The organism is Pseudomonas sp. LBUM1676, assembly GCF_059695605.1.
Genome location: NZ_CP166777.1, coordinates 6,765,857 through 6,823,527, shown reverse-complemented (window position 1 = coordinate 6,823,527; position 57,671 = coordinate 6,765,857). Strand labels below are relative to the sequence as shown.

Annotated in this window: 50 protein-coding genes (2 of these 50 running past the window's edge); 29 read left to right on the top strand and 21 right to left on the bottom strand. The window is 59.7% G+C overall.

The genetic code is table 11. The features are described 5' to 3' along the window. The 5 genes from hflK (ACA041_RS31620) to cfaB form a co-directional block, all read left to right on the top strand. Positions 1 to 1,248: the 3' portion of a protease modulator HflK gene (hflK, locus tag ACA041_RS31620; protein WP_497439311.1), read on the top strand. Its footprint begins 711 nt before the window's first position; the window shows 1,248 of its 1,959 coding nt (coding positions 712-1,959); the start codon falls outside the window, past its left edge; it ends in the stop codon at positions 1,246 to 1,248. After that, positions 1,245 to 2,279, top strand: a complete 1,035-nt coding sequence (hflC, locus tag ACA041_RS31615; protein ID WP_497439310.1) for a protease modulator HflC — start codon at positions 1,245 to 1,247, stop codon at positions 2,277 to 2,279. Before hflK (ACA041_RS31620) ends, hflC begins: the two co-directional genes overlap by 4 nt. Next, a complete protein-coding gene (hflK, locus tag ACA041_RS31610) occupies positions 2,276 to 3,334 on the top strand; it encodes a protease modulator HflK (RefSeq protein ID WP_497439309.1) in 1,059 nt (352 codons plus the stop codon). The genes hflC and hflK (ACA041_RS31610) overlap by 4 nt, the downstream gene beginning before the upstream one ends. Then, on the top strand, positions 3,331 to 5,241 hold the full coding sequence (locus ACA041_RS31605; RefSeq protein ID WP_497439308.1) for a cation-translocating P-type ATPase: 1,911 nt from the start codon (positions 3,331 to 3,333) through the stop codon (positions 5,239 to 5,241). The genes hflK (ACA041_RS31610) and ACA041_RS31605 overlap by 4 nt, the downstream gene beginning before the upstream one ends. A gap of 222 nt (positions 5,242 to 5,463) precedes the next feature. Continuing rightward, positions 5,464 to 6,648, top strand: coding sequence for a C17 cyclopropane fatty acid synthase CfaB (cfaB, locus tag ACA041_RS31600; protein ID WP_497439307.1), 1,185 nt, complete (start codon positions 5,464 to 5,466; stop codon positions 6,646 to 6,648). Here the strand turns inward: cfaB and cls are convergent. Then, complete coding sequence (gene cls / locus ACA041_RS31595) at positions 6,645 to 8,084, bottom strand: cardiolipin synthase (protein ID WP_497439306.1); 1,440 nt, start codon at positions 8,082 to 8,084, stop codon at positions 6,645 to 6,647. The genes cfaB and cls overlap by 4 nt on opposite strands. A gap of 131 nt (positions 8,085 to 8,215) precedes the next feature. On the opposite strand from cls, the gene ACA041_RS31590 reads away from it, so the two are divergent. Then, positions 8,216 to 8,737 carry a DUF3617 domain-containing protein gene (locus tag ACA041_RS31590; protein WP_497439305.1) on the top strand — a complete coding sequence of 174 codons (522 nt, stop codon included), beginning with the start codon at positions 8,216 to 8,218 and terminating at the stop codon, positions 8,735 to 8,737. A gap of 60 nt (positions 8,738 to 8,797) precedes the next feature. On the opposite strand, the gene ACA041_RS31585 is transcribed toward ACA041_RS31590, so the two are convergent. Then, the gene (locus ACA041_RS31585; RefSeq protein ID WP_497439304.1) at positions 8,798 to 9,703 is read right to left on the bottom strand and encodes a His/Gly/Thr/Pro-type tRNA ligase C-terminal domain-containing protein; all 906 of its coding nucleotides are present in this window, start codon (positions 9,701 to 9,703) and stop codon (positions 8,798 to 8,800) included. A gap of 101 nt (positions 9,704 to 9,804) precedes the next feature. Then, positions 9,805 to 10,701 carry a GTP cyclohydrolase FolE2 gene (gene folE2 / locus ACA041_RS31580; protein ID WP_497439303.1) on the bottom strand — a complete coding sequence of 299 codons (897 nt, stop codon included), beginning with the start codon at positions 10,699 to 10,701 and terminating at the stop codon, positions 9,805 to 9,807. A gap of 112 nt (positions 10,702 to 10,813) precedes the next feature. Between folE2 and zigA the strand changes: the two genes are divergently transcribed. Beyond that, positions 10,814 to 12,016: a zinc metallochaperone GTPase ZigA gene (gene zigA / locus ACA041_RS31575; RefSeq protein WP_497439302.1), complete on the top strand. Its 1,203-nt coding sequence runs from the start codon at positions 10,814 to 10,816 to the stop codon at positions 12,014 to 12,016. On the opposite strand, the gene ACA041_RS31570 is transcribed toward zigA, so the two are convergent. After that, positions 12,006 to 12,362, bottom strand: coding sequence for an NADH:ubiquinone oxidoreductase (locus tag ACA041_RS31570; RefSeq protein WP_497439301.1), 357 nt, complete (start codon positions 12,360 to 12,362; stop codon positions 12,006 to 12,008). The two genes, zigA and ACA041_RS31570, sit on opposite strands and share 11 nt — an antisense overlap. A gap of 27 nt (positions 12,363 to 12,389) precedes the next feature. Between ACA041_RS31570 and ACA041_RS31565 the strand changes: the two genes are divergently transcribed. Further along, positions 12,390 to 13,361, top strand: a complete 972-nt coding sequence (locus tag ACA041_RS31565) for a CobW family GTP-binding protein (protein WP_497439300.1) — start codon at positions 12,390 to 12,392, stop codon at positions 13,359 to 13,361. A gap of 73 nt (positions 13,362 to 13,434) precedes the next feature. Here ACA041_RS31565 and ACA041_RS31560 read toward each other — a convergent pair whose 3' ends face one another. Next, a complete protein-coding gene (locus ACA041_RS31560) occupies positions 13,435 to 13,848 on the bottom strand; it encodes a DUF3301 domain-containing protein (protein ID WP_497439299.1) in 414 nt (137 codons plus the stop codon). 117 nt (positions 13,849 to 13,965) lie between these two features. On the opposite strand from ACA041_RS31560, the gene pdxY reads away from it, so the two are divergent. Beyond that, a complete protein-coding gene (gene pdxY / locus ACA041_RS31555; RefSeq protein WP_497439298.1) occupies positions 13,966 to 14,838 on the top strand; it encodes a pyridoxal kinase PdxY in 873 nt (290 codons plus the stop codon). Between the two features lie 134 nt (positions 14,839 to 14,972). Here pdxY and ACA041_RS31550 read toward each other — a convergent pair whose 3' ends face one another. Next, entirely contained in the window at positions 14,973 to 15,455 is a 483-nt protein-coding gene (locus tag ACA041_RS31550) for an acyl-CoA thioesterase (protein WP_016772447.1), read from the bottom strand. 287 nt (positions 15,456 to 15,742) lie between these two features. Here ACA041_RS31550 and ACA041_RS31545 point away from each other — a divergent pair, with 287 nt between their 5' ends. Beyond that, on the top strand, positions 15,743 to 17,506 hold the full coding sequence (locus tag ACA041_RS31545; protein WP_497439297.1) for a cation:proton antiporter: 1,764 nt from the start codon (positions 15,743 to 15,745) through the stop codon (positions 17,504 to 17,506). Between the two features lie 23 nt (positions 17,507 to 17,529). Here the strand turns inward: ACA041_RS31545 and ACA041_RS31540 are convergent, their stop codons facing one another. The 3 genes from ACA041_RS31540 to uvrD form a co-directional block, all read right to left on the bottom strand. Then, the gene (locus ACA041_RS31540) at positions 17,530 to 17,937 is read right to left on the bottom strand and encodes an SMI1/KNR4 family protein (RefSeq protein WP_008156656.1); all 408 of its coding nucleotides are present in this window, start codon (positions 17,935 to 17,937) and stop codon (positions 17,530 to 17,532) included. A 135-nt stretch (positions 17,938 to 18,072) separates the two neighbouring features. Continuing rightward, complete coding sequence (locus tag ACA041_RS31535; RefSeq protein ID WP_497439296.1) at positions 18,073 to 18,945, bottom strand: Tim44 domain-containing protein; 873 nt, start codon at positions 18,943 to 18,945, stop codon at positions 18,073 to 18,075. A 298-nt stretch (positions 18,946 to 19,243) separates the two neighbouring features. After that, entirely contained in the window at positions 19,244 to 21,427 is a 2,184-nt protein-coding gene (gene uvrD, locus ACA041_RS31530; RefSeq protein WP_497439295.1) for a DNA helicase II, read from the bottom strand. 258 nt (positions 21,428 to 21,685) lie between these two features. Here uvrD and ACA041_RS31525 point away from each other — a divergent pair, with 258 nt between their 5' ends. From ACA041_RS31525 to ACA041_RS31515, 3 genes are all read left to right on the top strand, one after another. Next, entirely contained in the window at positions 21,686 to 24,559 is a 2,874-nt protein-coding gene (locus ACA041_RS31525; RefSeq protein WP_497439294.1) for an EAL domain-containing protein, read from the top strand. Between the two features lie 135 nt (positions 24,560 to 24,694). Continuing rightward, complete coding sequence (hexR, locus tag ACA041_RS31520; RefSeq protein WP_497439293.1) at positions 24,695 to 25,561, top strand: transcriptional regulator HexR; 867 nt, start codon at positions 24,695 to 24,697, stop codon at positions 25,559 to 25,561. 224 nt (positions 25,562 to 25,785) lie between these two features. Continuing rightward, positions 25,786 to 25,995: a PA3496 family putative envelope integrity protein gene (locus ACA041_RS31515; RefSeq protein ID WP_497439292.1), complete on the top strand. Its 210-nt coding sequence runs from the start codon at positions 25,786 to 25,788 to the stop codon at positions 25,993 to 25,995. Here the strand turns inward: ACA041_RS31515 and ACA041_RS31510 are convergent. Beyond that, the gene (locus tag ACA041_RS31510) at positions 25,937 to 26,899 is read right to left on the bottom strand and encodes a LysR family transcriptional regulator (protein ID WP_497439291.1); all 963 of its coding nucleotides are present in this window, start codon (positions 26,897 to 26,899) and stop codon (positions 25,937 to 25,939) included. The genes ACA041_RS31515 and ACA041_RS31510 overlap by 59 nt on opposite strands. A 190-nt stretch (positions 26,900 to 27,089) precedes the next feature. On the opposite strand from ACA041_RS31510, the gene ACA041_RS31505 reads away from it, so the two are divergent. Beyond that, the gene (locus tag ACA041_RS31505) at positions 27,090 to 28,505 is read left to right on the top strand and encodes an acetyl-CoA carboxylase biotin carboxylase subunit (protein WP_497439290.1); all 1,416 of its coding nucleotides are present in this window, start codon (positions 27,090 to 27,092) and stop codon (positions 28,503 to 28,505) included. Between the two features lie 11 nt (positions 28,506 to 28,516). Beyond that, the gene (oadA, locus tag ACA041_RS31500) at positions 28,517 to 30,325 is read left to right on the top strand and encodes a sodium-extruding oxaloacetate decarboxylase subunit alpha (protein WP_497439289.1); all 1,809 of its coding nucleotides are present in this window, start codon (positions 28,517 to 28,519) and stop codon (positions 30,323 to 30,325) included. 184 nt (positions 30,326 to 30,509) lie between these two features. Here the strand turns inward: oadA and ACA041_RS31495 are convergent, their stop codons facing one another. Genes ACA041_RS31495 through ACA041_RS31485 form a run of 3 tightly spaced genes read right to left on the bottom strand, consistent with a single transcriptional unit; the run spans position 30,510 to position 32,278 of the window. After that, positions 30,510 to 31,181 carry a GNAT family N-acetyltransferase gene (locus ACA041_RS31495; RefSeq protein ID WP_497439288.1) on the bottom strand — a complete coding sequence of 224 codons (672 nt, stop codon included), beginning with the start codon at positions 31,179 to 31,181 and terminating at the stop codon, positions 30,510 to 30,512. Between the two features lie 17 nt (positions 31,182 to 31,198). Further along, on the bottom strand, positions 31,199 to 31,645 hold the full coding sequence (locus tag ACA041_RS31490) for a GNAT family N-acetyltransferase (protein ID WP_497439287.1): 447 nt from the start codon (positions 31,643 to 31,645) through the stop codon (positions 31,199 to 31,201). A 9-nt stretch (positions 31,646 to 31,654) separates the two neighbouring features. Further along, positions 31,655 to 32,278, bottom strand: a complete 624-nt coding sequence (locus ACA041_RS31485) for an FMN-binding negative transcriptional regulator (RefSeq protein WP_497439286.1) — start codon at positions 32,276 to 32,278, stop codon at positions 31,655 to 31,657. Positions 32,279 to 32,368: 90 nt separating this feature from the next. Here ACA041_RS31485 and pdxR point away from each other — a divergent pair, with 90 nt between their 5' ends. Further along, positions 32,369 to 33,919: a MocR-like pyridoxine biosynthesis transcription factor PdxR gene (gene pdxR, locus ACA041_RS31480; protein ID WP_497439285.1), complete on the top strand. Its 1,551-nt coding sequence runs from the start codon at positions 32,369 to 32,371 to the stop codon at positions 33,917 to 33,919. 1 nt (position 33,920) lies between these two features. Here the strand turns inward: pdxR and ACA041_RS31475 are convergent, their stop codons facing one another. The 6 genes from ACA041_RS31475 to aspA all read right to left on the bottom strand — a co-directional run bounded on the left by ACA041_RS31475 (position 33,921) and on the right by aspA (position 41,895). After that, complete coding sequence (locus tag ACA041_RS31475) at positions 33,921 to 34,949, bottom strand: histone deacetylase family protein (RefSeq protein ID WP_497439284.1); 1,029 nt, start codon at positions 34,947 to 34,949, stop codon at positions 33,921 to 33,923. Positions 34,950 to 35,210: 261 nt separating this feature from the next. Next, entirely contained in the window at positions 35,211 to 36,206 is a 996-nt protein-coding gene (locus ACA041_RS31470; RefSeq protein WP_497439283.1) for an AraC family transcriptional regulator, read from the bottom strand. Between the two features lie 70 nt (positions 36,207 to 36,276). After that, a complete protein-coding gene (locus tag ACA041_RS31465; RefSeq protein ID WP_497439282.1) occupies positions 36,277 to 37,077 on the bottom strand; it encodes a hypothetical protein in 801 nt (266 codons plus the stop codon). 309 nt (positions 37,078 to 37,386) lie between these two features. Next, on the bottom strand, positions 37,387 to 38,391 hold the full coding sequence (locus ACA041_RS31460) for an asparaginase (RefSeq protein WP_497439281.1): 1,005 nt from the start codon (positions 38,389 to 38,391) through the stop codon (positions 37,387 to 37,389). 137 nt (positions 38,392 to 38,528) lie between these two features. Beyond that, on the bottom strand, positions 38,529 to 39,980 hold the full coding sequence (locus tag ACA041_RS31455) for an alanine/glycine:cation symporter family protein (RefSeq protein WP_497439280.1): 1,452 nt from the start codon (positions 39,978 to 39,980) through the stop codon (positions 38,529 to 38,531). 490 nt (positions 39,981 to 40,470) lie between these two features. Then, positions 40,471 to 41,895: an aspartate ammonia-lyase gene (gene aspA, locus ACA041_RS31450; RefSeq protein ID WP_010465341.1), complete on the bottom strand. Its 1,425-nt coding sequence runs from the start codon at positions 41,893 to 41,895 to the stop codon at positions 40,471 to 40,473. A 180-nt stretch (positions 41,896 to 42,075) separates the two neighbouring features. Here aspA and ACA041_RS31445 point away from each other — a divergent pair, with 180 nt between their 5' ends. The 5 genes from ACA041_RS31445 (at position 42,076) to ACA041_RS31425 (ending at position 45,889) form a co-directional block, all read left to right on the top strand. Next, entirely contained in the window at positions 42,076 to 42,993 is a 918-nt protein-coding gene (locus ACA041_RS31445; RefSeq protein WP_497439279.1) for a LysR substrate-binding domain-containing protein, read from the top strand. Between the two features lie 332 nt (positions 42,994 to 43,325). Then, positions 43,326 to 43,817, top strand: a complete 492-nt coding sequence (gene purE / locus ACA041_RS31440) for a 5-(carboxyamino)imidazole ribonucleotide mutase (RefSeq protein WP_017341565.1) — start codon at positions 43,326 to 43,328, stop codon at positions 43,815 to 43,817. A gap of 11 nt (positions 43,818 to 43,828) precedes the next feature. Further along, entirely contained in the window at positions 43,829 to 44,911 is a 1,083-nt protein-coding gene (locus tag ACA041_RS31435; RefSeq protein ID WP_497439278.1) for a 5-(carboxyamino)imidazole ribonucleotide synthase, read from the top strand. A 107-nt stretch (positions 44,912 to 45,018) separates the two neighbouring features. After that, positions 45,019 to 45,264 carry a GlsB/YeaQ/YmgE family stress response membrane protein gene (locus ACA041_RS31430; RefSeq protein WP_462010746.1) on the top strand — a complete coding sequence of 82 codons (246 nt, stop codon included), beginning with the start codon at positions 45,019 to 45,021 and terminating at the stop codon, positions 45,262 to 45,264. 88 nt (positions 45,265 to 45,352) lie between these two features. Further along, positions 45,353 to 45,889 (top strand): DUF3299 domain-containing protein, encoded by a 537-nt coding sequence (locus tag ACA041_RS31425; RefSeq protein WP_497439277.1) that lies wholly within the window; start codon positions 45,353 to 45,355, stop codon positions 45,887 to 45,889. A 132-nt stretch (positions 45,890 to 46,021) separates the two neighbouring features. Here the strand turns inward: ACA041_RS31425 and ACA041_RS31420 are convergent, their stop codons facing one another. Next, entirely contained in the window at positions 46,022 to 46,921 is a 900-nt protein-coding gene (locus ACA041_RS31420) for a D-hexose-6-phosphate mutarotase (protein ID WP_497439276.1), read from the bottom strand. Between the two features lie 72 nt (positions 46,922 to 46,993). Beyond that, entirely contained in the window at positions 46,994 to 47,398 is a 405-nt protein-coding gene (locus ACA041_RS31415) for an acyl-CoA thioesterase (protein WP_007896491.1), read from the bottom strand. A gap of 365 nt (positions 47,399 to 47,763) precedes the next feature. Between ACA041_RS31415 and ACA041_RS31410 the strand changes: the two genes are divergently transcribed. From ACA041_RS31410 to ACA041_RS31375, 8 genes are all read left to right on the top strand, one after another. Beyond that, positions 47,764 to 49,062, top strand: coding sequence for an MFS transporter (locus ACA041_RS31410; protein WP_497439275.1), 1,299 nt, complete (start codon positions 47,764 to 47,766; stop codon positions 49,060 to 49,062). Between the two features lie 232 nt (positions 49,063 to 49,294). Then, positions 49,295 to 50,293, top strand: coding sequence for a phosphate ABC transporter substrate-binding protein PstS (locus tag ACA041_RS31405; protein ID WP_497439274.1), 999 nt, complete (start codon positions 49,295 to 49,297; stop codon positions 50,291 to 50,293). A 486-nt stretch (positions 50,294 to 50,779) separates the two neighbouring features. Continuing rightward, positions 50,780 to 52,813, top strand: a complete 2,034-nt coding sequence (locus tag ACA041_RS31400) for an ABC transporter permease subunit (RefSeq protein ID WP_497442206.1) — start codon at positions 50,780 to 50,782, stop codon at positions 52,811 to 52,813. A gap of 15 nt (positions 52,814 to 52,828) precedes the next feature. Next, positions 52,829 to 54,499, top strand: a complete 1,671-nt coding sequence (pstA, locus tag ACA041_RS31395; RefSeq protein ID WP_497439273.1) for a phosphate ABC transporter permease PstA — start codon at positions 52,829 to 52,831, stop codon at positions 54,497 to 54,499. A gap of 143 nt (positions 54,500 to 54,642) precedes the next feature. Then, positions 54,643 to 55,476 carry a phosphate ABC transporter ATP-binding protein PstB gene (gene pstB, locus ACA041_RS31390; protein WP_010465315.1) on the top strand — a complete coding sequence of 278 codons (834 nt, stop codon included), beginning with the start codon at positions 54,643 to 54,645 and terminating at the stop codon, positions 55,474 to 55,476. A gap of 71 nt (positions 55,477 to 55,547) precedes the next feature. Next, positions 55,548 to 56,309: a phosphate signaling complex protein PhoU gene (phoU, locus tag ACA041_RS31385; RefSeq protein ID WP_497439272.1), complete on the top strand. Its 762-nt coding sequence runs from the start codon at positions 55,548 to 55,550 to the stop codon at positions 56,307 to 56,309. Positions 56,310 to 56,509: 200 nt separating this feature from the next. Next, complete coding sequence (locus tag ACA041_RS31380) at positions 56,510 to 57,430, top strand: response regulator (protein ID WP_497439271.1); 921 nt, start codon at positions 56,510 to 56,512, stop codon at positions 57,428 to 57,430. A gap of 216 nt (positions 57,431 to 57,646) precedes the next feature. Beyond that, positions 57,647 to 57,671 carry the beginning of a peptidoglycan DD-metalloendopeptidase family protein gene (locus ACA041_RS31375; protein WP_497439270.1) on the top strand. 872 nt of this gene lie beyond the right edge of the window, so the window shows 25 of its 897 coding nt (coding positions 1-25); it begins with the start codon at positions 57,647 to 57,649; its stop codon lies beyond the right edge, outside the window.

Genomic DNA, 57,671 nt, shown 5'->3' with positions numbered 1-57,671 from the left:
CTTGTCGCGGTCGAAATGCTGTTGCGCGCCGTATTGTCATTGTTCCACCCCAGACAGGAACGACTCGAACCGGTGATGCTGGCGCGAAGCTTCATCGCCGACATGCTGCGCTGGCCACCGCAGCCATTGCTGGCGCTACAGCACGAACTGCACAACCGTTTCGGCATAGATCTGCGGCAGATTTGGGCTTTTACCTACATGCGCCGGGCACTTTTGCCAGTGCTGGCGGTGGTATCGCTTGTGGGCTGGTCGCTCACCGGCATTCACGAAATCCCCCTGCACGGGCGAGGCATCTACGAGCGTTTCGGCAAACCGGTGGAGGTTTTTGGTCCTGGTTTGCGCGCGGGTTTGCCCTGGCCGCTGGGCCGAGTGCTGAACGTTGAAAACGGCGTGGTCCACGAGTTGGCCACCAGTGTGGGCGAAGCGGCACCAGCGATCATTGCCGAACCTGCCGAAGGCCCGGCACCGGCGATTGCCAATCGCTTGTGGGACGCGAGCCACGTGAATGACAAATCCCAGGTCATCGCCAGCAGCCGAGCCGACAAGCAGAGCTTCCAGATCGTCAACATGGATGTGCGTTTCGTCTACCGCATCGGCCTGAGTGATCAGGCGGCATTGGCGGCGACCTACAACAGTGCCGATGTACCAACCCTGATCCGCAGCACCGCCAGCCGGATCCTGGTTCACGACTTCGCGTCACGCACCCTCGACGGTTTGCTCGGCGAGGACCGGGTAGGGCTCGCCGAAGATATCGGCCGGGCGGTGCAGGACGATCTGCAGAAACTCGGCAGCGGAGTGGAAATTCTCGCCACCGTGGTCGAGGCGATTCATCCGCCGGCGGGGGCAGCCAATGCCTATCACGGGGTGCAAGCGGCGCAGATTGGTGCCCAGGCATTGATCTCACGTGAACGCGGTGAGGCTGCGCAGGCCACCCATCAGGCGCAGATGCAGGCCAGTATCGCCCGCGACCAGGCGACAGCCAATGCGCGTGAAATCAATGCCGCTGCCCGGGCGGCAGATCTGAAATTCAGCGCCGAACAAAAAGCTTATGCCAGCGCTGGCCAGGCCTTCGTGCTCGAACAGTACTTCAGCCAACTGTCCCAAGGCCTGGCCAACGCCAAACTGTTGGTGCTCGATCATCGCCTGGGCGGCAGCAACAATGCGCCGACCATCGACCTGCGTACCTTCTCCCTGCCGGCTGACCTTGCGCCGGCGAGTCAGTCCGCTCAACCAGGAGCTGCCCATTGAGCCAGTCGCACACACACGATGACCACCGCGGCCATGATCACAACCATGGCGGGCATCACCATGGACATCACCATCACCACCACGGTGACCCTCAACCATCTGGTCCGTTCCCGTGGCGACGCATGGGCTGGGCTGCGCTGCTGGTGGCGTTCGCCGTCGCGGCAGCGAGCCTGGTACAAGTGCGATCCGGGGAGGCGACGGTGATCACGCGCTTTGGCAATCCGTCGCGCGTATTGCTCGAACCTGGCCTCAGCTGGCGTTGGCCGGCACCGTTCGAAGCGGCAATCCCGGTCGATCTGCGGTTGCGTACCACTTCCAGTGGTTTGCAGGATGTGGGTACGCGGGACGGTTTACGCATCATCGTTCAGGCTTATGTGGCGTGGCAGGTGCAAGGTGATCCGCAAAATGTTCAGCGCTTCATGCGCGCTGTGCAGAATCAGCCGGACGAAGCCGCGCGGCAGATACGCACCTTCGTCGGTTCGGCACTGGAAACCACGGCCAGCAGTTTTGATCTGGCCAACCTGGTGAACACCGACGCGAACCAGGTGCACATTGCCGACTTCGAAACGCAGCTGCGGCAGCAAATCGACCAGCAGCTACTGGCGACTTATGGCGTGCGGGTTGTACAAGTCGGCATCGAACGCCTGACCTTGCCATCGGTAACCCTCACCGCCACAGTCGATCGCATGCGCGCCGAGCGTGAAACAATTGCCACCGAACGCACGGCCATTGGCAAACGTGAAGCGGCTCAAATCCGTTCCGCGGCCGAACGGGATGCACGAGTTGTCCAGGCCGATGCCACGGTCAAGGCGGCCGAGATCGAAGCGCAATCACGGGTTGATGCGGCGCAGATCTACGGTCGGGCATATGCCGGGTCGCCGCAGCTTTACAACCTGCTGCGCTCCCTGGACACCTTGGGCACCATCGTCACGCCCGGCACCAAACTGATCTTACGCACCGACGCCGCACCGTTCAGGGTGTTGGTTGACGGCCCGCCGACCCTTGATAACAAGTCCGGGTCGCAGCCATGAGTTTGGTTCCACGTGGAACAAATGAATTGAGTAGCCCCTGGATTCAGGCTGGGCGATTAGCGTTTCTTGCCCTGTATGCGGCGACGGTTCTCGCCGCACTGGCCTGGGCATTTTCCAATGTGCGGCAGATCGATCCACAAAATCGTGCGGTGGTCTTGCACTTCGGCGCACTCGATCGCGTCCAGAATGCCGGGCTGTTGTTGGCCTGGCCTCGCCCGTTCGAGCAGGTCATTCTGTTGCCGGCTGCGGACCGGGTTATCGAGCGTCGAATTGAAAATCTATTGCGCAGTGATGCGGCCATGCAGGCCGATCGGGTCGCTACGTTCGCCACACCTCTCAGTGATGCGCTGGCCGGCTCCGGCTATCTTTTGACCGGCGACGCGGGTGTGGTGCAATTGGATGTGCGGGTGTTCTACAAGGTCACCGAACCCTACGCCTTCGTCCTTCAAGGCGGACATGTGCTACCGGCCCTGGACCGGCTGGTCACGCGCAGCGCTGTCGCACTCACCGCTGCTCGAGACCTGGACACCATTCTGGTTGCACGCCCAGAGTTGATCGGCGTGGATAACAAGGCGGCTGAAAGACGCGAACGACTGCGTGGCGATCTGGTACAAGGCATCAATCAGCGCTTGGCGCAATTGACCGCGACAGGGCAGGGGCTGGGTATCGAAGTGGCCCGTGTCGACGTACAGTCCAGTCTCCCGGGGCCAGCAGTCAACGCGTTCAATGCGGTTCTGACGGCCAGTCAGCAGGCCGACAAAGCGGTGGCCAATGCGCGCACCGAAGCCGAGAAATTGACCCAGGCCGCCAACCAGCAAGCCGATCGTTCGCTTCAGGTCGCCCACGCCCAGGCCAGCGAACGGCTGGCTAAAGCCTCCGCCGACACCGCCAGCGTGTTGAGTCTGGCTTCGGCGCAACAGCGGGGCAGCGACCCGCAAATGCTGCTGCGGATCTATCGCGAACGAATGCCGAAAATTCTTGGTCAGGCCGGCTCAGTGACTACGGTCAATCCGAAAGACGATTCCCGACTGATCATTCAGGGAAATGCACAATGACTGCCCCAGCTGCCGCCGAATCGAGCCTGTTGTCTTCCGCTGAACAACGCAGCGCCGCTCGCCAATTGACCCTGGCAATGCTTGCCCTTGGCTTGCTGGTACTAGGGCTGATCTGGCGCTGGTTATTGCCGCTGCAAACTGGCGTCAGTCAGTTGCTGTTGGGTGTGGCTTCGTTACTGGTGGCCGTGCCGGTGATGCGTTCGGCATGGTACAGCCTGCGTTACCCGAGCCTGCACGGCATCACCGATCAACTGATCGCCCTGGCCATGCTCGGCGCCTGGGCCACCGGCGATCTGCTCACCGCTGCGTTGCTGCCGATCATCATGATCTTTGGCCATGTCCTGGAAGAGCGCAGCGTGATCGGTTCACAGGAGGCGATTCGCGCGCTCGGCAAACTGACTCGCAGCCATGCGCGCAAGGTTCAGGCGGACGGTTCGATCGTCGAAGTCGACAACGGTGTGCTCACAAGCGGTGACGTAGTCGAAGTCCGGGCGGGTGATCGGGTGCCGGCGGACGGTCGGGTTTTATCCGGTCAGGCGAGTCTCGACACTGCGTCCATCACCGGTGAGTCGGTGCCGATGGAGGCGGCTGTCGGCATGCAAGTGTTCGGTGGAGCGATCAACCTCGATGGCTTGTTGCGTATTCAAGTGACGCGCACCGGAAACGAATCGACTCTTGGCAAAGTCATTGCGCTCATGCAAAACGCCGAGCGATCCAAGCCGCCGATCACGCGTTTGCTGGAGCGCTATGCCGGCAGTTACATGGTGCTGGTGTTGCTGCTCGCGGCAGTGACCTGGTTCGTGACGAACGATGCTCAGGCGATGCTCGCGGTGTTGGTCGCAGCCTGCCCTTGTGCGCTGGTGCTATCGGCACCGGCCACGGCGATTGCCGGGGTGGCTGTTGCGGCCCGTCACGGGATTCTGATCCGCAGTTCGGCGTTTCTCGAAGAATTGGCTGACCTGACGTCGCTGGTGGTCGACAAGACCGGAACCCTGACCTTCGGCACCTTGCGTTTGCAATCCATCGACAGCCCTCTGGAGGATCGCAACCAGGTCCTGAAACTTGCGGCCAGCCTGGGGTCTGCCAGCAGTCATCCCGTCAGCCGCGCGCTTGCCGGCTTGGTCACCCAAGAACATTTTCTATTGCTCTCGGATATTCGCGAGCGTCAGGGCCTGGGTGTTGTGGCCATGACCGAGCAGGGCGAAGCGGCGCTAGGTCGGCCGGAGTTGTTCGCTCAATTGGGTATCGACACCTCCACTGTTCCCGAGCATGACGGCCCGATTGCAGGGCTGGCACTCAACGGTGAATTTCTCGCCTGGCTGTTGCTGGCTGACAGCGTCAAACCCGAAGCGCGCTTTGCCTTGAGCGAGTTGCGCGAACTCGGATTGGGTCGGCAGTTGTTGCTCACAGGTGATCGACAAAGCGTTGCCCACACATTGGCGCGGGATGTCGGCATCAGTGATGTCGAAGCGCAGGCCTTGCCCGAGGACAAACTCAATCGCGTGCTGAAAGAAATCGGCAGTGGCTTCCGGCCGATGGTGGTGGGGGACGGTATCAACGATTCCCTGGCGCTCAAGGCTGGCGTCGTCGGCGTAGCCATGGGGGCGGGTGGAGCGGACATCGCGCTGGCCTCGGCCGACATCGTGCTGATTGGCAGCGACCTGCGGCGGCTCGGCACCTGTGTGCGTTTGAGTCGCCAATGCCGGCGGACCCTGCAGGTCAATGTGATCATTGGCCTGGGCTGGACGCTGGCGATCGTCGTGTTTGCGGCGTTCGGCTGGCTGGGTGCGGCGGGTGCAATGATTGCTGCATTGTTGCACAACCTCAGTACCCTATTGGTGTTGGGCAATGCGGGTCGGCTGCTGCGTTTTCAAGAACCTTTGCTCAAGCTGAAGGACGACGTTTGAATGAGCGCCTGGCGACGGCTCTAAACCGGTATTTCAGAAGCTTTTTTAGAACTGTGCGTGAAATTTGCAGTCATCTGGTCGAGGGCATAGCACTTTATGCACTCACGACGGCTGTTCTGGAGCGCCGTGAGTTATGGAAAACGGCTATTGAATCGATAGCCAGCTATTTTTCCAGGATGGTCTACCCTCTCATCAGACGTCTGAAACAAGGGGGGATCCTCCATGCTCGCGCATCTTCCACCGGCCTTACAGAATCTGCAGTTACCGTTACGCCTGCGACTCTGGGATGGCCATGAATTCAACCTGGGGCCGACGCCCAGCGTCACTATTGTGGTCAAGGACCCACAAATGGTTTCCCAGTTCACCCATCCCAGCCTCGACGCGTTAGGAGCGGCGTTCGTCGAAGGCAAGCTGGAGCTCGAAGGTTCTATCAGTGACGTGATTCGCATCTGCGACGAGTGGAGCCAGGCGTTGCTCGGTGATCAAAGCAGCCACCCTGTTCGCGTCGTCCATGACAAGGAAACCGACGCCAAGGCGATCTCCTATCACTACGACCTTTCCAATGCGTTTTACCAGCTGTGGCTCGACAGTGACATGGCGTATTCCTGCGCCTATTTCGAGACCGGTAGCGAAACCCTTGAGCAAGCCCAGCAAGCCAAATTCCGCCACTTGTGTCGCAAGTTGCGCCTGCAGCCCGGCGAGTATCTGCTGGATGTCGGTTGTGGCTGGGGTGGGTTGGCGCGGTATGCAGCCCGGGAGTTTGGCGCGAAGGTGTTCGGTATTACGCTCAGTAAAGAGCAATTGGCCCTGGCACGTGAGCGGGTGAGTGCCGAAGGCCTGGACGATCTGATCGAATTGCAGCTGCTGGACTACCGTGATTTGCCACAGGACGGGCGCTTCGACAAGGTGGTCAGCGTTGGCATGTTCGAGCACGTCGGCCACGCTAACCTGACCCAGTACTGCAAAACCTTGTTCGGCGCGGTGAAGGAGGGCGGCCTGGTGATGAACCACGGGATCACCGCCAAGCACACCGACGGCCGACCGGTAGGACGCGGTGCCGGTGAATTCATCGAAAAGTACGTGTTCCCCAATGGTGAGCTGCCGCACTTGTCGATGATTTCTGCCGAGATCAGCGAAGCCGGGCTGGAGATCGTCGATGTCGAAAGTCTGCGCCTGCATTACGCGCGTACCCTCGACCATTGGAGCGAACGTCTCGAAGATAATCTGGAAGCCGCTGGCAAATTGGTGCCTGAGCAGGCGTTGCGAATCTGGCGACTGTACCTGGCGGGATGCGCCTACGCTTTTGCCAGGGGCTGGATCAATTTGCACCAGATCCTGGCAGTGAAAGCCCATCCCGATGGCAGCCATGAACTGCCGTGGACCCGCGACGACATTTACAATCCCTAGAGAATCGGGGAAATAAGCCGGGCGATCCGCATGCCGACCTGCTGCAGGCGGCGGGTCTCCCGGCTTTCTTCTTTGGCGATTTCGTGGGCCTGCGCGAAGTCATCATTGAGCATCTCTTCCACCTCGGCAGCAAACACGCTGTCGACGGTCAACAACATGACTTCAAAATTCAACCGGAACGACCGGTTATCCATATTCGCACTGCCAATGGCGGTTATTTCGCTGTCGATTAACACCACTTTCTGATGCAGAAAGCCGGGTTCGTAGCGGAATACCCGGACACCGGCGCGCACCGCTTCGAACGCATAAAGGCTGGAGGCGGCGTAGACGATCCGGTGATCCGGCCGTGATGGCAGCAGAATCCGCACATCCACCCCGCGCAGTACTGCGAGGCGCAATGCGGCGAATACCGCTTCGTCAGGGATGAAGTAGGGACTGGTGATCCAGATTCGTTCCGTTGCCGCATGGATAGCTTCAACGAAGAATAATGAACAGGTCTCGTAGGAATCTGCCGGGCCGCTGGCGAGCAACTGGCAAAGCACGCCGTCGTCCGGATAAACGTCCGGCAGGATCAGCGGGGGCAGGGAGCGGGCAGCCCAGAACCAGTCTTCGGCAAAGGATTCCTGCATGCAGGCGACCACCGGCCCGCGTACTTTGACGTGAGTATCGCGCCATGGCGCCAGGGGCGGTTTTTCGCCCATGTATTCATCACCGACGTTGTGCCCGCCGACGAAGCCCAATACCCCGTCTACTACCACTATCTTGCGGTGGTTGCGAAAGTTGACCTGGAAGCGGTTGAGCCAGCCGCTACGAGTCGCGAATGCTTTAACCTCGACGCCGGCGTCGCGTAGCGGTTGTACGAAACTGTGAGGCAAGGAGTGGCTGCCAATGCGGTCGTACAACAGATAAACAGCTACGCCTTCGGCGGCTTTCTCCAGCAACAAGGTTTGCAGACGTCGGCCCAGGCGGTCGTCATGGATGATGAAAAACTGGACCAGCACGGCTGTCTTTGCCTGGCTGATGGCTTCAAAAATCGCGTCGAAGGTGACCTGGCCGTTGATCAGCAGGTGCACTTCATTATTCGCCAGGCACGGCATACGCCCCAGCTTGGGCATCGCCCTCAGTGATGCGTACGCGTTCGAGGCGCGGGCGGTCAGCGCTTCTTCTACCCAGGGTCGCCAGTTCATGTCGGCGATGGCTTTGCGCATTTCCTCGTTCGCTTGGCGCCGTGCCTTGATGTAACCATCGAAGGTACTGCGGCCGAAGACCAGGTACGGGATGAGCGTCAGATAGGGAATGAATAGCAACGACAGAGCCCAGGCAATCGAGCCTTGGGCGGTACGAACGGTTAGTACGGCATGAATGGCGGCGATCATGCCTAGCGAGTGCAGAAGGGCGATCAGATACCCGAAAACATGCGGTCCAAAATAATCCATGGGGCAGCCTTGCTCCTGAAGATTCGATACTTAACAGACCATGTTCCGTGCAGAATGTCGCTAATTAATTGGCCCATGAACCGAAGCTCGTGGCTGACGTCTAACGGCCACTACTGATCAGGAGTTACTCGATGAACGTTCGTCTGCTGGGTTTGGCCGTGGCTTTTGGTTTGGCTCTTCCTGTGGCCGCTCAGGCGCAGATGCTGCAGCCGGGTTTGTGGGAATTAACCTCGAGCAACATGAAAGTCGATAACCAGAACTTGCCCGATCTGCAATTGATCCTTGGGCAGATACAGAGCCAGATCACCCCTGAACAGCGCGCACAGCTGGAGAAGCAGGGCATTACCATGGGTGGCAAAGGGATTCGGGCTTGCCTGACGCCTGAGCAAGTGAAGACGGACAACATTCCGCTGACGGATCCGCAATCGGGCTGCAAGCAGGAAATCACCGAGCGCATGGGTAATCAGTGGAAATTCCGCTTCAGCTGTCCGAAAGCGCAAGGTGCCGGCGTTGCCACATTCCTCAGTGATCGTGAATTCACTACCAAGGTCAACGGCACGTTCAATGCCACCGGTATTCAGCAGAACGGTAGTCTCGATACCCGCGCCGTGTGGTTGGGGCAGGATTGCGGCACGGTTAAGCCCAGAGCCTAAAAGCTTCGCGAGCAGACTCCCACAGGGACCGTGTGGGAGTCTGCTCGCGGTTTGGTTCGCTCAAGCTCTCCCTAGCCCTGATGATCTCAACCATTCACATACCGCCTCGACCGCCATCCTGCCGAAATCTTCCCCGGTGCGGCTGCGCACGCTGACAAACCCGCCTTGCTTTTCCTTCTCGCCGATCACCACCAGATACGGCACGTGCTGACTATGCTCGCGAATCTTGTGTCGGACCTTCTCGTTGCGCAGATCCGCGCTGGCACGCACGCCGCTTCGGCGCAATGCCTCGGTCACCGACTGGGCATAATCCAGTTGGCGATCATCCATGCTCACGACAATCACATGCGGCGGTGCGCGCCAATGTTCCAGTTCGTGTGGGCACGACCAGCAGGTGCCGTATATCCGTTGTGGCGAAGTACCGCTGATGTGGTCCAGGGCGAACGCCTGCAACACCTTCGTCGCGGGAACATGCGGGCCTACAGTCACACATTCGAAATCCCCCAGCAGGTACGGCGATAGCATTTCAACGGGTGTTGATTGCAATGACGGATCGCGACGGCGGATCGGGTGATTGGTCGCCGCCAACGTCTTCATACGGGCTTCGATGATGGCGAGGTCGACCAGGGTTAAAGGACGCTCGTAGGTGAACTCATAAAAGAAGCCGTCGCCCAAGGCCGATCCAGTCTGCAGCTGCGCACTCGGATAGAGCTGTTTGACCGCCATGGACAGCATCAGCGCGCAGGAGCGGCGCAGGATTTCCAGGCCGTCGGGCTCTTGGGGTGTGACGATACTGACTCGCGCATCAGCCTTGAGCATGAATGCACAGTCCACCAGCACACCGTCTACTCGCCCTGCGACCGCCGCTTTGGCCAACCCGACGCCGATACTCGCGGCAAGCTCGTACACGGACAAAGGCTGGTCGTATTCACGCAATGAACCATCGGTCAAAGTGATCTGGATCATGGTCAGTGTTCTCGAAAGTTTCGATCACATGCGCTAGCGCATAAACACTAGAGGAAATTCCTGGCAGCTGTCATTAAGACGTTCGTCGTGCCAGGCAATGGCTATTCCGCCTCCCGGTTCCAGCGGCTTTCAGCGACCGCGTCATGGGCGTGCAAGCTTTCGGCATGGATGACCTGGATGCCAAACGCGTTGATGCCAGGCGAGCGTTTCAGGGCCACATTCAAGCGTCGGGCAGCGTCTTCACAGAACATCAGGTTCTGACCGTTAGCCAGGGCGAAGGCTTGTTCGTCAGCGCGTTTCACAGCGGTTTGTACTGCGGTGCCGAGCGCCGCTTCCGCGTCATTGATGATCGCGATCAGCGGTAGCTCGTCCAGATAATGCTCCAGATGAAGATGCAGTTTCGCAGTGCTGCGTTGGCTATGGGGCGTCGCAATGATGCCTTTGGTGGAACCGAGCCACGCCAAAATATCTGCGTGTTGCAGGGCTTTGTTGGCAAAGTCATTAACGAATTGCTGTTGAATCAACTGCCGGGACAACGCCGCCGAGCAAGGGCAGGTCGAGGAATATGCAACGTCGATTTTTAGTTCCACGTGGAACATCGCGTTTTTCAACTGTGCTTCGATGCAGACCGGGTAGGTTTTCCAGCCCGACAATGGGCTAACTAGAGCAGGCCTTTTCAGCAGCAGATCGGTGTGAATGTTCAGATAGGCGCTGGTAGACAGCCCTTCATGACTTTTCAGAAAACGCTGCAAGACTTGCCGAAGCAACCCAGGCGTGAGGTTTTCCTGTTCGAGCATCTCCAGCGCCAGGTACAGCCGCGACATATGAATGCCACGCGCCTCACCGTCGTCGAGGCTCACGCCCGCATCGGCCTTTGCGCTCAAGCGTTGGCCATCGAATGAAACAGGAAGAGCAATGCCACACATACCCACCCACTCCAGTGGCAGGGCTTGGCGTGAGGCCTGCGTGGCGATATCCGGCAGAGTCAGCGCGTTCATGAGCAGGTCCATCGTGGAAGTTGGCTTCGTATGTTATGTTATTACATTAGATGCGACCACGCCTTTTGCAAGCCCGACGATTTGATCGGGTATGCCCTGTGAGGAAAACCTGATGCCCAACCGTCTCCCCGTCACCGTCCTGTCCGGCTTTCTCGGTGCCGGAAAAAGTACATTGCTCAACTACGTGCTACGTAATCGCGACAACCTGCGGGTCGCCGTAATCGTCAACGACATGAGCGAAATCAACATCGATGGCAGCGAAGTCCAGCGCGATGTCAGCCTCAATCGCGCGGAAGAGAAACTCGTGGAAATGAGCAATGGCTGCATCTGCTGCACGTTGCGTGAGGACTTGTTGGATGAGGTCAGCAAACTTGCCAGGGAGGGTCGGTTTGATTACTTGCTGATCGAGTCCACCGGTATATCCGAGCCAATGCCCGTGGCGGAGACCTTCACCTTCCGCGACGAAGACGGGCAGAGCCTGGCTGACATCGCCCGGCTCGACACCATGGTCACGGTGGTCGATGGCATGAATTTCCTGCTCGACTACCAGGCCGCCGAGAGCCTGGCTTCCCGTGGTGAAACATTGGGCGATGAGGACGAACGCTCGATCACTGATCTATTGATCGAGCAGATCGAGTTTGCCGACGTGATTCTGATCAGCAAGATCGACCTGATCAGCAGCCGCGAGCGCCAGGAACTGATCGCGATCCTCGAGCGGCTCAACGCCCAGGCAGAAATCATCCCGATGGTGATGGGTGAAATCCCCTTGCAGAAGATTCTCAACACCGGTCGCTTCGACTTTGAAAAGGCCGCTCAGGCGCCCGGTTGGCTGCAGGAGCTGCGCGGCGACCACGTGCCGGAGACCCAGGAGTACGGCATCGCCTCCAGCGTCTATCGAGCACGTAGGCCCTTTCATCCACAGCGTTTCTTCAGCTTCATCGATCGGCCGTGGGTAAACGGCAAACTGCTGCGCTCCAAAGGCTTCTTCTGGCTGGCCAGCAAACACATGGATGCCGGTAGCTGGTCCCAGGCCGGGGGCTTGATGCGTCATGGTTTCGCCGGACGCTGGTGGCGTTTCGTGCCGAAAACCCAGTGGCCGCAAGACGCGCAAAGCACCGCCGGGATCATGGAAAACTGGACAGCCACCGTCGGCGATTGCCGGCAGGAACTGGTGTTTATCGGCCAGAACATCGACTTCGCACAACTTACCGCTGATCTCGATGACTGCTTGCTGACCGATGATGAAATGGCGCTGGGTGTCGAGGGCTGGACGCTGCTGCCAGACCCGTTTGGTCACTGGGGGCTCACGGCTTGAGCCAGGTGCCCTGGCTCTGGGCTTCGCAAAACGGCTGCAGATACGCCGCGTCGGTGGCTACGCCGTAATAGTGAATATCCTGGCGGTAGGGCATATTGGCCACTTGAGCGTTGCTGCACACGCCGAAGGCACCGGTGGGGCATTGGTCGACGTACTGCACTTCAACGTTCTGTCCAGCCAGGTTTGGCTGACAGAATCCGTTGGCGAACAGCTTTTCCGGGATGGTGCGGTTCTGCTGGCAGACTTTGACGTCGAGTCTCTCAGCCGTACTATGTACCACACATGCCTGGGCCAGCGCCTCGCCTGAAGTGAACGCCAGCAGCAACGACAAGCCCATCAACCGCATCCCTTACCTCCTCAGAAAACCTAGACCATGTTTCAGAACATACCGACTCACGTCATTGCCGGCCCATTGGGCGCTGGCAAGACCAGCCTGATCAAGCACCTGTTGGCGCAGCGGCCGGCGCGTGAGCGTTGGGCGGTGCTGATCAACGAGTTCGGCCAGATCGGCCTCGACGCCGCGCTGCTGGCCCAGGACGTCGATGGTATCGCACTGGGTGAAGTGGCCGGGGGCTGTTTGTGTTGCGTCAACGGTGCGCCGTTTCAGATCGGGCTCGGCCGTTTGCTGCGCAAGGCGCGGCCGGACCGCCTGTTCATCGAGCCTTCGGGGCTGGGCCATCCGGCGCAGTTGCTCAGGCAGTTGAGTGAATCGCCGTGGCAAGGGGTGCTCGCCGTTCAGCCTTGTGTACTGGTACTGGATGCCCAGGCGCTTGCTGTCGGCAAGCCGCTGCCTGCGACGCAACAGGAGGCGCTGAACAGTGCGGGGTTATTGCTGTTGAACAAGTCTGAAGATCTCGATGCCGGTGATCGCCAGCGCATCGCCGCGCAGCTGCCGGCGCGTCGGTTGTTCTGGACGCAGCAAGCCGTGTTGCCGTTGAGCGAATTACCCGGGCTTGAAGCTCAGGCTGTGGCGGCTGTGGATAACTTCAGCGTGCCCAAGGGACTGGCGCAGATGCCGGCGATCTGGAGTGATCCTGCAGTGCCGATTTGCCTGAGTCAGGAACAGGAGGGCGGTTGGAGCATTGGGTGGCGTTGGCACTCGAATCAGGCATTTGATGCCGCGCTCATTGGCCACTGGCTGGAAAGCCTCGCCTGGCGGCGGGCGAAGCTGGTTATCCACAGCGTCGGTGGTTGGGTTTCAGCGAATGCCCTGGATAACTCGGTGCTGCAATGGCGGCCTAGTGAGTGGCGGCAGGATTCGCGGATCGAGCTGATTTTCAGTGAGCCGCAGGATGTTGGGCTTCTGCAGAAAGGCTTGGCTGGGTGCCGAACTCAAGCGAGCTAGGGGATTTTTGCTTTGTTTTGAGGGCCTCTTCGCGGGCAAGCCCGCGATTGGTTTTAACTGACTGACATCAGACTTACGGACGCCACTTGGTGTGTTCCTGCCGCCACTGGTTCAGCTCGATAACCTCGGCGCGAGGCTTCACGACGTCGCCTGCCTCAGGCGTGTCGTCGAATGGCATCGGGTAGGGTGCCAGTTCGATCTGCGCGCTGTGGGCACCGAACTGGGTAATCGTACCGTTATGACGGGTTTCGCCGGTCACGGTGAATTCGAAGTTATACACACGGGCCAAGCGCCGTCGATCATTGGCGTCTTTGATGAAGGCGATTTTTTTCAAGGCCACGTTGCCGTCCAGCAATTCTATTCCGAGCTTGCTGCAATGCTGCATGACCCGCTCCAGCGCCCGCTCGCGCAAGCCATGGTTGTGCCACAGCCACGCGCCAGCGGTGGCGAGCAGCATCAGCACTAAGATATTTCCGAGGGTCAGCATCAACGGGTGCTCCAACAAGATGGTGTCAGCTTAACTGTGTCGCCGGTCTGTCGTACAGGCTGTGTTTCGTCGCATACTGTTCGGCTCGAATTTCAATCGTTTTACGGAACTCACCGCATGAGACGTACGCCCCATCTGCTCGCCATACAGTCCCACGTGGTGTTCGGCCACGCCGGCAACAGCGCCGCGGTTTTCCCGATGCAGCGGGTCGGGGTGAATGTCTGGCCGCTCAATACCGTACAGTTCTCCAATCACACCCAATATGGCCAGTGGAGCGGCGAAGTCCTGGCGCCGAATCAGATTCCCGAGTTGGTGGAAGGGATCGCGGCAATTGGCGAGCTGGGCAACTGCGATGGTGTGTTGTCCGGTTACCTTGGCAGCGCGGCCCAGGGCCGGGCCATTCTGTCGGGGGTGGCGCGGATCAAATCGATGAATCCCAAGGCGCTGTATCTGTGCGACCCGGTGATGGGTCATCCGGAGAAGGGTTGCAGCGTGCCGGCGGAAGTCAGCGATTTTCTGCTGGAAGAGGCGGCTGCCGTGGCGGATTTCATGTGCCCGAACCAGCTCGAGCTGGACAGCTTCTCTGGGCGCAAGTCACAGTCGCTGTTCGATTGCCTGGCCATGGCGCGGGCGCTGCTGGCGCGTGGGCCGAAGGCGGTGCTGGTCAAGCATCTGGACTATCCCGGCAAGTCGACGGATGTTTTCGAGATGCTGCTGGTGACGGGTGAAGGCAGCTGGCACCTGCGGCGTCCGATGCTGGCGTTTCCGCGGCAGCCAGTGGGTGTTGGCGACCTGACATCCGGGCTGTTCCTGGCGCGTGTCCTGTTGGGCGATAGCCTGGTGGCGGCTTTTGAGTTCGCTGCCTCGGCCGTGCATGAAGTGCTGCTGGAAACCCAGGCCTGTGCCAGCTATGAGCTGGAACTGGTCCGGGCGCAGGACCGGATTGCCCATCCGCGGGTGCGGTTCGAGGCGACGTCGATCAGCCTCTGAGTTCGGTGTTGAAACCATTCGCGAGCAGGCTCGCTCCCACATCGATCTTCAGTGGACACCGGGTATGTGGCCGACGGAAATCCCCTGTGGGAGCGAGCCTGCTCGCGAAAGCTGTCTGAAGCTGACAACAGGCGTCAGGCGTCGCCCTTGATTTCCTGATAACGCTTTTCCAGTTCCTGGCGAATCTGCCGACGCTGCTGGGCCTGCATGAACCGACGCTTGTCTTCGCTGTTCTGCGGTTGCAGCGGCGGGACTGCGGCCGGTTTGCGCTGGTCATCCACTGCGACCATGGTGAAGAAGCAGCTGTTGGTGTGGCGCACGGAGCGTTCGCGGATGTTCTCGGTCACCACCTTGATGCCCACCTCCATCGAGGTGTTGCCGGTGTAATTGACCGAGGCCAGGAAGGTCACCAGTTCGCCGACATGAATCGGTTCGCGAAAAATCACCTGATCCACTGAAAGGGTCACTACATAGCGGCCGGCGTAGCGGCTGGCGCAGGCGTAGGCCACTTCGTCGAGGTACTTGAGCAGGGTACCGCCGTGAACATTGCCAGAAAAATTGGCCATGTCGGGGGTCATCAATACCGTCATCGACAGTTGGGCGTTTCCGGGTTCCATAGCGTTCTCACGGTTCAAGGCAGGTTCGGAGGGGAGCGCACCTCTACGGGTGCCTGGTTCGGTTTTTTTCAAACCACAGTTATCGGGACGCCGGGCGGATGATCGCCGTCACGCCTCAACGATCTGTTTCCATATATTGCACCGCCTTTCTGCCGGAAGTCGCGGTGTTACCCTTCAAATGCCCACCCCGAAGGCAACTCCTACATCTAAATCGGATTTTTACTCTGCTCAATCAGACCTTTCCCGGGGCTGGCGCTTGAGCAGTCGTTACCCAAGGAGCCCACACCGTGCATGCCATCAGTTTTATTCAGGACCTGGCAGTGATCATGTTGGTCGCGGGTGTGGTGACCGTGCTGTTCCATCGCTTCAAGCAGCCGGTGGTCCTCGGCTATATCGTCGCCGGCTTCATCATCGGCCCGCATACGCCGCCGTTCGGCCTGATCCACGACGAAGAAACCATCAAGACCCTCGCCGAACTCGGGGTGATTTTCCTGATGTTCTGCCTGGGCCTGGAGTTCAGCCTGCGCAAGCTGTTCAAGGTGGGTGCCACGGCGTTCATCGCGGCGTTCCTGGAAATCGTGCTGATGATCTGGATCGGCTACGAGATTGGCCGCTGGTTCGATTGGAACACCATGGACTCGCTGTTCCTGGGCGCGATCCTGGCGATTTCCTCGACCACCATTATCGTCAAGGCCTTGAATGACCTGAAGATGAAGAACGAGCGCTTCGCCCAATTGATCTTTGGCGTATTGATTGTCGAAGACATTCTCGGCATCGGCATCATCGCCTTGCTGTCGAGCATCGCGGTCAGCGGCACGGTCAGCTCCGGTGAAGTCTTCTCCACCGTCGGCAAGCTCTCGCTGTTCATGATCGTCGCGCTGGTCATCGGCATCCTCCTGGTACCGCGACTGCTGGCCTACGTGGCCAAATTCGAAAGCAACGAGATGTTGCTGATCACTGTGCTGGGACTGTGTTTCGGCTTCTGCCTGCTGGTGGTCAAACTCGAATACAGCATGGTGCTCGGGGCGTTCCTGATTGGCGCGATCATGGCCGAATCCCGGCAACTGCTGAAGATTGAGCGCTTGATCGAACCGGTTCGCGACCTGTTCAGTGCAATCTTCTTTGTCGCGATCGGCTTGATGCTCGATCCGATGATCCTGCTGCAATACGCCTGGCCGATCGCGGTCATCACGGTCGCCGTGGTGCTGGGCAAGATGTTGTCCTGCGGCCTTGGGGCTTTTATCGCCGGTAATGACGGACGTACCTCGCTGCGGGTCGGTATGGGGCTTTCGCAGATCGGGGAATTCTCTTTTATCATCGCGTCGTTGGGCATGACTCTGCAGGTCACCAGCAACTTCCTCTATCCGGTGGCTGTGGCCGTCTCGGTGCTGACTACGCTCATGACCCCGTACCTGATTCGTGCGGCGGACCCATTGTCGATCAAGCTGGCCGCGGTGTTGCCTCAACGCCTGAGTCGGGTGTTGGGGATGTACGGCGAATGGTTGCGCAGCATTCAGCCTCAGGGCGAAGGTGCGCTGCTGGCATCGATGATTCGGCGGATCCTGTTGCAGGTAGGGGTCAATCTGGCGCTGGTGATTGCGATCTTCTTCTCGGGCGCGTACTTCGCCGAGCGCATGTCCGCTTATCTGCAGGACTGGATCAGTGACCCGAGCTGGCAGAAAGCGTTGATCTGGGGCGGGGCGCTGCTGTTGTCGCTGCCGTTCCTGATCGCCGCCTATCGCAAGCTCAAGGCGCTGTCGATGTTATTGGCGGAGATGGGTGTGAAGCCGGAAATGGCCGGCCGGCACACGCAGCGAGTGCGCCGGGTGATCGCCGAAGTGATCCCGATTCTCTCGCTGCTGGTGATCTTCCTGCTGCTGGCAGCCTTGTCGGCCAGTATTCTGCCGACCAACAAGTTGCTGGTGCTGATCGTCGTCGTCGCGGCCGCCGTGGCGGCGCTACTCTGGCGCTGGTTCATCCGCGTGCATACGCGCATGCAGGTGGCCTTGCTGGAAACCCTGGACAACCACAAGGATTCGACCGGGCATTGACTACAAGGCGCGGGTCAGGCGGCTCAGCTTTCCAGCCAGACGTCCCGCGCCCAATGCCATACCGATTCCCAGGTCTCCTCGGCAATCAGCTCTTCCTCGGCCAGCCACAACACCACGGTGCCGTCTTCTTCGACCAGGTAGTAGTTGTCGCCATCCTGGCAGATCGGGATCATGCTGCGATCGACGCCTGCGTCCCAGGCGTTGGCGGCAACGTCCGGCAGGTAGGTGTGGGATTGCGGGTCGGTGACGGTCACCGGCTCCAGGCTGCCGTAGACCACGTCGCTGACGGTCAGCAGGAACTCTCTGAAGACAAACGGTATGTCGATGAACAGTTGTTCCTCGATTTCCACCAGTTGATCTTCGTCAGGCAACTCCAAGGGAACCGGTACCGGTTCGTTGGCTTCACGCAGTTGTTCGATGATTTCTTCCACGTCCGGGATCCTCTTGCTGATGGCGCGGCTTATATGGGGCGGTTTATACAGTAGCTCGCTAGAGATGCAACCGCGAAATAGAAAACCCCGGCCGAGGCCGGGGTTTCTATTACAGCATGCTTAACGCAGAGAGGATCAGCCGTTCTGGCGGATACCTGCAACCAGCCAAGGCTGGTTCTCGCCCTGCGGACGTTCCATGTTCCAGCTTTCGCTGAACACTTCGCCCTGGTCGAAACGCGAGTTCTTCGACACACCACTGAAGGTCAGGGTGGCGATGGTCTTGTCGGCGCGATCATCCACGCCATCCAGCTGTACGTTGAGGTTATCAATGTAGGTGGACTGGAAACCTTCGCCCAGGTCGGCACGTTCGCGCTTGAGGAACTCGAGCAATTGCGGGGTCACGAACTCGGAGATCTTGTCCATTTCGTTGGCGTCCCAATGCTGTTGCAGGGACTGGAAGTGGTTGCGGGCCGCTTCAATGAAATTCTTTTCATTGAACCAGGCCGGAGCATTGATCACCGGGCGAGCGGCAACAGGTGCTGCTGAACCGCCGAAGATCGAACCCATGGCTGCTGGCTTCTGCTCGAACGCTTCGCGCTGCATTGGCGCGCCTGCCGGAGCCAGGTGTTCCTGCTGCTTGCGGCGACGGGCGGCGATGAAACGGAAGACCAGGAAGGCGATGACCGCCATGATCAGGATGTCGAAGATCTGCATGCCTTCGAAGCCACCACCCATGAACATGGAGGCCAGCAGGCCACCGGCGGCGATGCCGGCCAGAGGGCCGAGCCAGCGCGAAGCACCGCCGGCCTTGGCGGCAGCGCCAGCGGCACCGGCGGCGCCCGCAGTGGCGGCAGCACCGCCTGCGGCAGAAGAAGGAGCCATTTGGCTGGTCTGGTGAGTCGGCGCAGCGCCGGAGCTCTTGCCACCACCAAAGCGCTTGGCGTTGGCGTCGAGGCTCATCGTCAGGCCGATGCACAACGCCATGGCGATGCTAAGAAAACGTTTCATAGAGGGAATTCCCATTTGTGGAAGGCACGCGCGCCATGTTGCACAGGTGAAGTGTTACTGGCTAGCGGCAGAGTGTTTCGGGCTTTTGCCTGACAGGTTTCGTTCAGCTTCAATCAGTGCAATAAGGCCTGTTAACTTTGGTCTGTAGGAGATGTGATTTAGTTCGGTAGGAATGAATCCTGTAGGAGCGAGCTTGCTCGCGAAAAACGTCACGACAACGCATTCATCCAGAATGAACGCTTCACCGTTGACGACCTTCGCGAGCAAGCTCGCTCCTACAGAAAGCAGAACGCGGGGTTTAGATCGCTTCCAGCTTGGCATAACCCAGCATCAGCCATTTGCTGCCTTCGCTGAAGTTCACCTGGACCCGGGCCTGAGCCCCGGCGCCTTCGAAGTTCAGGATCACGCCATCGCCAAACACCGAATGCCGAACGGCCTGACCCAGACTGAACCCGGTGTCCGGGATCTCGCTGCCACCGAACAGGCTACTGGAGCTCTGCTGCTGGCCGCCGCCGAACGGACGGCTGACACTGTTGGACAGGCGCACTTCCTGGATCAGGCCTTTCGGTACTTCCCGTACGAAACGCGACACCTTGTTGTAGGTCTCGCTGCCGTACAGGCGTCGGGTTTCAGCGTAGGTCATCACCAGGTTATGCATCGCCCGGGTGATGCCGACATACGCCAGGCGGCGCTCTTCCTCGAGACGGCCGGGTTCTTCCAGGCTCATCTTGTGCGGGAACAGCCCTTCTTCCATGCCCACCAGGAACACGTAGGGGAATTCCAGGCCTTTGGCGCTGTGCAGGGTCATCAGCTGAATGCTGTCTTCGTGCTCGTCGGCCTGGGTATCCCCGGCTTCCAGCGACGCGTGACCGAGGAATGCCGCCAATGGCGACAGGTCTTCGTCTTCTTCCGCGTTTTCAAAGTTGCGCGCGGCGCTGACCAGCTCCTCAAGGTTTTCCACCCGGGCCTGGCCTTTCTCGCCTTTTTCCGCTTCGTGGTAAGCAATCAGTCCCGATTGCTCGATGACCGTCTGGGTCATCAGATGCAGGGGCATCTCCATGCATTTGGCCGCAAGGTTCTCGATCAGCTCGATAAATGCCCCGAGAGCGCCGGCAGCGCGCCCGGTCAGCCCTTTGTTGGCGACCAGCAAGCGCATGGCTTCCCACATCGACACATCGCTGTGACGGGCATGGTCGCGGATCGCTTCGACGGTTTTCTCGCCGATGCCACGGGCCGGAACGTTGATCACCCGCTCCAGCGCCGCATCGTTGCCACGACCTTCCAGCAAGCGCAGGTAGGCCATGGCATTCTTGATTTCAGCCCGCTCGAAAAAGCGCTGGCCGCCATAGATGCGGTACGGAATACGCTCGCGTAACAACGCTTCTTCCAAAACGCGCGATTGGGCGTTGGAGCGGTACAAAATCGCGATATCACTGCGCGCCAGGCCGGTTTTCAGCGCGCTTTCGATGGTTTCCACCACGTAGCGTGCTTCATCGTGTTCGTTGAAGGCGGCGTACAGATTGATCGCTTCGCCTTCACCGCCGTCGGTCCACAGCTCTTTACCCATGCGTCCGGCATTGTTGGCGATCAGGGCGTTGGCCGCCTTGAGAATCCCGGCGGTGGAGCGGTAGTTCTGCTCCAGGCGAATGGTCTGGGCATCCGGGAAATCGTCCGAATACTGATAAATGTTCTCGATTTTCGCGCCGCGCCAGCCGTAGATGGACTGATCGTCATCGCCCACCACCATCAGGCTATCGCCACCCTTGGCCAGCAGGCGCAACCAGGCGTACTGCACGGCGTTGGTGTCCTGGAACTCGTCCACCAGAATGTGCCGGAAGCGTTTTTGATAGTGCGCCAGCAAGCCCGGGTGATCGCGCCACAGGTCGAGGGCGCGCAACAGCAATTCGGAGAAGTCGATGACACCCGCGCGCAGGCACGCGGCCTCGTAGGCTTCATAAATGCTGCGCATGGTGGACAGGAACAAATCGCCGCTGGCTTGAATGTGTTGCGGGCGCAGGCCTTCGTCCTTCTGCCCGTTGATGAACCACTGGGCCTGACGGGCCGGCCAGCGTTGTTCATCCAGACCCAGCTCGCGGATCACCCGCTTGACCAATCGCTGCTGGTCGTCGCTATCGAGAATCTGGAAAGTCTGGCTCAGGCCGGCTTCCTGCCAATGCGCCCGCAACAGGCGGTGCGCCAGGCCGTGGAAGGTGCCGACCCACATGCCGGCCGGGTTGATACCCATCAGCTGTTCGATGCGATGTCGCATCTCGGCAGCGGCCTTGTTGGTGAAGGTTACCGACAGGATCGAGTGGGGCGAGGCGTTTTCGACCTGGATCAACCAGGCGATACGGTGCACCAGCACTCGGGTTTTACCGGAACCAGCACCGGCCAGGACCAACTGACGACCCACGGAGGCAGCTACGGCCTGGCGTTGGGCATCGTTGAGGGAGTTCAGCAGAAGGGAGAGATCATCGCGCATTGGGGCATTCTAGGGGGCGGCGCCACACCGGGCAAACCCCGCTTTGCTTTAGCCGATGAAAGTCAGGCGCATGACGACCGGTCGGTCATCGGCTGCAAGCGTTGGCGGGACTCGCCTGGACCCTTTTACGGCGGGGAAAGCAGAGGATATTTTTAGCTGTTTTATGACCCGGGGCAGTTTGGTCCGGGCAGTTGCTTGTGTATGCTCCGTGCACGTTTCGGGCTCATGCTCATCATTATAAGAACAAGAATATTGCCTATGACCCTCAGCTCCGACCTGTCGGGCCCCACGGTGGAGCCTCGGGTTATCCGCAAACAGTACGCCATGGAAATGGCGGTCGAGCGCACGCGCCTGCTGTATCAGGGCTCGTTGCTGCCCACCCTGTTCATGCTGATCAATGGACTGGTCTGCGCCTGGTTGCTCTGGAGTCCGCAGCGCTATTTCCTGGTCAGCGTCTGGCTGGTGTGGTTGTTGTCGTTGGTGGCGTTGCGGGTGATTCAAGTCGCAGCCTTCGATTCAGCGATTCCCAACCGCCAGGCCCATCCGATCTGGCGCCGCATGTTTTTGCTGGGTTCGGCCCTGACCGGTCTGACCCTGGCGGGTGCCGGCATTGCCCTGGTCCCCGCCGACAACTTCATGCAGCAGGCCTGGGTGTTCGGCCTGATCGGCGCTGCAGCGCTCTCGGCCAGCGTCGCCTACGCGGTCAGCCTGCCCGCCTTCCTGTCCTTTACCTTGCCTTGCCTGTTGCCGGCCATCGGCTATCTATTTTGGGGCGGCGATGAGCAGGGGCAGGGGTGGGGCTGGTTCGGGCTGATTCTGCTGGGCGCCTTGAGCGTGGTCGCCTGGCAGGTCAATCGGCTGATCGACAGCGGCCTGTTGCGGCGCTTCCAGAATCAGGCATTGATCGAACACTTGCAGCAGGCCCAACGCGGTAGCGACCGGCTCAATCACAAGTTGGCCAAGGAAATCGACCAGCGCCGTCGAGCCGAAGACGAACTGCGTGAAATCCAGACCGGGCTGGAAAGCCGCATCACCCAGCGCAGCCTGGAGCTGGACGCCGCCAACCAAGCCTTGAGCAAGAGTGAAGCGCGTCTGGCGCTGGCATTGAAGGCCAGTGAGCTGGGGTTGTGGGACTGGAACCTGCAAACCGATGAAGTCCATCACACCCACCTCCAGGAGCTGTTCGGCCTGGAGCCGGAGTTCGTGACGGCGATGCTGCGCCACCTCAAGCCGCGCCTGCACCCCGATGACTTGCCGTCGCTCAAGCGCGCGTTGGTGGAGCATTTGAAAGGCCGCAGCGAGGATTACCAGGTGGAGTACCGCGTGCGCCATGGCGACGGTCATTGGGTGTGGATCGAGGACCGCGGTCGAGCGGTCGAGCGCGCTGAAAACGGCCGGGTGATCCGGATGGTCGGCACCCGCCGCGACATCAGCGTCAGCAAAAGCCTGGAGGCGCAGCAGCAACTGGCCGCGACCGTATTCGAGGCAGCCAGCGAAGGCATCGTGATTTTCGACCCGAACTATTCGTTGATGGCGGTCAATCAGGCTTTCTGTCGAGTCACCGGCTATGACATCGAGGACATGCTCGGGCGCAACGTGGTCAACCTGCCTTGCAGTCGCGATGCCCGCCGGCACTATGCGGCGATCCATCAGGCGCTGGAACAGCACGGTACCTGGCAGGGCGAACTGGTGGAAACCCGCAAGAATGGAGAGCTGTATCCACAATGGCTGCAACTGAATGCGGTGCGCGATGCCCAAGGAAATGTGAGCCATATCGTGGGCTTCTTCGCGGATTTATCGGCTCGACGTGAATCTGAAGAGCGCATGCGCTACCTCACCCACTACGATGAGCTCACAGGCCTGGCCAACCGTTCGCTATTCCGGGAACGGCTCAGCGAGGCTCATCAACGGGTACGACAGGGCGGCTATCGCAGTCTGGCGTTGCTGCACATCAACCTGGATCGTTTCAAACTGCTCAACGACAGCTTTGGTCATGAGGTCGCCGACCAATTACTGCAGAAAATGGCCCGGCGCCTGGTCAACGCGCTGCCCGAGGCGGACACCATTGCGCGCCTGTCCGGCGATGAGTTCGCCGTGCTGTTCAACGCTTACGGCAATCTCTCGAGTCTGGCGCGCGTGGCAAACCGCTTGTCGACCAAGCTGCGTGTGCCGATCACTGTCGAGGGGCATGAACTGGTCGTGAGCGCTTCGATGGGCATTAGTATGTTGCCGGACAACGCCCGGGAAATTTCCGCTCTGGTCAGCCAGTCGAACATGGCCATGCAGCATGCCAAGCACTTGGGCGGCAATAATTTCCAGTTCTACACCGACAGCCTGCAAGCCAGCACCCTGGAGCGCTTGCAGCTGGAAAACCAGCTGCGCAAGGCCATCGAAGAGAAGCAATTGAAGGTGTTCTACCAACCCAAGCTGTGCCTCGCCACGGGCCGGTTGAACGCTGCCGAGGCGTTGGTGCGCTGGGATCATCCAACCATGGGCAGCGTTCCGCCAGGGGATTTCATTGGCCTGGCCGAAGAGTCGGGCCTGATTGGCGCGATCGGTGAATTCGTGTTGCGACAGGCCTGCTGGCAAGCCTGCGAGTGGCAGCGTCAGGGGCTTGCGTCGATTCGGGTATCGGTCAACCTGTCGGTGCATCAATTGCGTCACGGGAAATTGGTCAGCCTGGTGCGTCAGGTGCTGGAAGAAACCGGCCTGGCGCCACACAACCTGGAGCTGGAGCTTACCGAAAGTCACTTGCTCGATAGCGTCGAGCACATTATCGCCACCTTCCAGCAGCTGCGAGACCTGGGGATAAAACTGGCGATCGACGATTTTGGTACCGGCTATTCGTCGCTGAGTTATCTCAAGCGCATCCCGGTGGATTACGTGAAGATCGATCAAGCCTTTATCCGCGGCCTGGGGGAGGGCACCGCGGATGCGGCTATTACCCGGGCGATCATTGCCATGGCTCACGGCCTGTCACTGAAAGTGGTGGCCGAAGGGGTAGAGCGGCCAGAGCAGCTCGAGTTCTTGAAGGCCGAGCACTGCGATGAAGTGCAGGGCTATCTGGTCAGTCGGCCAGTCGAAGCCGATGGCCTGGCGCAACTGCTGCGTGCGGACGCCAAGCCCTTGTAAGGGCTACATGGAGCGCATAACGCGTGAAATGGGGACATTGAGTTACGCATTGAGCAGGCAAAAAGCCGATTCATGTAGTATAACTACAAGCTTGCTACATACCCGGCATCTGCCAATAACAAAGAGTCGACCCCTTTGAATCTGCTGCAACACATCGCCCAGTCTCGCCACCTGTTACGCAAGTCGGAGCTCAAGGTCGCCGACCACGTGCTGCTTGACCCTGCGGCAGTGATGCACAGTTCCATGGCCGACCTGGCCCATAGCGTGGGCATCAGCGAGCCGACCATCGTTCGGTTCTGCCGCGCCATCGGCTGCTCCGGGTTCCAGGATTTGAAGCTGAAACTGGCACAGAGCCTGGCGGCGGGTGCGAGCTTCGGGCAGTTCGCGATCCACGAAGACGATTCGGTCGCCGACTACAGCCTGAAAATCTTCGACACCACCCTGCATACCTTGATGGAAGTTCGCGAGAGGCTCGATCCAATAGAATTGCAGCGGGCCGTGTCACTCATGTCCCAGGCCCAGCGTGTGGAGTTCTACGGCTTCGGTGCGTCGGGTGCGGTAGCGGCGGATGCGCAGCACAAATTCTTCCGTTTACTGCTGACTGCCGCGGCGTATTCCGACCCGCACATGCAAGCGATGTCGGCGGTCACCTTGAAGCCTACTGACGTGGCGATCTGTATTTCCCAGTCCGGGCGCTCCAAGGATCTGTTGATCACCGCGAATCTGGTGCGCGAAAGCGGCGCTTCGCTGATCACCCTGTGCCCAAGCCAGACGCCATTGGCCGAGCTGTCGACCGTCAACCTGGCGATCGATGTGCATGAAGACACCGAAATCTACACACCGCTGACCTCGCGTATTGCCCACCTGGTGGTGATCGACGTATTGGCGATGGGCGTGGCCATGGCCCGTGGGCCGAGCCTGGTCAACCACCTCAAGAGCGTCAAGCGCAGCCTTCGCAGCTTGCGGTTGTCGCCCAAGTCAGTGAAGGCGCTGGACGACTGACGACTGACGTCGTCGTAAGGTCGTTCCGACCTTAATCGCGAGCAGGCTCGCTCCCACATTTGACCGAGTTGTCCTGACGGGCGCGGTCCCCCTGTGGGAGCGAGCCTGCTCGCGATGGTGTCCTCGAATACGACAACCTTCATCTGCCTGTAACCCACCCGCCGCCAAACCGTCATCCCCCGCGCCCATCCTGTAACTCCCGTAATCGCCTTGGGAGACTCGAAATGGCCCAGTCCTACGAAGAACGAAGCGCCGTCAGAACCCGTCGTCAGCAGGAAGACCAGCGCCGCATGGAGTTTCGCCGCGCCATCGAAGATCGCTGCGAACGCCGCCAGCTGCTGGCCGAGATTGGTGATTTTCCTGATGAACTGGAACTCAACTACTGGCAGGCAGCTCCCGTAGCTTGCCGTCGAAACGCTCAACCAGGGCGCTGATCTGCATCCGTTCACTGCGGATAAACCCAAGGAAAGCGTGCGCCACCGGCGACAGCCGTTTGGCCTTGGCCTGCACCAGGCACCAGCTGCGATAAAGCGGCAGCTCCTCGACCGGCAACTCGATCAAGCCACCGGTTGCCAACTCAAGGTTCAGGGCGTGGCGCGTCAGCAGCGCCACGCCCAGACCCGCCAACACACATTCCCGTTGTGCTTCGGCCGACGAGACCTCCTGGGTCTGGTTGAAGTGCACACGCTTCTCCTTGAAATACTCTTCACACGCCAGTCGCGTCCCGGAGCCGTGTTCGCGCAGCAGCAGCGTGTAAGGCTCCAGATCCTGCAAGCGCAGCGGGCCCATGTGGCACAGCGGGTGATCAGGCGGGGCCACCGCGACGATAGGGTTGTTGAGGAATGGCAGGAATTCCAGTCCCATATCCTGCGGCACCATGGACATGATCACCAGGTCGTCACGATTATCGGAAAGACGCCGGATCACCTGGCCACGGTTGACCACCGTGAGTTGCAGGTTGACCTCCGGATGCTGGCGTTTGAACGCGGCGAACAGATGCGGCACGAAGTACTTGGCGCTGGATTCCACCGCCAGTTTCAGCTGACCCTGCAGCGAACCCTGCATGTCCGAGAGCTGCATATCGAGGTTTTCCAGGCGCCCGAAGATGTCCCGGCTTGCGCGCTGAAGCGCTTCAGCGGCTTCGGTCATGTAGAGTTTTTTCCCGACATAATCGAACAATGGCTGTCCGATCAGCTCCTCGAGTTGACGAATCTGCAGGCTGACGGCAGGTTGTGTGAGTGACATTTCATCGGCTGCGCGGCTGTAAGACCTTAGATCACAAACCTCATTGAAGATCTGCAATTGACGCAATGTCATACGCATCAAGGACTTACGCATAATTCAAGGTCTCGCGCTGCTGGTTAATGAATCAACTATAAGTCTTTACTTATGCCTGACCCAATAATTAATCATTTTTGTTAATCCCTTGCGAGGGCTAGTGTGGGGCTGCGACTAAATTGAAACATTTGGTCACGCGTCGACCTGGTCTAACAGGTCGTGGGTACCACCGGCTCAAGGGAAACTCCAAGTGATAACAAAGATCCTGATCGCCAACCGTGGTGAGATTGCCGTACGAATCGTGCGTGCCTGCGCCGAGATGGGCATTCGCTCGGTCGCGGTCTATTCCGACGCCGACCGTCATGCCTTGCATGTGAAGCGTGCGGACGAAGCCCACAGCATCGGTGCCGATCCGCTCGCCGGATACCTTAACCCGCGCAAGCTGGTGAACCTGGCCGTGGAAACCGGTTGCGATGCCTTGCACCCTGGCTACGGTTTCCTCTCGGAAAATGCCGAACTGGCGGAAATCTGCGCCGAGCGCGGAATCAAATTCATCGGCCCATCGGCGGAAGTGATTCGCCGCATGGGCGACAAGACCGAAGCTCGCCGCAGCATGATCAAGGCTGGCGTGCCGGTCACTCCGGGCACTGAAGGCAACGTTGCGGGCATCGAAGAGGCCCTGACCGAAGGCGATCGCATCGGTTACCCGGTGATGCTCAAGGCCACATCCGGTGGCGGCGGCCGTGGTATCCGTCGCTGCAACAGCCGCGAAGAGCTCGAACAGGCGTTCCCCCGCGTGATCTCCGAAGCCACCAAGGCGTTCGGTTCGGCGGAAGTGTTTCTGGAAAAATGCATCGTCAATCCGAAACACATCGAAGCGCAGATCCTCGGCGACAGCTTTGGCAATGTGGTGCACCTGTTCGAGCGTGACTGCTCGATCCAGCGCCGCAACCAGAAGCTCATCGAAATCGCCCCGAGCCCGCAGTTGACGCCGGAACAGCGCGCCTACATCGGCGACCTGTCGGTGCGCGCGGCCAAGGCCGTGGGCTACGAGAACGCCGGTACCGTGGAGTTCCTGCTCGCCGAGGGCGAGGTGTACTTCATGGAAATGAACACCCGGGTGCAGGTGGAACACACCATCACCGAGGAAATCACCGGCATCGACATCGTCCGCGAGCAGATTCGCATCGCGTCCGGGCTGCCGCTTTCGGTGAAACAGGAAGACATCCAGCACCGCGGGTTCGCGCTGCAATTCCGGATCAACGCCGAAGACCCGAAAAACAACTTCCTGCCGAGCTTCGGCAAGATCACCCGTTACTACGCGCCCGGCGGTCCCGGCGTGCGCACCGACACGGCTATCTACACCGGCTACACCATTCCGCCGTACTACGATTCCATGTGCCTGAAACTGGTGGTCTGGGCGCTGACCTGGGAAGAGGCGATGGACCGCGGCTTGCGCGCCCTGGACGACATGCGTCTGCAAGGGGTCAAGACCACTGCCGCCTACTACCAGGAAATCCTGCGCAACCCGGAATTCCGTAGCGGCCAGTTCAACACCAGCTTCGTTGAAAGCCATCCTGAACTGACCAACTACTCGATCAAGCGCAAACCCGAAGAGCTGGCCCTGGCCATCGCCGCCGCCATCGCCGCCCACGCAGGCCTGTGAGGAATATTCCAATGACTAAAAAAATCCACGTTACCGACACAATCCTGCGCGACGCCCACCAATCGCTGCTCGCCACCCGCATGCGCACCGAAGACATGCTGCCGATCTGCGACAAGCTCGACAAAGTCGGCTACTGGTCGCTGGAATGCTGGGGCGGCGCGACCTTCGACGCCTGCGTGCGTTTCCTCAAGGAAGACCCGTGGGAGCGTCTGCGCCAACTGCGTGCGGCACTGCCTAACACGCGCCTGCAAATGCTCCTGCGTGGCCAGAACCTGCTGGGCTACCGCCACTACAGCGACGACGTGGTCCGAGCCTTTGTCGCCAAGGCCGCGGTCAACGGCATCGACGTGTTCCGCATCTTCGATGCCATGAATGACGTGCGTAACCTGCGTACGGCCATCGAAGCGGTAAAAGCCGCTGGCAAGCACGCCCAGGGCACAATCGCCTACACCACCAGCCCGGTGCACACCATCGACGCGTTCGTGGCCCAGGCCCGGCAAATGGAAGCCATGGGTTGCGACTCTGTGGCGATCAAGGACATGGCCGGCCTGCTGACCCCGTACGCCACTGGCGAACTGGTCAAGGCGCTGAAAAGCGAGCAGTCGTTGCCGGTGTTCATTCACTCGCACGATACGGCTGGCCTGGCGACGATGTGCCAACTCAAGGCCATCGAAAACGGTGCCGACCACATCGACACCGCGATCTCCAGCTTTGCCTCGGGCACCAGCCACCCAGGCACCGAATCCATGGTCGCCGCCCTTAAAGGCAGCGAGTTCGACACCGGCCTGAACCTGGAACTGCTGCAAGAGATCGGCTTGTACTTCTACGCCGTGCGCAAGAAGTACCACCAGTTCGAAAGCGAATTCACCGCCGTCGACACCCGTGTGCAAGTCAACCAGGTTCCGGGCGGGATGATCTCCAACCTGGCCAACCAGTTGAAAGAGCAGGGCGCGTTGAACCGCATGAGCGAAGTGCTGGCGGAGATCCCGCGGGTTCGCGAAGACCTCGGCTTCCCGCCGCTGGTGACCCCGACCTCGCAAATCGTCGGCACCCAGGCGTTCTTCAACGTGCTGGCCGGCGAGCGCTACAAGACCATCACCAACGAAGTGAAACTCTATCTGCAAGGCGGTTACGGCAAGGCGCCGGGCACCGTGAATGAAAAACTGCGTCGCCAGGCCATTGGCAGCGAAGAGGTGATCGACGTACGTCCGGCCGATCTGCTCAAGCCGGAAATGAGCAAGCTGCGTGCTGACATCGGTGCCTTGGCCAAATCCGAAGAAGACGTGCTGACCTACGCCATGTTCCCGGACATCGGCCGTAAGTTCCTCGAAGAACGTGCAGCCGGCACCCTGACACCTGAAGTGCTGTTGCCGATTCCGGAAGCGGGCGGCGTGAGTTCGGCCGGTGGCGAAGGTGTACCGACCGAGTTCGTCATCGACGTCCACGGCGAAACCTACCGCGTCGACATCACCGGTGTCGGCGTCAAGGCTGAAGGCAAGCGCCACTTCTACCTGTCCATCGACGGCATGCCGGAAGAGGTGGTGTTCGAACCGCTCAACGAATTCGTCGGCGGCGGCAGCAGCAAGCGCAAGCAAGCCACCGCGCCGGGCCACGTCAGCACCACCATGCCGGGCAACATCGTCGACGTGCTGGTCAAGGAAGGCGATACCGTCAAGGCCGGGCAGGCCGTGCTGATCACCGAGGCGATGAAGATGGAAACCGAAGTCCAGGCGGCCATCGCCGGTAAGGTCGCCGCCATTCACGTAGCCAAGGGCGACCGGGTCAACCCGGGCGAAATCCTGATCGAGATCGAAGGCTGAGTTAACAGCTTCGATTCAACGCTTTAAACCTCGGGGGGGCATGTGCTCCCCTTTTTTTATTGATTCGGCACAGCCTCTGTAGGAGCGAGCTTGCTCGCGAAGGAGTGTCAGCCAAGCCGGTGTCGAACTGACACACCTTCGCGAGCAAGCTCGCTCCTAGAGGGGTCCGGTTGCTGTTTGAACTTTACTCGCGGCACTCAGCCAGCGTTTTCACCTGCCCCGAATCCGTCTGGTTCTCATCGGACAGCCACCGTTCAAACCCCGCAGCAATCGCCGGCCATTCCGAATCCAGAATCGAGTACCAGGCCGTGTCCCGGTTCTGTCCCTTGACCACCATGTGCTGGCGGAACACCCCTTCGAAACTGAACCCCAACCGCTCCGCCGCGTACTTGGAGCGAGCGTTGCCGTTGTTGCACTTCCACTCCAGGCGCCGGTAACCCAGGGCGAAGGATTCCTTGGCCAGCAGGTAAATGGCCTCGGTACTTTTCGGTGAACGCTGCATGGGGGCGCCGAATGTTACGTGGCCGATCTCGATGCGGCCCTGGGAAGGAACGATCGACATCAGGCTGAGGATACCTTGCACATCGCCGCTGGCACGGTCGATCACGCTGAAGAAGTATGGGTCGCTGTTGGCCGCATGATTATTCAGCCAGTCATTGAAAGCACTGCGCTGCGGGAATGGCCCGTAAGGCAAATAGTCCCAAAGCTTCGGATCGGAACCCGGGCCTTGCAGGGCTTTCCACAAGCCGTCGCCATGGCGCGCCGGATTGAGTTTTTCCAGGCGGATGAAACGCCCTTCGATCATTTGGACCGAGGGTGCCGGGACGCCTTTCCAGTCCGCGAGTGAAGTCGACATGTTGTGCTCCTTGAACCTTAAATGGCTTTGCGAAACTGGATGAAACCTGGGCGTTCGGCGAGGCGCTCATAAAGCTGGATCGCGGTGGCGTTGGTTTCGTGGGTCAGCCAGTGGACCTTGCAGCAACCGTCTTCCCTGGCTGTGGCGTACACGTATTCGATCAGCTGCCGGCCGACGCCGGTGCCTCGGGTTTCGGGCGACACCAGCAAGTCTTGCAGGTAGCACGAGTTTTCGATGCTCCAGTTCGATCGATGGTAGATGAAATGCACCATGCCCACCGCTTTGCCATCGGCCCAGGCCAGTGCCGCGTGGGTCGGTTCGCTCGGGTCGAGCAGGCGCTGCCAGGTGCTTTGGCTAACGGCTTCAGGCAGTTCGGTGTTGTAGAAGCGCAGGTAGGCTTGCCACAACGGCAACCACGCGGCGTGATCGTCAGCGGTGACCTGGCGAATCTCGATCTGACTCATGTTCATTCCTTAACGCATCAAGTGGGCGAGGGCCTGGTCTTGCTTATCGGGGCTGGCGGCGAGCCCCTCGCGCACGCCGGCGATGTCTGCGGTGCCGCGGTTCTGGCTGAGCTTGCGCTTGCCTTGCAGGCGCTGGATCGGCAAGGCAAAGCCGACGATGGCCTTGAGCATCCCGTCGATGTAATCCGCGGGGGCGTCCGCGACCTTCCACGGGTTGCTGCGGCCTGCTTCATGACGATCCGTCAGAGCGCTGACCAGATTGCGCAGGCGATCGGCGTCAGTGAACACTTCGGCCGTGCCGTAGGCGTGAACGGCGACGTAGTTCCAGGTTGGCACGACTTTGCCGTGCTCGGCTTTGCTCGGATAGAACGCCGGGCTGACATACGCGTCGGCACCGGCAAAAATCACCAACGCTTCGGCTCCATCCTGCAACGTCTTCCATTGCGGATTGGCTCGCGCAAAGTGGCCATAGAGAGTGCCGTTATCGCCTTGATCGGGGCTGAACAACAGCGGCAAATGACTGGCTTGCAGGCCTTGATCCCCGTGGGTAACCAACACGGCAAGACGGGTGCCGAGTATCTGCTGGTGCAGGTCATACAAATCGTCGATGGCAAAGCTGCTTGGCGTGTACATGGAGATTTCCCTTGGCGAATGGCTTCATCCTAGGCAGGCTATTGGTCTGTTGTAAGAGCCATTAATGACCAATTTCATAGGTCCATTGCCATGACCACCGAAATCTTGTCCTTGTCGTTCAATCCAGCGGGTATCGAACTTGATCGCCGTCAGGGCTTGAGTCGCCAGTTGTATCAGGCGCTGCGGGTACGAGTGCTGGACGGCAGGCTGGTCAGTGGCACGCGATTACCGGCCAGTCGCGACCTGGCGGCGGCATTGGCGATATCACGCAACAGCGTGGTCCGGGCCTATGATCAGCTCTATGCCGAGGGCTTTATCGAAGGGCGTGTTGGCGACGGGACTTATGTCGCACAACTGCCTCAAGCCACGTTGCCAGTCAAAAAACTATCCACAAAAGTATCCACAGGGTTGTCCACAGGGTTACCCACAGCCTTATCCACAAATTGGCTGGATTTACCTGTCCCTTCATCCAGTGGAGTTATCTACAGTGGTGGGTTGGCGCGAGTGGAAAGGAACCATTTGGCGAAGCCGCCGAGTGGTCCGCCGCGAGCTTTTCGCGTCGGTGTTCCGGCCTTCGATCTATTTCCCTTTGAGGTTTGGGCCAAGCTGAATGCGGCTTTCTGGCGTAAACCGGATTTGCAGCAACTATGCTATGGCGATCCCGCAGGCGATGCGCGCTTGCGCGGGCTGATTGCCGCGTATTTGCGCAGTTCGCGAGGCATGCAGTGCACGGCTGAGCAAATAGTGATCACCAGTGGTGCGCAACAGGGAATCAGCCTTTGTGCACAGTTGCTGGTGGAGCCCGGCGATGGAGTGGCGATCGAGAATCCAGGGTACCGGGCGGCCGGTCATGCTTTCGCCGTGGCCGGTGCGCGTTTGCATGGGGTGGCGGTAGACAGTGAAGGTATCGATTGTCGCGAATTGGCAGGGCTTGGCGATTGTCGCCTGGCTTACGTCACGCCGTCGCACCAGTACCCGACCGGTGTGGTCATGAGCCTGGCGCGGCGCCTGGAGTTGTTGGCCTGGGCGGAGCTGACGGAGGGTTGGATCGTGGAGGACGACTACGATGGCGAATATCGATACAGCGGCGCGCCCTTGGCACCCTTGGCGGCACTTGATCGTCAGGGGCGGGTGCTCTACGTCGGTACTTTCGGAAAAGTGGCGTTTCCGGCGTTGCGCCTGGGTTACCTGGTGTTGCCACCGGCTCTGGTGGATGCGTTCGCCCAGCGTCGGGCAGTGGACGTGCGCCATTCCGAAGTAAGCACTCAGGTGGTCATGGCCGAATTCATGGCTGCCGGGCATTTTCAGCGGCATATCCGCCGCATGCGACGCGCGGCCCTGAGCCGGCGTAACACCTTGCTGGCCGGTTGGCCTGTGGATATCCCTGGAGTCGGTACGGTGCCGAGTGTGACCGCAGGGTTGCATTTGACGGTGGCGGTCGATTCGCAGGCACGGGAGCGCGAACTGCTCGAACAAGCCGCCAGCGTCGATGTCGAGATCAATGCATTGAGCAGCTACTGGTTGCCGGACTCGCCAACATCGGCGGACCAGCGCGCCGGGCTGGTCCTGGGGTTCGCGGCGGTGCCCGAGGCCGCGATCAGCGCAGCGCTCGGGCGGTTGGAGAACGTCTGGCGCGGATGACTCAGTTGCTTTCAAATCCTTCGAGTACGTTCACGGCATTGATGCCGATTTCTTCGACCGCGTAACCACCTTCCATCACGAACAGCGTCGGCTTGCCGAGCCTGGCGATGCGCGCGCCCATGGCCAGGTAATCCGAGCTGTCGAGCTTGAATTGGGAGATAGGGTCGTCCTTGAACGTGTCGACGCCCAGGGAGACGACAATGATGTCTGCGCCGTATGTTTCGATCTCTTTGCAGGCTTGTTCCAACGCGGCGCTCCAGCTGTCCCAACCGCTGCCCGCCGGCAAAGGGTAATTGAAGTTGAAGCCTTCGCCGGCACCTTCACCAAACTCGTCTTCATAACCGAGGAAGAAGGGAAATTCGGCTTCTGGATGGCCGTGGATTGACGTGAACAGCACGTCGCTGCGCCCATAGAAAATCGATTGGGTGCCGTTGCCATGGTGATAGTCGACATCGAGGATCGCGACTTTCCCGTGGCCCTGATCGAGGAACGCCTGGGCGGCGATGGCGGCGTTGTTGAGGTAGCAGTAACCGCCCATTAAATCGCTGGCCGCGTGGTGTCCCGGTGGGCGGCAGAGGGCGAACGCGCTACGGGCTCCGCGCTGGATCTCTGCCTGTGCGGTCAGTGCCACTTGCGCTGCGCTGTATGCCGCTTGCCAGGTGCCGGCCGTGATCGGAGCGCCGCCATCGAAGCTGTAATAGCCGAGCTGGCCGTGCAGGCTGGTGGGCTTGATCGGCCGCAGGGTGCGTGCCGGCCAGGTGTAGGGCAGCAGGTCACCGTCGGTGTTGAATTCGGTCCAGCGTGCCCAGGCACCTTTGAAGAAGTCGAGGTACTCGCGGCTATGGATACGCGCAATGGGTTCGAGACCGAAATCCTTGGGCGCCTCTACAGGGCCGAGGTTCTGGTTTTGCACCCGTGCCAGCACGTGGTCTGCTCGCGAAGGCATCTCGAAGCAGGGCTTGAGCTGCCCATCTATCAATTCGCAACGGCCGTGGTGCAGGTGATGATCATCCGAGTAGATCGTCAGCATTTTCTTGTTCTCCGCAGGCTGATTCGGTTGAACACAGTCTTGCGGCGCAAGGCGTTTTAGAGAACGGCAGGAAAGGCCAAAAGGGGATCGATATGGCCAAAATAGTTGACCGAAATTCGCCTGTTGCTGGCGCGAGTGTGCCCCGGCTTGGACATGGAATGTGGGAGCTGTGGGAAGGGGCTTGCCCCGCGAAAGCGGTGTTCCGGCCAATGTCGAACTTACTGGCCTCTTCGCGAGCAAGCCCGCTCCCACAGGGAATTGTCAGTGTGGCCTGAACTGGCTGGGTGCTACGCCGCTCCAGCGCACAAACGCATGGCGGAAACTCGCGGTCTCGCTAAAGCCAAGCGCCTCGGCGATTCGGTAGATCGGTAGTTGATCCTCGCAGAGCATTTGCTTGGCCTGTTCAAACCGTAGCTCATCCAGCAATTGCTGATAACTGCATCCCAGATCCTTGAGATGGCGACGCAATGTGCGCGCCGAACAATTCATCTGCTCAGCCAACCCCTCAAGCCCCGGTGCTGCGTTCAGCTGTGTACTGAGCAGGTGGCGGATCCGTCCCAGCCACGCCTGACGTCCCGTGAACTCGGTGTTCTGTTTGCGGCATCGTTCGGCCATGGCCTGATGGGTGATGACATCGGCAAGCGGCAGGGGCTGATCGAGCCAGCGTTTGTCGAAGGCAAAGGCATTGTCCCGAGCATCGAAGTGCAGTGGGCAGCTGAAATGTTCGGCGTAGATCGCTTCATAATCGGGCGCGGCATGTTCGAAGCGGGCGGCGAGCAGTGGCAATGGATAACCGAGCAAGTCGTCGCAGATGACTTTCAACGACACCAGGCAGAACTCGGCATTGAACACGGCCAGTGCAGGATTCTCGCGGTAATCGGCGGCCACGAACCAGATGCGCTCGCCGTCGTCTTCAAGACTCAGTTCGAAAAGTGTTCCCAACAGCGCCGGATAACGCATCGCCAGACGTAACGCGTCACCGAAGGTGGCACTGGTGAGCAGGGCATAGCCGAGTATGCCGTAGGACGACACGTGCATTCGTCGGCCCAGTTCCAGGCCGATGTCACGCTTGAGCGCTACCGCGTTGGCGCAGACCTGCATCTCCTGGTTGGTGGTGATGCGCGTGTCCGCCCGGCTCAGGTCCGCCGCACTGATACCGCTGCCGGCGAGCAGCGCTTCGCTGGACAGACCTTCGGCCTTGAAGGTGTTGAGCACCAGGGACACGGCGTTGAGGGTGGTGAGGTGGGAGTGGAGCATGCTCGGTTCCAACGTGAGGGTGCTGAAACCGAGCAAGTTATGTGCCGGTCTGTAGCGAACGCGGCCGTTTTTAAATAAAGCTGAAATCGTGACCACCGACCCCGTAATCCTGAAGATAAGGATCATAAGGAGCGAAATCGACAGCGGCTTTACATGTGCCTATCGCATTAACGGGCCAGCCCGCATAGGCCTCTTTTGGAATACGGAAACGGTAAGCAGAGCCTGGTGTTACCTGGGCTCTCTGTAACAAAGTATAAAGAGCAATGATTGCACCATTTATCTCTATTTGTACAGTCCAGGAGCAAGACACAATGCTGGGATGATCCAAATTTTTGATAGTCGCAAGATCCACATCAAGTCCGCTTGGGTAATCGGACACTTTGATTTGCGAGTCAATTAAACCCTCTACGACAGGAGGGCTCGAGACAATGGGGAGGGTCACTCTAACGAGAAGCTCAGGTGAGTCGACAGGCTCTTCATCGTCCAATTCGACGAAATAGGTGATTGCTGCTTCTTTTCCCGCCATGCGAGTGAGTTCTTCTCGCGGAATTTCAATACGTAGTGTTTCCGGCTTTACAATTAATACGGGTTTTGACGTGAAATCTACGGATCCATCGACGGCGTGGAGTTTAATGCCGATTTGCGCTGAGTCAGGCAAACCATCGGTTTGTACATGCACATAAACACGGAGGTGAGAGGAAGCAAGTTCTACAGGGACGATTATTCCGTGCAATTTATGGGCAACAAACGGATAGAGCCCATGATAAAGAGTGGGTGGCATAAGCTGCCGGGGGAGAACTGATGAATTCGATGAGCGTTGAAAACCTTCAAACACCGACTTGCTAGTTGACGATTTTCCGTGGAGTTTCATATAAGCTCCGAGGCCAATATCTTTTCAGATAGGGGAAGTTGGACATATGCATCTGTGACGATGCATTGATAACAGATATAAAGAAGCAGGCTGGTCTAACGTTAACCTTGGGAGGGGGCTTTGGCTACTGTCACAAATGACAGTTTCATCTACAAGATTTCACCGTTCGTCGTATCTGTCAGTAATTTATAACGTATCAGAAATCTGAATGGAATATTTCGATGCTCTAAAGAGTTTTGCAGCCCGTGACAGTTCCACGCAGTAATCCGTAGAACTTTCGTAGGCTGCGATACCCATCGGAACAGGGTTTTAAGCCAGCTCCCCACAAAGATCCAGCTCAACCAACCGCCGAACCTCGGCCATATCCAGCCCTGTTCCCAGCAGTGCATGCAATTTGCCGTACGCTGCCTCGCGAGTCATGCCGCCACCCGACAACACACCAACGCCGAGTAACCGACTACCGGCTTCGTAGACGTCCAGCACCACCCCGCCTTCATGGCATTGAGTGATCGCCACCACCACTATGCCTTTGTCTTGTGCCCGTTGCAGGCTGGTGAGGAACTCAGGGTTATCGCTCGGTCCGGTGCCGCTGCCGAAGCACTCGAGGACCAACCCTTGAATACCGCTATTGAGCAAACCATCAAGCTGTTCAGCACCAATACCTGGGAATAACGGCAGCACGCCGACCTTGGCCAGTTGCTTGCTCTGATGGTATTCCAGCTGAGCTGGAACTGATGGCGCCTTGGCCACGCCCTCGTTACGTTGCAGCCTGGCAAATGGATGACGACCAAAGCTGCGGATTTTCGCGCAACGGGTCGGTGCCAGCAGCTCACCATGGAAATACAAATGCACGCCCGGCGCGAGGCCTTGACCCAAGGCAACCAGTGCGCCGCCAAGGTTTTCCCAGGCATCGCTGTCGGTCACGCCGGCCGGCAACATGGAGCCGGTGAATACCACGCGGGCCGGCAGGCCGAGCAATTGAAAGCTCATGGCCGCGGCACTGTAGGCGAGGGTGTCGGTGCCATGCAGGATCAGTACGCTGTCGCAGCCCTGGACATCGACGGCATCGGTGACTGCTTCACGCAGTTGCTGCCAGTAGGCGGGGCTCATGTTGGCGCTGTCGATCAGCGGCGACATCTCGCGAAAGCGCCACTGCGGCACCGCCAGTTGAGGCTGGCTATGCAGGTACTCGCGCATCCGCGCTTCAAAACCGGATGCCGGCGCCAGGCCGTTGGCACTGGCTTGCATGCCGATGGTACCGCCGGTGTAGAGCACCATGACGTGCTGGGCGGCAGGATAAGTCGAGGAATTCATGGAGTTGCTCCGAGAACGACTGTGGGAGCGAGACCGGCTTGCCGGCGAAAGCGGTGTGTCAGTCGACATCAATGTTGAATGTCAGTCCGCATTCGCGAGCAAGCCCGCTCCCACATGGGATTTTGCACTTTAACCGATCAGCGTTGCGCTGCGGGTACGCCTTGCGGCTCGGCTTCAGCCTGGGTGGCAGGCGTCGGCGGGTTGGCTGGCCAGGCTTTCAAGTCCAGGTCAAGATCCGGGAATTTGCTCGAATCGAACACTGGTGTCTTGATACCAGCAGCGCGCTGGTCATCGTAGTCACGCAGGATGCGCATGCCGACCTTGAATAGCAGGAACAGCGCGATCAGGTTCACGAACGCCAGCAGGGTCATGGTGATGTCGGCGAAGGCGAACACGGTCCCGAGGTTCTCGATGGCCCCCCAGAAGATCAACACCAGCACCAGCGCGCGGTAGCCGATCAGTGCTTTGCGGTTTTCACCGATCAGGAAGCGCAGGTTGCTTTCGCCCAGGTAGTAGTTGTAGAGGATCGAAGTGAACACGAACAGCGCCAGTGCCACGGAGATGAACATCCGGCCCCAATCACCGACTACCGCCGCCAGCGAGTTCTGGGTCAGGGCAATGCCGTCGCCTTCGAAGCCAGGGGTATAGAAACCGGACAGCAGGATCAGCAACGCGGTGCAGGTGCAGATCACGAACGTATCGAGGAACACGCTGAACGCCTGAACCACACCTTGCGCCACCGGGTGTTCGACTGAAGCCACTGCAGCCACGTTCGGCGCACTGCCCAGGCCTGCTTCGTTGGCGAACACGCCACGCTTGACGCCCATGACGATCGCGCTGCCGATCAGGCCGCCGAAGGCTTGATCCAGACCGAAAGCGCTTTTGACGATGGTCATCAGCATCGCTGGAACGTGGTCGAACTGCAGCACGATCACGTAGATGGTCACGCCGATGTAAACCAGGGTCTTCACTGGCACCAGCAGGTCCGCGACCTTGGCAATGCGTTTGATGCCACCGATGAACACCAGACCCAGCAATACCGCCAGAGCCAGACCGGTCCAGGTGGTGTCGAGGCCAAAGGCATTATTCAGCGAGTGAGTCACGGCGTGGGATTGCAGGCCGTTGAAGGCAAAGCCGAAGGTCACCAGCAACAGGAACGCCATGATCATGCCGAGCCAGCGTTTCTGCAGGCCGTGCTGGATGTAATAGGATGGGCCGCCGCGGTATGTGCCATCGGAATCGCAGCGCTTGTAGAGCTGGCCGAGGGAGCATTCGAAGAAGCTGCTGGACATGCCGACCAGTGCGGTCACCCACATCCAGAACACCGCACCCGGGCCACCCAGGGTCACGGCGATGCCGACACCGGCGATGTTGCCGGCACCGACGCGGCCGGCGAGGCTGAGCATCAGGGCCTGGAACGAGCTCAGTTGCCCGGCGCTGCTTTTGAGGCTGTCGCGGAACACCGCGAACATGTGGAAGAAGTGGCGCAGTTGTACGAAACGCGAGCGAATCGTGAAGTAGCTACCGAGCCCGACAATGAGCACGATCAATACTTTCCCTGAGAGGAAGTCGTTAATGACTTCGAGCATGGATTTTTCCTCGCTGATTTTTTGTGTAGGCAAATGCTGGAGCGTCAGAAACTTCGTGTTACACCGGTTTGCGCGCGGCACAACAGGTGAGGCGAAGGTTCGTCCCGTCCATATCGCGGGTTGTTATTAGTTCGGGTTTCGCATGGGTTTGGGCCTCGTTACAGACGACCGCTCACGCGAAGAGGGGCGGCACTATACCGATGAGCGTGCCGTCCGTCTGCACGGTTGTGGTGCAAGCGCTGAAACGAGCTTTGAAACACCCGACGTTATGGCGTCGGGCTTCCTGTAGGAGCGAGCTTGCTCGCGAGAAACTTCAGGACGCCGCTGGGCATCAGGTTTAACGCGTTACCGTTAACGATCTTTCGCGAGCAAGCTGGCTCCGGCAGAGAGTTAAAAAAAAGGGCCTGGGGAATAAATCCCCAAGCCCTCAAAAGGTGAGAGGTGTCTAGTCCCTCGACCTGGTGAGCGGTGCTACTGGTAACGTGTCGGTTCAGGCTTTAAGCGGAACCAGACGCGGAGCAATCATGTTTTCCGGGCGCAGGATGTCGGCGAGCATTTCGTCGTCGAGCAAGCCTTCTTCGCGCACCAGTTCCAGCACGCCGCGGCCGCTTTCGAGGGCGATACGGGCGATGCGGGTGGCGTTTTCATAGCCGATGTACGGGTTCAGCGCGGTGACCAGGCCGATCGAATGTTCGACCAGCTCGCGGCAGCGCTCTTCGTTGGCGGTGATGCCGACGATGCAGTGCTCGCGCAGCATGTCCATGGCGCGTTGCAGCAGGCGGATCGAGTCGAAGATCTTGAACGCGATCAGCGGCTCCATCACGTTCAGTTGCAACTGGCCGCCTTCGGCCGCGATGGTCAGGGCCAGGTCGTTGCCGATGATCTGAAACGCTACCTGGTTCACGGCTTCCGGGATCACCGGGTTGACCTTGCCTGGCATGATCGAGCTGCCTGGCTGACGCGCCGGCAGGTTGATTTCGTTGATGCCGGTGCGTGGGCCGCTGGACAGCAGGCGCAGGTCGTTGCAGATCTTCGACAGCTTGACCGCGGTGCGCTTGAGCATGCCGGAGAACAGCACGAAGGCGCCCATGTCGGAGGTGGCTTCGATCAGGTCGGCGGCTGGAACCAGCGGTTGACCGCTGATCAGGGCCAGGCGCTGAACGGCCAGGTGCTGGTAACGCGGATCTGCGTTGATGCCGGTACCGATCGCGGTGCCGCCCAGGTTCACTTCGGTCAGCAGTTCAGGTGCCAGTGTTTTCAGACGTGCCAGGTCTTCGCTCAACGTGGTGGCGAAAGCGCGGAATTCTTGACCCAGGGTCATCGGAACGGCGTCTTGCAGCTGGGTACGGCCCATCTTCAGGACGTGGCTGAACTCAACACCCTTGGCGGCGAACGCCTGGATCAGGCTGTCGAGGCTGGCCAGCAGCGCGTCGTGACCCAGCAGCAGACCCAGGCGGATCGCGGTCGGGTAGGCGTCGTTGGTCGACTGCGCCATGTTCACGTCATTGTTCGGGTGCAGGTATTGGTATTCACCCTTCTGGTGACCCATGGCCTCCAGCGCGATGTTGGCGATGACTTCGTTGGCATTCATGTTGGTCGAAGTGCCAGCGCCGCCTTGAATCATGTCCACCACGAACTCTTCGTGGAAATCGCCGCGGATCAGACGGGCACAGGCTTCGCTGATGGCAGCGTGCTTGGCTTCGCTCAGGTGACCCAGCTCGCGGTTGGCGTCAGCGGCGGCCTGTTTGACCATCGCCAGACCGACAACCAGCTTCGGGTAATGCGAAATCGGAACGCCGGAGAGACGGAAGTTGTTCACCGCTCGCAGGGTCTGGATGCCGTAATACGCTTGAGCAGGTACTTCGAGTACGCCAAGCAGGTCTTTTTCTGTGCGGAAAGATGCAGCGGAGGACATGATAGAAATCATCTCGATAAGGACCCGGTCTATGCCGGAACACTGCAAATGCTAGGCTTGTGAAGCATTTTGGGCCAATGCTGTTAAACACTGGCCTATGCATATTCGGCATAATGACGATGTGACGCCGTGTGTGCGGCGAGCGTGTGACCTATTTTGGTGCGTGTCCGGGAGGGCGTGATGAATCTGGAAAGTAAATGGCTTGAGGACTTCAGTGCCCTGGCGGCCACCCGCAGCTTCTCCCAGGCTGCCGAGCGCCGCTTCGTGACCCAGCCGGCCTTCAGTCGGCGAATCCGCAGCCTGGAAGCGGCGCTCGGACTGACGTTGGTCAACCGTTCGCGCACGCCGGTCGAGCTGACAGCGGCGGGGCAGCTCTTCCTGGTTACCGCGCGCACGGTGGTCGAGCAGCTTGGTGAAGTGCTGCGTCATCTGCATCACCTGGAAGGCGGGCAGGGCGAGGTAATGCAGGTTGCGGCCGCTCACTCGTTGGCGCTGGGTTTTTTTCCACGGTGGATCGCGCAGTTGCGTAACGAGGGCTTGAACATTGCTACGCGGCTGGTGGCGACTAACGTGGGTGACGCGGTGCATGCTCTGCGTGAAGGGGGCTGTGACCTGATGTTGGCGTTCTATGACCCGGACGCTGCAATGCAGATGGATCCGGAGATTTTCCCGTCGCTGCACCTGGGCAATACCGAAATGTTGCCGGTTTGCGCGGCCGATGCCGAGGGTAAACCGCTGTTTGATCTGGAAGGCGAAGGCAGTGTGCCGCTGCTCGCCTACAGCGCCGGTGCATTTCTCGGGCGCTCGGTGAACCTGCTGCTGCGTCAGCGGGCGTTGCGCTTTACCACTATTTACGAAACTGCCATGGCCGATAGCCTCAAAAGCATGGCGCTGGAAGGGCTGGGTATCGCCTGGGTTCCGCAGCTCAGCGTGCGCGCTGAACTGGCGCGCGGTGAGCTGGTGGTGTGCGGCGGCCCGCAATGGCATGTGCCACTGGAGATCCGCCTGTATCGCTGCGCGCTGGTGCGTAAGGCGAATGTGCGGTTGCTGTGGCGCAAGCTTGAGGGTGGCGCAGCGCAAGGTACGACCGGTTCCTGAGACCACTGAAGATCAAATGTGGGAGCGAGCTTGCTCGCGATGGCGGACGAACATTCAACATCGATGGTGGCTGACCCAACGCCATCGCGAGCAAGCTCGCTCCCACAGGGGAACGGTGTTGTATTTGACTGACTCTTAAGTCAATAAAACCGGCACTTTGCGCCGTATGACAGATGGTCGTTTCAGGGGCTGTTTATCTGCTTCATTGAGGTATACTGCGCGGCCTTCGGCCGGTTTCCCCCGGCCTTAATTCGTACAATCAAGCCACGCATATTGCGTGGCTTGTTGTTTTTTGACGCGCCTGCGGGCGCCCAGAGAGAAGAGGCACGACGATGAGCGCACTGGTTGGCGTGATCATGGGCTCCAAGTCCGATTGGTCCACCCTTAGCCACACCGCCGATATGCTGGAAAAGCTCGGCATTCCTTACGAGGTGAAAGTGGTCTCTGCCCACCGCACCCCGGACCTGCTATTCCAGTACGCCGAAGAGGCCGAGGCGCGGGGCATCGAGGTGATCATCGCCGGTGCCGGTGGCGCGGCCCACTTGCCGGGCATGTGCGCGGCCAAGACCCACCTGCCCGTGCTGGGTGTGCCGGTGCAGTCGTCGATGCTCTCGGGTGTCGATTCGCTGCTGTCTATCGTGCAGATGCCAGCGGGCATTCCGGTCGCCACCCTGGCCATCGGCAAGGCCGGCGCGATCAATGCAGCGCTGCTGTCGGCGAGCATCCTCGGTGCCAAGCACCCGCAGTTCCACGCGGTGCTGAAAACTTTCCGTGCTGAGCAGACAGACAGCGTCCTGGAAAATCCAGACCCACGCATCGCCTGAGGTTGTTGACGATGAAGATCGGTGTAATCGGTGGCGGCCAGTTGGGTCGCATGTTGGCGCTGGCGGGCACTCCGCTGGGCATGAACTTCGCTTTCCTCGACCCGGCGCCGGATGCTTGCGCAGCCGCACTGGGCGAACACCTGCGGGCCGATTACGGCGATCAGGATCACCTGCGTCAGCTGGCCGATGAAGTCGATCTGGTGACCTTCGAATTTGAAAGCGTCCCGGCCGAAACCGTGGCCTTCCTGTCGCAATTCGTCCCGGTCTACCCGAGCGCCGAAGCCCTGCGCATCGCCCGTGATCGCTGGTTCGAAAAGAGCATGTTCAAGGACCTGGGGATTCCTACCCCGGCGTTCGCCGACATTCAATCGCAAGCCGATCTGGACGCTGCCGTGGCTTCCATCGGTCTGCCGGCCGTGCTGAAAACCCGCACCCTGGGTTATGACGGCAAGGGCCAGAAAGTCTTGCGCAAACCTGAGGATGTGGTTGGCACTTTCGCTGAATTAGGTAGCGTGGCCTGCCTGCTGGAAGGCTTCGTGCCGTTCACCGGTGAAGTCTCATTGATCGCCGTGCGTGCTCGCGATGGCGAAACCCGGTTCTATCCGCTGGTGCACAACACCCACGACAGCGGCATTCTGAAACTGTCCGTGGCCAGTACCGATCACCCGTTGCAAGCCCTGGCTGAAGACTACTCCAGCCGCGTGCTCAAGCAGCTGAATTATGTCGGCGTGATGGCGTTCGAGTTTTTCGAAGTCGACGGTGGCCTCAAGGCCAACGAGATCGCCCCCCGCGTGCACAATTCCGGGCACTGGACCACCGAAGGCGCCGAGTGCAGCCAGTTCGAAAACCACCTGCGGGCCGTTGCCGGTCTGCCGCTGGGTTCGACGGCAAAGGTCGGCGAGAGCGCGATGCTCAACTTCATCGGTAAAGTGCCGGATACCGAAAAAGTCCTGGCGATTGCCGATTGCCATCTGCATCACTATGGCAAAGCGTTCAAGGTCGGCCGCAAGGTCGGTCACGCCAATCTGCGTTGTGCAGACCGCGACACGCTGGCCGCGCAGATCCTCAAGGTCGAAGCGCTCATCGCCGAATAAACAGTTTCCTGTGGCAGCGGCGGAACCATTCAAGGGCCGCAGTTCTCTCATGGCAGGATGCCAAAGTCTGACTAGGCTTCATAGCTAACTAATCAGAGGGAAATGACATGGGAATTATCGGAACCATCTTTATCGGCTTGATCGTCGGCCTGCTGGCTCGGTTCCTGAAACCGGGTGATGACAGCATGGGCTGGATCATGACCATCCTGCTCGGTATCGGCGGTTCGCTGGCGGCCACTTACGGCGGCCAGGCTCTGGGGTTCTACCACGCTGGCGAAGGCGCAGGTTTCCTTGGCGCGCTGGTGGGTGCCGTGATATTGCTGGTGATCTACGGCTTGATCAAAAAGAATTGATTCAGGCGACAAAGCCCTCTCTGCTGCGCAGCCGGGGAGGGCTAGAATGCTCGGCGTCATACAGTCCTGTCCCTAACCGAGCACCTCCATGCGCCGTCTTTTGCTGACTTTCCTGTTACTGGGTGCGGGCCTTGCCCATGCCGGCGAACTGCCGGAAACCGACTGGCTCGACCTGATGCCCAAGTCAGACCAGAACGCCCTCGAGGCCATGCCCGAAATCGATCACGATTCTCCCGAAGCCAATGGCACCTTTACCGAAAAGGGTGGCATGAAGCAGAGCAAGGGTTTGCCGGCGGTGATGTACTCGACCAAAACCGTGCCGTCGATGAACGACAAGAACATCCGCCTCGGCGGCTATCCGGTGCCGCTGGAATCCGACGCCAAGGGTCGCAGCACGCTGTTCTTCCTCGTGCCCTATCCGGGCGCCTGCATCCACGTACCGCCACCGCCGCCTAACCAGTTGGTGCTGGTGCGCTATCCGAAGGGGTTGAAGCTGGATGATATCTATACGCCGCTGTGGGTGACGGGCACGCTGAAGATCGAGAAGGTCACCAACGACCTGGCTGACGCGGCGTATGCGCTGGATGCGGCGAAAGTGCGGGTGGTGGAGGAGTCGGATCTGTAACAGCACCCGTTGGCTCGATACAAAAACCTGTGGGAGCGAGCTTGCTCGCGATGAGGTCGTAACATTCAGCATCTATGTTGACTGTTATGCCGCCATCGCGAGCAAGCTCGCTCCCACATTGGTTTTGCGGTGTTACAGCGGTTTGCTGGCAATGCTCACACCGAGGGTATGGCACGCACCCGGCGCCAGCGTCACCACATCATCCATCACATTCGCTGTCTCGATGCACAGCATCTTCTGCCAGCCATCGTCGGCCATGTCGCTGAACGCCGCGGCGCGATCGATCCACGGGTTCCAGATCACCGCCGAGCGCGAACCGCTGCTGGTCAGCTCGATGCGCCGTTCCCAGGCCGGGTCGACAATGCTCAGCTTCGCCGGAGTATTGAGGTAAATGCGATCGGTCTCGCCGGTGAAACCCAGGTCGCCGGCCTGAGTGGCGGTTTTCCAGTCATCCAGCGTCTCGATGTAACTCAAGCCATCCAGCCCTTCGACATGCACGTTGCGCACATCGCTGACCGCGAAATAGCTGTGCAGCGCCTGGCTGATGGTGACTTTATCGGTGCCCTGGTTGTGGCTGGTCAGGCTGATGTGCAACTGCTCATCGAGACGGATGCTCAGCTTCAAATCGACCTGATGCGGCCAGCCTGGCAGGCCACCTTCGGGGCAGGGCAGGAAAAACTCGACTTTGAGGCTCTCGCCTTCAGCTTCGATGCCGCCCAGTTCCCAGTCGATCGCCCGGACCAGCCCGTGGGCGGTTGGCGGCTCGCTGCTGACGCGCATCGTCTGGACACTCTGCGGGTTGCGCGACAGATTGCCGAACCACGGCCAGCACACGGGCACGCCCGCGCGGATACTTTTGCCGGTCTTGAACACGGCCTCGTCGTTGAGCCAGATCAGCGGCGGCTCGCCGGCCAACTGATAACTGAGAATGTGCGCGCCTTGCTGGGCCACCAGTAATTCGGCCTGCCCGTGGCGAATGCGCCAGCAGTTCAGTTCATCCAGTTTCACGGCTTCAACGTTGGGCGTTGTCATGGAACAGCTCTCGATCAGGAACAATGACTACTATGGACCGCGAAAAGGTCGCCGTGTTTGACGAGGCCCGTTTTAACGGGCCCGGGGCGGAACCGAACGGGTGCGGCCGCTGCCGTCGATGGCGACGAACACGAACACCGCTTCGGTCACTTTACGCCATTCGCTGGACAGCGGATCGTCGCTCCAGACCTCGACCATCATCTGGATCGAGCTGCGGCCGATTTCCAGTGCCTGGGTATAGAAGGAGAGCTGAGCGCCCACCGCCACCGGGACCAGGAATGCCATGCGGTCGATCGCCACGGTAGCCACGCGACCGCCTGCGACTTTACTGGCCATTGCGGTGCCGGCCAAATCCATCTGTGCCACCAGCCAGCCGCCAAAAATATCGCCAAAGCCGTTGGTTTCGCGGGGAAGCGCGGTGATTTGCAGGGCCAGGTCGCCTTGCGGGATTGGATCTTCTTGTTCGAGCTCTATCATGCCGGGGGTGCCTCTGACCCGTAACTCTCATTGGTACTTCAAGGTGAATAGCCGTCTCAAGGAAAAACGATTCAGCCCCGAACATACTACGTTCGTCATGTTTTTCGTAAGGCGCCTAAAGGGAAACTCTGCGAAATCGCCTATGAACCCCGGCAGGCGTTTTCGCACAGCAACCCTTGCAAGTTGTTGCAGGATTGCGAGTATATCGATCGGTAGACTCCGAGACGACCGTCTGGTTCTCATTTTGACCGTCAAATACGCACATCCATGTGCTTTTTCGAACAATTTGCTATCGTGCCGAACCTGCCCAAGCCTCCGCCAGCGTTGTTGGGGTTGCAGATCCGACTATAAGAGAAGCCCTTGCCATGACCACAGCGCCTTCGAGCATTGCGCAGCCGAGCCAACCTGCACGTCCGTTGACCCGCAGCGACTACAAGACTTTATCGCTGTCTGCCCTGGGCGGCGCGCTGGAGTTCTACGACTTCATCATCTTCGTGTTCTTCGCCACGGTGGTCGGCAAGCTGTTTTTCCCGGCCGACATGCCGGAATGGCTGCGCCTGATGCAGACCTTCGGTATCTTCGCCGCCGGCTATCTGGCACGGCCGCTGGGCGGCATCGTCATGGCGCACTTCGGCGACCTGCTGGGTCGCAAGAAAATGTTTACCCTGAGCATCTTCATGATGGCGGTGCCGACCCTGATCATGGGCTTGTTGCCGACTTACGCGCAGATCGGCATGTGGGCGCCGATCCTGTTGCTGCTGATGCGGGTGATTCAGGGGGCGGCGATTGGCGGTGAAGTGCCGGGCGCCTGGGTATTCGTTTCCGAACACGTTCCCCAGCGACACATCGGCTACGCCTGCGGCACCCTGACCAGCGGTCTGACGGCGGGTATCCTGCTGGGGTCGTTGGTCGCCACGGCGATCAACGGCGTCTATACCCCGGTGGAAGTCGCCGATTACGCCTGGCGGATCCCGTTCCTGCTGGGCGGCGTGTTCGGCCTGTTCTCGGTTTACCTGCGCCGCTGGCTGCACGAGACCCCAGTGTTCGCCGAGCTGCAACTGCGCAAGGCCCTGGCTGAAGAAGTGCCGCTGCGCGCGGTGTTGCGCGACCATCGCGGCGCGATCCTGATTTCCATGCTGCTGACCTGGCTGCTGTCCGCCGCCATCGTCGTGCTGATCCTGATGACGCCGACCGTGCTGCAGACGGTGTACCACTTCTCGCCGACCACGGCGCTGCAAGCCAATAGCCTGGCGATCGTGTTCCTGAGCTTTGGCTGCATCATTGCCGGCGCACTGTCGGATCGCTTCGGCGCAGGCCGGGTCTTCGTGTTCGGCTGTACGGCGCTATTGCTCAGCTCCTGGACCTTCTACCACAGCCTGGCCGCGCATCCCGACTGGCTTTTCCCGCTGTATGCCCTGACCGGCCTGCTGGTCGGCACCATCGGCGCCGTGCCCTACGTCATGGTCAAAGCCTTCCCGCCCGTGGTGCGCTTCAGTGGCCTGTCGTTTTCCTACAACGTCGCCTACGCCATCTTCGGCGGCCTGACGCCGATGATCGTCAGCCTGCTGCTCAAGGAAAGCCCGATGGGGCCGGCCTATTACGTGGCGGTACTTTGCGGTGTGGGGATTGTGGTGGGGGCGTATCTTTGGAAGAAGGGGCGCTGATCCCGAAATTGTCTGCAGCTGTACCGGCCCCAATCGCTAGCAGGCTAGCTCCCACATTGAAATGCATTCCAATGTGGGAGCTAGCCTGCTAGCGATTGGGGCGCATGAATTATCCGGTAAGAACTCGAATGCTGGCCTTTCATCCAATTGTCATATTTCAGCCATAGAGTGTTCACACGGCCTGCTGATACTTGGCCCCGACTTAACACACCCTATCTGCTAGGAGTAAGGCATGAAACTGAAGCGTTTGATGGCGGCAATGACTTTTGTCGCTGCTGGCGTTGCGACTGCCAACGCGGTTGCCGCTGTTGACCCTGCGATCCCGAGCTACGCCAAGACCACTGGTGTGTCGGGCAACCTGTCCAGCGTCGGCTCCGATACCCTGGCCAACCTCATGACCCTGTGGGCTGAGAACTACAAAAAAGAATACCCGAACGTCAACATCCAGATTCAGGCCGCCGGTTCCTCTACCGCGCCACCTGCGCTGACTGAAGGCACCGCTAACCTGGGCCCGATGAGCCGCAAGATGAAGGACAACGAGCTGCAGGCCTTCGAAACCAAATATGGCTACAAGCCAACCGCTATTCCGGTTGCCGTGGATGCCCTGGCCGTGTTCGTGCACAAGGACAACCCGATCCAGCACATGACCATGGAACAGGTCGATGCGATTTTCTCTTCGACTCGTCTGTGCGGTGCTAAAACCGACGTAAAAACCTGGGGCGACCTGGGAGTGACCGGCGATCTGGCGAACAAGCCGGTTCAACTGTTCGGTCGTAACTCGGTATCCGGCACTTACGGTTACTTCAAGGAAGAAGCCTTGTGCAAAGGTGACTTCAAGCCAAACGTGAACGAACAGCCAGGCTCGGCCTCGGTTGTGCAATCGATCAGTTCTTCGCTGAACGGCGTCGGTTACTCGGGCATTGGCTACAAGACCGCCAGCGTGAAAACAGTGGCTCTGGCCAAGAAAGGCAGCACTGAGTTCATCGAAGACACCGAAGAAAACGCCCTGAACGGCAAGTACCCGCTGTCGCGCTTCCTCTACGTCTACGTCAACAAAGCCCCGAACAAGCCTCTGGCCCCGCTGGAAGCCGAGTTCGTGAAGCTGATTCTGTCCAAGCAGGGTCAGGAAGTCGTGGTGAAAGACGGCTACATCCCGCTGCCAGCCAAGGTTGCTGCAAAAGCACTGGCTGACCTGGGTCTGCAGGAAGGTAGCAACGTAGCAAAAAAGTAAAACCCTGATCCGGGGCTAGCCCCGGATCAGTAGGAGCGAAGCTTGCTCGCGAAAGCGGTTGTTCAGTCAGCATTGATGTTGAATGTAATGACGCCTTTGCGAGCAAGCTTCGCTCCTACAAGTGCCGGCACGCCGGCCCCCCAAATTTTTGATCCACTGCCAGTTAACGCTGGCGGCGGATTTGTTGCGTCACTGCATTGTCATCTTTCTGTCATACAGGATCGCTAGGGTGTGCGAATGAATGATCTGGCCAATTCCCCCATGACTACAAATCCCCCCAAGCGAATTGACTTCAATACGCCTGAGTTGCAACGCAAGCGCCGTATTCGTGCGCTCAAGGATCGCCTGACCCGCTGGTACGTCCTCGTTGGCGGCCTTGCCGTTCTCGGCGCGATCACGCTGATCTTCTTTTTCCTCGGTTATGTCGTTGCACCGCTGTTCCAAGGGGCCGACCTGACCGCCCAGGACGCCATCACCCCTGCCTGGATGCAAGACGCCGGCAAGCCGTTGATGATTTCCCTGGAAGAGCAGAACCAGGTCGCCCTGCGGGTTTCCGATAAAGGCCAGGCGCTGTTTTTCGACATCGACAGTGGTGCCGAACTCAGACGCGTCGATTTGCCGATTCCGGCAGGCAGTCATGTGACGAGTATCGGTGAAGACCAGCCCGGTCATCCGCTGGTAGCGGTGGGTTATTCCAATGGCCAGGCCCTGGTCTTCCGTCACACTTATAAAGTCAGCTACCCGGACGGCAAGAAGACCATCTCGCCGGCTATCGAATACCCGTACGGCGAAACCCCGATCACGCTGAACGAGGCGGGCGGTGCGCTGGAGCACGTCAGCCTCAACGCCACCGATACGACGCTGATGCTGGTCGGTTCCACCGGTTCGCAGCTCAATGTCCTGTCGCTGACCAGCGAAGAAAACATGATGACCGGTGAAATCACCAGCGAGCAGAAGCGCATCGACCTGCCGCAGATGACCGAGCCGGTGAAGAACATCTTCGTCGACCCGCGTCAGCAATGGCTGTACGTGATTAACGGTCGGGCCCAGGCCGACGTGTTCAGCCTGCGCGACAAGAGCCTCAACGGTCGCTACAAGTTGCTCGAAAACGGCGACGCCGAGATTACTGCCAGCACCCAATTGGTGGGCGGTATCTCACTGATCCTTGGCGATTCGAAAGGTGGTCTGGCCCAGTGGTTCATGGCTCGTGACCCGGACGGCGAACTGCGCCTGAAACAGATCCGCAGCTTCCAGATGGGCACCACACCTATCGTTGAGATCACTGCCGAAGAACGTCGCAAAGGGTTCATTGCCCTCGATGCCTCCGGCAAGCTCGGGGTGTTCCACAGCACCGCGCACCGCACCTTGCTGGTGGATCAAGTGGTCGAAGGCCAAGGGGTCTTTGGTCTCTCGCCACGGGCCAACCGGTTGATCGTGGAAGCCGGCGGCAAGCTTCAACCGCTGCTGCTCGACAACCCGCACCCGGAAGTGTCCTGGAGCGCGTTGTGGAGCAAGGTCTGGTACGAGAACTACGACGAGCCCAAATACGTCTGGCAATCGACCGCCGCCAACTCCGATTTCGAACCCAAGCTGAGCCTGTCGCCGCTGACCTTCGGCACCCTGAAGGCCGCGTTCTACGCGATGTTGCTGGCCGCGCCACTGGCTGTGGCCGCGGCGATCTACACCGCCTACTTCATGGCCCCGGGCATGCGCCGCAAGGTCAAGCCGGTGATCGAGCTGATGGAAGCGATGCCGACAGTGATCCTCGGTTTCTTCGCCGGTCTGTTCCTCGCGCCTTATGTGGAAGGGCACTTGCCGGGTATCTTCAGCCTGCTGATGCTCTTGCCGATCGGCATTCTGGTAGCGGGCTTCGTCTTCAGCCGCCTGCCTGAGTCCATCCGCCTGAAAGTGCCTGACGGCTGGGAAAGTGCGATTCTGATCCCGGTTATCCTGTTCGTCGGCTGGTTGTCGCTGTACATGAGCCCGTACATGGAAACCTGGTTCTTCGGCGGCGACATGCGCATGTGGATCTCCCACGACCTGGGCATCACCTACGACCAGCGCAACGCATTGGTGGTCGGCTTGGCCATGGGCTTCGCGGTAATCCCGAACATCTACTCCATTGCCGAAGACGCCGTGTTCAGCGTGCCACGCGGCCTGACCCTCGGCTCCCTGGCGCTTGGCGCCACGCCGTGGCAGACCATGACGCGTGTGGTGATCCTGACCGCCAGCCCGGGCATCTTCTCGGCGCTGATGATCGGCATGGGCCGTGCGGTCGGTGAAACCATGATCGTGCTGATGGCCACCGGCAACACCCCGGTCATGGAAATGAACCTGTTCGAAGGCCTGCGCACCCTGGCCGCCAACGTCGCGGTGGAAATGCCCGAATCGGAAGTCGGCGGCAGCCACTACCGCGTGCTGTTCCTCTCGGCGCTGGTGCTGCTGTTGTTCACCTTCGTCATGAACACCCTCGCGGAGCTGATTCGTCAGCGTCTGCGCAAGAAATACTCGTCGCTTTAAGAAAGGTAGAAGTCTGTGAAACAGAACTCCCTGAATGGATGGTTCAAGAGCGGCGCCCCTGGCGTCTGGATCAGCGGTGGCGCGGTGTCCATCGCGGTCATCATGACCATTGGCCTGCTCGCGGTCATTGCCGTGCGCGGTCTGGGTCACTTCTGGCCGGCGGATCTGATCCACGCCAGCTACGATGTGCCGGGCCAGGCTAATCACCTGGTCATCGGCGAAGTGGTGCAGAAAGAACAAGTGCCGCGCGAGCGTCTGAAAAGTGCTGGGCTGCCGGTGCCGGACCAAGGTCCGGAATTCATGACCCGGGAGCTGATCAAGGTCGGCAACCGTGACCTGAACGGCAACGACTTCACCTGGATCGTCGGCGAGTGGCTGACTAACCAGAAGACCCCGCCGGAGTTGATGGCGATCGAGCGTCGCGAGTGGGGCAACTTCTACGGCTACCTGGTCAACGTCAAACAGGACGGCAAGGTCATCGCGCAAGGCGAAGCCGCGTGGCCTGAGTTACAGACCCGTGTGGCTCGCGTCAACGAGCTCGCGGCAGAACTCAAGACCCTGGAGAAGTCCGATATCGGCGCGATCAACGCCGGGCTCGAGCGCATCCGCCTGCACGGTCGCAAACTGGAACTGGCCGGCCAGCTCGACGCCACCGCACAGGCGGACATGGAATCCGAGCGCGCCGAACTGAACGCACGTTACCAGGACATCGAAGCGCGACTCAATGACCTGCATGCGCAGTTCAACCGTGACAGCCTGACGGCCCGCGATGCCAACGGCAAAGAGATCGAAATCAGCATCGGCAAAGTGGTTCACGCCTATCAGCCGAACGCCATGGGCACCTTCACCAAGATCGGCTTCTACTTCAGCAAGGTCTGGGAGTTCCTCAGCGACGACCCGCGTGAAGCGAACACGGAAGGCGGGATCTTCCCGGCGATTTTCGGCACCGTGATGATGACCCTGATCATGGCGATGATCGTGACCCCGTTCGGCGTGCTGGCGGCGGTTTACTTGCGTGAATATGCCAAGCAGAACGCCTTGACGCGGATTATCCGCATCGCGGTGAACAACCTGGCGGGTGTTCCGGCGATCGTGTACGGCGTGTTCGGCCTGGGCTTCTTCGTCTACGTACTCGGCGGCTCGGTCGACCGGTTGTTCTTCCCTGAAGCACTGCCGGCGCCGACTTTCGGTACGCCGGGTCTGCTCTGGGCGTCCCTGACCCTGGCGCTGCTGGCGGTGCCGGTGGTGATCGTGGCCACCGAAGAAGGCCTGGCGCGGATTCCTCGCACCGTACGGGAGGGCTCGTTGGCTCTCGGTGCGACCAAAGCTGAAACCTTGTGGAAGATCGTGCTGCCAATGGCCAGCCCGGCGATGATGACCGGCATGATCCTCGCCGTGGCGCGCGCCGCCGGTGAAGTGGCACCGCTGATGCTGGTGGGTGTGGTGAAACTGGCACCGTCGCTGCCGCTGGATGGCAACTACCCGTATTTGCACCTTGACCAGAAGATCATGCACCTGGGCTTCCATATTTATGACGTCGGCTTCCAGAGCCCGAACGTCGAAGCCGCACGACCGCTGGTGTACGCCACGGCGCTGCTGCTGGTGCTGGTGATCGCGACATTGAACCTGTCGGCCGTTTATATCCGTAACCATCTGCGCGAGAAGTACAAAGCGCTGGATAGCTGATTTGCAGCATTGATTTCTATGTGGGAGCCAGCCTGCTGGCGATTCAGGCACTGCGGTTTAACTCTGAAACCGCGGTGATGCCTTCGCCAGCAGGCTGGCTCCCACAAAAACCGAACCGAATTTGTCAGCACAGGGAGCCTCCCATGCAGCACGAAGCACATACCCACGGCATCAACATGTCTGCCCTGGGCCGCGACAAACAGAGCCTGAGCCTCGAGCAGGAAACCGTTGCCATCGAAGTGCCGGGCCTGAACCTGTTCTACGGCGACAAACAAGCGCTGTACGACGTCAGCCTGAACATCCCGAAACAGCGCGTGACCGCCTTCATCGGCCCGTCCGGCTGCGGCAAGTCCACGCTACTGCGTACCTTCAACCGCATGAACGACCTGGTCGACGGTTGCCGCGTAGAAGGTGAAATCAACCTGTACGGCCACAACATCTACCGCAAGGGAGAAGATGTGGCCGAGCTGCGTCGTCGCGTCGGCATGGTGTTCCAGAAGCCCAACCCGTTTCCGAAGACCATCTATGAAAACGTGGTTTACGGCCTGCGCATCCAGGGCATCAACAAGAAGCGCGTGCTCGACGAAGCCGTTGAATGGGCGTTGAAAGGCGCGGCGCTGTGGGACGAAGTCAAAGACCGCCTGCACGAATCGGCACTGGGCCTGTCCGGTGGTCAGCAGCAACGTCTGGTGATCGCGCGTACCATCGCCGTGGAACCGGAAGTGCTGCTGCTCGACGAACCCTGCTCGGCACTCGACCCGATCTCCACGCTGAAAGTCGAAGAGCTGATCTACGAACTGAAATCGAAGTTCACCATTGTCATCGTGACCCACAACATGCAACAGGCCGCCCGGGTTTCCGACTACACGGCGTTCATGTACATGGGCAAACTGGTGGAGTTCGGTGATACCGATACTTTGTTTACCAATCCGGCGAAGAAGCAAACCGAAGACTACATCACCGGTCGTTACGGCTAGGAAGCCGTGGTTGCTCACTGAACTGACGCTGCGGTCCACCGCACCTTACCGGACGCTCCAAGGACGCCAACATGATTAGTAAAGAAGGCCTTACCCATCACATCTCCGCGCAGTTCAACGCCGAGCTCGAGGAAGTGCGCAGCCACCTCCTGGCCATGGGCGGGCTGGTGGAAAAGCAGGTCAACGACGCGGTCACCGCGCTGATCGAGGCCGACTCCGGCCTGGCCCAGCAGGTTCGCGAGATCGACGACCAGATCAACCAGATGGAACGCAACATCGACGAAGAATGCCTGCGCATTCTGGCCCGTCGTCAACCGGCGGCGTCCGACTTGCGTTTGATCATCAGCATCTCCAAATCGGTGATCGACCTGGAGCGCATCGGTGACGAAGCGACCAAGATCGCCCGTCGCGCCATCCAGTTGTGCGAAGAGGGCGAAGCGCCGCGCGGTTACGTCGAGGTGCGCCACATCGGCGACCAGGTGCGCAACATGGTTCGCGACGCGCTGGACGCCTTTGCCCGTTTTGACGCCGACCTGGCGTTGTCGGTGGCCCAGTACGACAAGATCATCGATCGCGAATACAAGACCGCCCTGCGTGAGCTGGCCACCTACATGATGGAAGACCCACGCTCTATCTCGCGGGTCTTGAGCATTATCTGGGTGCTGCGTTCGCTGGAGCGTATCGGCGACCATGCTCGCAATATCTCGGAGCTGGTCATCTACCTGGTGCGCGGCACCGACGTGCGTCACCTGGGCCTCAAGCGCATGAAAGAAGAAGTTGAAGGAACAAGTGGTGAAACCGCTAATGTTCCTGGTAAAGCTGACGATATGTAAGATTGCCCGAGAAAAACGCCCGGTCCTTTGGCCGGGCGTTTTTGTTTGCGGCTTACCCATTCGAAAGCAGCGCCCCGCGAACGAAAAGTCCCGGCGTGACTGAAATGCTGTTCTGTAGGAGCAAGCTCGCTCCTACAGGTTTTTGGCAATGTGCCGTCAGCCAGTTAGCAGGCTTGCCGGGATTTTTAAAGGGGTGGTGGATGAGTAAGGTCAGTGTGTTGGTCGTGGACGACGCCTCGTTCATTCGTGACCTGGTGAAGAAGTGCCTGCGCAACTACTTCCCGGGCATCCGGATCGAAGAAGCGGTTAACGGCAGGAAAGCTCAGGCCTTGCTGGCGCGGGAGGCGTTCGACCTCGTGCTGTGCGACTGGGAAATGCCGGAGATGTCCGGCCTGGAACTGCTGACCTGGTGCCGCGAGCAGGACAACCTCAAGACCATGCCTTTCGTGATGGTGACCAGTCGTGGCGACAAAGAGAACGTCGTCCAGGCGATTCAGGCCGGCGTTTCCGGCTATGTCAGCAAACCCTTCACCAACGAGCAGTTGTTGACCAAGGTCAAGCAGGCACTGAACAAGGTCGGCAAGCTCGATACCTTGATGAACAGCGCGCCGCCCAAAATGAACTCGGCCTTCGGTAATGATTCCCTGAATGCGTTGACGGGCGGAAAGGCTGCCGTGGTTGCGCCATCGGCCGTCGCCCCTGCTGCTGTGGTGGCTGGCGCAGCGTCTCACGGCCTGCTCAACAGCCCGCCGGTCAAGGTGCCGGCGTCATCAGCGCCCGGCGGCGGTCGTGGCCAGGGCCAACTGCGGCTGCCCAATGGCATTGCGCAGTGTGTGATCAAGGCCCTGAGCCTCAAGGAAGCCCTGCTGGTGGTCAAGCGCACCGACGCCCTGCCGCAAATCCTCGACAGTGCCGTGCTCGACCTGGAGCAGGGCGACAACGCTGAAACCGCTCGCCTCAATGGTTACTTGCACGCCATCGTCGCCCACGAGCAAAAACCCGACAGCGAGTGGTTGCAACTGACGTTTCGTTTTGTTGATCAGGACGTGCAGAAGCTGGACTACATCTCCCGGTTGATCGCGCGGGGGACGGCGCACAAGCATTTCATACCTGGCGCTTGATCTTCGTCGCCTGTCAGTTCGCCTTCGCCGGCAAGCGGTCTCGCTCCCACAAGTGAAATGCATTCCAATGTGGGAGCGAGACCGGCTTGCCGGCGAAGGGGGCCTCATATTCACCGCACATCTTCTGGGTTGCCGATTTTGAAACATCTGCCGACTACCCCGGTCCATTGCACCTGCTAGGCTCCTCCCCAAGCCTTACTCGATAGATTCTCGCCCATGCTCGCGCGCCTGCTGTTTTTCT

Excerpts from the sequence above, each read along its gene's own strand:
- hflK (WP_497439309.1), top strand. The coding sequence starts at position 2,276 with ATGAGTTTGGTTCCACGTGGAACAAATGAATTGAGTAGCCCCTGGATT.
- ACA041_RS31605 (WP_497439308.1), top strand. The coding sequence starts at position 3,331 with ATGACTGCCCCAGCTGCCGCCGAATCGAGCCTGTTGTCTTCCGCTGAA.
- cfaB (WP_497439307.1), top strand. The coding sequence starts at position 5,464 with ATGCTCGCGCATCTTCCACCGGCCTTACAGAATCTGCAGTTACCGTTA.
- cls (WP_497439306.1), bottom strand. The coding sequence starts at position 8,084 with ATGGATTATTTTGGACCGCATGTTTTCGGGTATCTGATCGCCCTTCTG.
- ACA041_RS31590 (WP_497439305.1), top strand. The coding sequence starts at position 8,216 with ATGAACGTTCGTCTGCTGGGTTTGGCCGTGGCTTTTGGTTTGGCTCTT.
- ACA041_RS31585 (WP_497439304.1), bottom strand. The coding sequence starts at position 9,703 with ATGATCCAGATCACTTTGACCGATGGTTCATTGCGTGAATACGACCAG.
- folE2 (WP_497439303.1), bottom strand. The coding sequence starts at position 10,701 with ATGAACGCGCTGACTCTGCCGGATATCGCCACGCAGGCCTCACGCCAA.
- zigA (WP_497439302.1), top strand. The coding sequence starts at position 10,814 with ATGCCCAACCGTCTCCCCGTCACCGTCCTGTCCGGCTTTCTCGGTGCC.
- ACA041_RS31570 (WP_497439301.1), bottom strand. The coding sequence starts at position 12,362 with ATGCGGTTGATGGGCTTGTCGTTGCTGCTGGCGTTCACTTCAGGCGAG.
- ACA041_RS31565 (WP_497439300.1), top strand. The coding sequence starts at position 12,390 with ATGTTTCAGAACATACCGACTCACGTCATTGCCGGCCCATTGGGCGCT.
- ACA041_RS31560 (WP_497439299.1), bottom strand. The coding sequence starts at position 13,848 with ATGCTGACCCTCGGAAATATCTTAGTGCTGATGCTGCTCGCCACCGCT.
- pdxY (WP_497439298.1), top strand. The coding sequence starts at position 13,966 with ATGAGACGTACGCCCCATCTGCTCGCCATACAGTCCCACGTGGTGTTC.
- ACA041_RS31550 (WP_016772447.1), bottom strand. The coding sequence starts at position 15,455 with ATGGAACCCGGAAACGCCCAACTGTCGATGACGGTATTGATGACCCCC.
- ACA041_RS31535 (WP_497439296.1), bottom strand. The coding sequence starts at position 18,945 with ATGAAACGTTTTCTTAGCATCGCCATGGCGTTGTGCATCGGCCTGACG.
- uvrD (WP_497439295.1), bottom strand. The coding sequence starts at position 21,427 with ATGCGCGATGATCTCTCCCTTCTGCTGAACTCCCTCAACGATGCCCAA.
- ACA041_RS31525 (WP_497439294.1), top strand. The coding sequence starts at position 21,686 with ATGACCCTCAGCTCCGACCTGTCGGGCCCCACGGTGGAGCCTCGGGTT.
- ACA041_RS31515 (WP_497439292.1), top strand. The coding sequence starts at position 25,786 with ATGGCCCAGTCCTACGAAGAACGAAGCGCCGTCAGAACCCGTCGTCAG.
- ACA041_RS31510 (WP_497439291.1), bottom strand. The coding sequence starts at position 26,899 with ATGCGTAAGTCCTTGATGCGTATGACATTGCGTCAATTGCAGATCTTC.
- oadA (WP_497439289.1), top strand. The coding sequence starts at position 28,517 with ATGACTAAAAAAATCCACGTTACCGACACAATCCTGCGCGACGCCCAC.
- ACA041_RS31495 (WP_497439288.1), bottom strand. The coding sequence starts at position 31,181 with ATGTCGACTTCACTCGCGGACTGGAAAGGCGTCCCGGCACCCTCGGTC.
- ACA041_RS31490 (WP_497439287.1), bottom strand. The coding sequence starts at position 31,645 with ATGAGTCAGATCGAGATTCGCCAGGTCACCGCTGACGATCACGCCGCG.
- ACA041_RS31485 (WP_497439286.1), bottom strand. The coding sequence starts at position 32,278 with ATGTACACGCCAAGCAGCTTTGCCATCGACGATTTGTATGACCTGCAC.
- pdxR (WP_497439285.1), top strand. The coding sequence starts at position 32,369 with ATGACCACCGAAATCTTGTCCTTGTCGTTCAATCCAGCGGGTATCGAA.
- ACA041_RS31475 (WP_497439284.1), bottom strand. The coding sequence starts at position 34,949 with ATGCTGACGATCTACTCGGATGATCATCACCTGCACCACGGCCGTTGC.
- ACA041_RS31470 (WP_497439283.1), bottom strand. The coding sequence starts at position 36,206 with ATGCTCCACTCCCACCTCACCACCCTCAACGCCGTGTCCCTGGTGCTC.
- ACA041_RS31465 (WP_497439282.1), bottom strand. The coding sequence starts at position 37,077 with ATGAAACTCCACGGAAAATCGTCAACTAGCAAGTCGGTGTTTGAAGGT.
- ACA041_RS31460 (WP_497439281.1), bottom strand. The coding sequence starts at position 38,391 with ATGAATTCCTCGACTTATCCTGCCGCCCAGCACGTCATGGTGCTCTAC.
- ACA041_RS31455 (WP_497439280.1), bottom strand. The coding sequence starts at position 39,980 with ATGCTCGAAGTCATTAACGACTTCCTCTCAGGGAAAGTATTGATCGTG.
- aspA (WP_010465341.1), bottom strand. The coding sequence starts at position 41,895 with ATGTCCTCCGCTGCATCTTTCCGCACAGAAAAAGACCTGCTTGGCGTA.
- ACA041_RS31445 (WP_497439279.1), top strand. The coding sequence starts at position 42,076 with ATGAATCTGGAAAGTAAATGGCTTGAGGACTTCAGTGCCCTGGCGGCC.
- purE (WP_017341565.1), top strand. The coding sequence starts at position 43,326 with ATGAGCGCACTGGTTGGCGTGATCATGGGCTCCAAGTCCGATTGGTCC.
- ACA041_RS31435 (WP_497439278.1), top strand. The coding sequence starts at position 43,829 with ATGAAGATCGGTGTAATCGGTGGCGGCCAGTTGGGTCGCATGTTGGCG.
- ACA041_RS31430 (WP_462010746.1), top strand. The coding sequence starts at position 45,019 with ATGGGAATTATCGGAACCATCTTTATCGGCTTGATCGTCGGCCTGCTG.
- ACA041_RS31425 (WP_497439277.1), top strand. The coding sequence starts at position 45,353 with ATGCGCCGTCTTTTGCTGACTTTCCTGTTACTGGGTGCGGGCCTTGCC.
- ACA041_RS31420 (WP_497439276.1), bottom strand. The coding sequence starts at position 46,921 with ATGACAACGCCCAACGTTGAAGCCGTGAAACTGGATGAACTGAACTGC.
- ACA041_RS31415 (WP_007896491.1), bottom strand. The coding sequence starts at position 47,398 with ATGATAGAGCTCGAACAAGAAGATCCAATCCCGCAAGGCGACCTGGCC.
- ACA041_RS31410 (WP_497439275.1), top strand. The coding sequence starts at position 47,764 with ATGACCACAGCGCCTTCGAGCATTGCGCAGCCGAGCCAACCTGCACGT.
- ACA041_RS31405 (WP_497439274.1), top strand. The coding sequence starts at position 49,295 with ATGAAACTGAAGCGTTTGATGGCGGCAATGACTTTTGTCGCTGCTGGC.
- ACA041_RS31400 (WP_497442206.1), top strand. The coding sequence starts at position 50,780 with ATGCAAGACGCCGGCAAGCCGTTGATGATTTCCCTGGAAGAGCAGAAC.
- pstB (WP_010465315.1), top strand. The coding sequence starts at position 54,643 with ATGCAGCACGAAGCACATACCCACGGCATCAACATGTCTGCCCTGGGC.
- phoU (WP_497439272.1), top strand. The coding sequence starts at position 55,548 with ATGATTAGTAAAGAAGGCCTTACCCATCACATCTCCGCGCAGTTCAAC.
- ACA041_RS31380 (WP_497439271.1), top strand. The coding sequence starts at position 56,510 with ATGAGTAAGGTCAGTGTGTTGGTCGTGGACGACGCCTCGTTCATTCGT.